Here is a 53,788-nt window from a genome sequence, read left to right on the forward strand (position 1 = left end):
GAATGGCTGCGCGACTGGACTTTTGCGTCGGGCCTTCGGGCCGAGGTGCGGGCCGGTGCGTCGGTCGATGCGTTTAACATTCGTCACGACAGCGATTTCCCTGACAACGTAACGCGCACCACGCCACGTGCGGCTTTGACGCTGCGTTATCCGATGCGCAAGCGCGAGTCATCAGGGGCGACGCAGATATTGGAACCGATTGCCCAGATCGGCTGGACTCATGTCTCGGACGATGACGTGCCAAATGACGAAAGTACGTTTCAGGAATTCGATCAGGGTAACTTGCTGTCCCTGTCCCGCTTTCCAGCCCCCGACCGGCGCGAAGACGGCGTGACCGGCGTTGTGGGCCTGAACTGGTCCCGCTATGCAGCCGGCGGCTGGCGGGCTCTTGCCACGATAGGTCAGGTGTACCGTGCAGATGCTGACCCCAGTTTCAACCTGACCTCGGGCTTGCAGGGGACAACCTCAGACTTGCTGCTGGCAGGTCAGATTCAAACTAATAACGGCTGGCGTCTGGCCGGCCGTGGCTTGTTGAACGGAGATTTCAGCTTTTCCAAAGCCGAACTGCGGGTCGGCTGGCAACAGCCGCGGGTCGGCTTCACCGGAAGCTATGGCTGGCAAGAGCCGGACCCGGCTGAAGGTATCGACGACGAGATTTCCGAAGTTCGGTTGACCGGACGTTACCGGGTGGATCAGAACTGGAACACACGGGCCCTGGCGCGCTATGACCTAAGCGAATCCGAACCGATCCGCTATGGGTTGGGGGTGACGTATCAGAATGAATGCGTACAGGTTAACATGAATGTCAGTAGGCGCTTTACTTCATCATCAAGTATTGAGCCTTCGACAGAATTCGGCTTTACCGTAGCCTTGACGGGGTACTCCGTTAACAGTGGCGGCCAACAGTACAAGAGAAGATGCAGTTGATTTCAGGTTTCACCAGTTTCCTCCGCTCCGGTTGGCTTAAACCGGTCGCCCCAATGCTGATCGGGGCTGCGCTGGCTTTGACGTCGCCACAAGCTGGTGCCCAAAGCCTGTTTTCGCCCGCGATCAAGGTCAATCAGGACATCATCACCTGGTACGAGCTGTCACAACGGCAACAATTCCTGACCGCACTGGGTGCCCCCGGTGCGTCCGACGCCGAAGTCCGTGATGCGCTGATCGACGAAAGGCTGCGTCGCCAGATTATGCGCGAGGCCGGAATCCAGGCAGCCCCCGAAGACATTCAGGTCGGCATCGACGAATTTGCCGCGCGTGGGCAATTGTCGACTGACCGGTTCCTGCAACTGCTCGCCGATCAGGGTGTTGATCGCGAAACCGTTCGGGATTTCGTGGCCGATCAGGTTGCTTGGCGCGACTATGTCAGTGCGCGTTTCCTGTCACAGGCTCGCCCGTCCGAGGACGAGATCAACCGCGCCCTGGGTCAAACTGACAGCGGTGGCCTGCAGGTGCTGCTGTCCGAAATCATTATCCCAGTGAACCAGCAAACCATTGCCCAGGCTGATCTGCTTGCCCAAGAGATTGCCCAACTGCAGGGGTTTGACTCGTTTTCCGCCGCAGCCACACAATACTCAGCGGCAGCCACCCGCGATAATGGTGGACGACTTGACTGGCTGAGCCTCACCAGCCTGCCGCCAGCACTGCAACCGGTGATCCTGGGTTTGAAGGACGGAGAGATCACACAGCCGCTTTCGTTGCCCAACGCCATTGCGCTGTTCCAGATGCGCGGACTGCGTGAGGTCGCGACCAGCGCGACCAACTATTCCGAGATAGACTACGCGATCTATAATATGGCCGGTGGCCGTAGTTCTGAAACCCTGGCACGGGCGGCCAAACTCAGAGAAGAAATTGACACCTGCGATGACCTCTACGGCATCGCCAAGGACCAACCACCAGAAGTATTGCAACGGATTCAGGCCAGCCCCGGTGAGATTCCGCGTGACGTGGCGCTGGAGCTTGCCAAGCTTGACCTGAATGAGGTGTCCACCACGCTGACCCGCAACAATGGCCAGACCCTGATGTTCCTGATGCTCTGCACCCGCACCCGTGATCTGGGCGAAGAGACTTCGCGAGTGGACGTTGCCAACGCGCTGACGCAACAACGTCTCGAGGCTTTTGCTAACAGCCTTGTGGCGCAGCTGCGCGCCGAAGCAAACATCGTCGAGCAATGACATTCCCGATCGCGCTCAGCTGTGGTGACCCGGCCGGAATAGGCCCGGAAATCGCAGCCAAAGCGTGGTCGGACCTTCGCGACACATGCCCGTTTTTCTATATCGGTGACGCGACCCACTTGCCGTCGGGAACGCCGGTTGTTCGCATAACTGACCCGTCCGAATCTGTTAAAATCAGCGCCTCGGCACTGCCGGTTCTGCAACTGGACTTTCCTGCACCCAATGTCCCCGGCCAACCCGATCCGGCCAACGCGCCCTCAGTCATCGCCGCTATTGAGCGCGGTGTTTCGCTGGTGCAATCCGGTGCGGCCTCGGCGCTTTGTACCGCGCCGATCCACAAGAAAGCCCTGATCGACGGCGCCAGCTTCGCTTATCCCGGCCATACCGAATTTCTCGCCGCCCTCGCCGGTCGGGACCGGGTGGTCATGATGCTGGCCAGCGCGCAATTGCGCGTGGTGCCCGCAACCATCCATATCGCGCTGTCCCAGGTGCCTTCGGCTCTGACTCCGGAACTGCTGCGCGACACCATCGCAATCACCGTCCAAGGACTGCGCAATCAATTCGGTATCGCGCATCCTCGTATTGCCATCGCGGGTCTGAACCCCCACGCCGGTGAAGGCGGGAAGATGGGCCATGAAGAGTTGGACTGGATCGCGCCCCTGATCGCCGACCTCCCTGACGACAGCTACACTGTTACCGGGCCACACCCTGCCGATACGATGTTCCACGCCGCTGCGCGCGCCCGTTATGACGCAGCGATTGCGATGTATCACGATCAAGCACTGATCCCGATCAAAACGCTGGATTTCGATCGCGGGGTCAACGTGACGCTTGGCCTTCCCTTTATCCGCACCTCACCCGATCACGGCACCGCACTGGATATCGCAGGCCAAGGCACCGCCACACCCACCAGCCTGATCGAAGCACTGAAGCTGGCCCAACGCATGGCACAAAGCGCTTGACCCTTCTGTTGGCTGAAAATACCCCAACCAAAGGCAAAATCATCGGCGCACCCCGCGTCACGGCAACCGGATCATGAGTGCAATCGACAATCTCCCTCCGCTACGCGAAGTCATCGCGACCCACCAGCTTTCGGCCCGCAAATCGCTGGGGCAGAATTTTTTGCTGGACTTGAACCTGACGGCCAAGATCGCGCGTCAGGCCGGAAATCTTACGGAATGCGACGTGTTGGAAATTGGCCCGGGCCCCGGAGGCCTGACCCGTGGGTTGTTGTCAGAGGGCGCACGCAAGGTCGTGGCGGTGGAAAAAGACACACGCTGCATCGCGGCCATGAACGATATCGCAGCCGCCTATCCCGGTCGGCTTGAGGTGATCAACGGCGATGCGCTTGAAATCGACCCGCTGGCCCATCTGGCCCCGCCAATCCGCATTGCCGCCAACCTGCCCTATAATGTCGGGACCGAGTTGCTGGTTCGCTGGCTTACCCCGCCGGAGTGGCCGCCCTTCTGGCAGAGCCTGACCCTGATGTTCCAGCGTGAGGTGGCCGAGCGTATCGTCGCCCAACCTGGCAGCAAGGCCTATGGCCGCCTCGCCATCCTCGCCCAATGGCGGGCCGAGGCGCGGATCGCCATGTCATTGCCGCCTGGTGCCTTCACCCCTCCACCCAAGGTTTCCAGCGCCGTTGTTCACCTGACCGCCCTGCCCGAGCCGCGTTATCCGGCCGATGCTGCCACACTGTCACGCGTCGTCGCGGCTGCCTTTAACCAGCGCCGGAAAATGCTGCGCTCATCGTTAAAAGGCGTTGCATCGGATATCGAAGACAGGTTGCTCGCAGCTGGCATCCAGCCCACCGAACGGGCCGAACAGGTCCCGCTTGAGGCGTTTTGTGCTTTAGCGCGCGAAGTCAAAAAAAGCTAAGAGTAAAAGAAAAAGCCCCGGATTAATCCGGGGCTTTCGCAATTTCGCAGTCTTTTTTTATTCCGCCGCTTCTGGCGCATCCCCATCCGTTTTAGGGGCATCCTCAACCGGTGCAGCCTTGGGCTTGCGCGCACGCGGGCGGCGTGCAGGTTTTTCTTTCTTCTCCGATTTCTCGGGCGCATCGACCACCGGGGCGGCATCTTTGCTTTCCGGGGTCTCGACCAGACCGGATTCGGGGGCGGAAGCTTCGGCTCCGAAATCCATCACGTCGGGTTGCGGTGCCTCGGCGGGATCGGCCTGACGGGCCGCTTCGCGCTCCTGTCGTTCGGCACGTTCCCGGTCACGCTCGGCCTGACGTTCGCGATTCTGGCGCTCTTGCTCTTCGCGGCGCGCTTCGATTTCGCGCTGCGCCTCGCTGAGCAGACGCAGATAATGCTCGGCGTGCTGCTGAAAGTTCTCAGCTGCCACACGGTCGTTACCTAGCTGGGCGTCGCGCGCCAGCTGGTTGTATTTGTCAATGATCTGCTGGGGCGTGCCGCGCACCTTGCCTTCGGGGCCTGAACTATCGAAAACCCGGTTAACAACGTTGCCGCCAGAGGGGCGATTGCGGTTATTCTTGGCCCGCGAGCGGGATTTAGAAGATCTCATCGTACTTTACGTCAGCCTTGTCATTCGGTGCCGATCAAGTCGCGTCCTGCACTGCTCAATGGCATTAGCCGTCACGCGATGTCGACTTTTTTGGGCTTGGCGTCAGGGGCCCGCTGAAACAGCGTCAACCTCTCCGACTAACTCTGAGTAAGCATGTCCAGCGCCTACAGACAAGAGGTTTGTCCAAAAATTCGCAGCTTTTTTACATTGATCGGCGCATTTCAGCCTCATCTTGCGCCAATTTTACGGCATTCTGGCGACAACAACACGATCTCGACCGTCCAGATCGGGGATAACGCCTGCATCAACTAGCCCAGCCGCTTGGAAAAGGGCTGCAACGGCCTTACCCTGTGTCGGTCCGATTTCAACCAGAATCCGCCCGCCGGGCATCAGAAAATCCGGGGCCGAGGCGGCAATATGGCGGTATGCGCCCAGCCCGTCCCCTTCGTCCGTCAGTGCCATGCGCGGTTCATGTTCACGCACCTCGGGGGACAGGTCCTGCATCTCCTCCAGCGAAATATAGGGCGGGTTTGCAACAATCAGGTCAAACAACCCTTCGATATTTTCAAACCAATCCGAGCGTAAAATCTCGACCCTGTCCTGCACCTGATGCTGCACCGCATTGGCGCTGGCTTGCAGACAGGCGGATTCGCTTAGATCCGCACCGATACCCGAAGCACTGGTGCGCTCGGCCAGCAGAGTAATCAAGATACAGCCAGAGCCTGTGCCCAAGTCCAGAACATGATCGAACGGTTCGCTTAACGCCGCCTCGACCAGAGTCTCGGTTTCAGGGCGCGGGTCCAGCACATCTCGGCTGACACGGAACCTGCGACCATAAAACTCGCGCTCTCCCAGCAAGTGCGACACCGGCACGCGGATAGCCCGCAGCGAGATCAGGTGATCGTACCGTTCGGCAATCTCGGGCGACAGTTCCTCGGGTGCAATCAACGTGACTCGGCTGGCCTCTATCCGTGCGGCATGGGCCAGCAAAACCCGCGCATCACGTGCCGGATCATCGACTCCAGCAGCGCGCAAGCGGGCGGTGGCGGCAACCATGGCCTGGGCGGCAGTCAACGCAGCGATCATTGTGCCATCTCGGCCAGCAGGCGGGCCTGGCCGTCAGCGGTCAGCGCGTCGATCACCTCATCCAGATCGCCCTGCATCACCTGATCCAGCTTATAGAGCGTCAGGTTGATGCGGTGATCCGTCATCCGCCCCTGCGGAAAATTATACGTCCTGATCCGCTCGGACCGGTCGCCCGAGCCTACCTGACTGGCGCGATCAGCGGATCGTTCGCTGTCGATCCGTTGGCGTTCAAGATCATACAGGCGCGTTTTCAGGACCTGCATCGCTATTTCACGGTTGCGGTGCTGAGACTTCTCGGAACTCGTCACCACCAGACCGCTGGGCAGGTGTGTGATCCGCACAGCCGAATCCGTCGTGTTAACGTGCTGCCCGCCCGCGCCCGAACTGCGCATCGTGTCGATGCGAATGTCATTGGCGTCGATCTGAATGTCCACATCCTCGGCCTCGGGCAGAACCGCCACGGTGGCTGCCGAGGTATGAATCCGCCCACCGCTTTCGGTTTCGGGTACTCGCTGAACGCGGTGTACACCGGATTCGTATTTCATGCGGGCAAAGACATTGTCGCCCTTGATGTGGGCCACTACCTCTTTAATACCGCCAAGGTCCGAGGCTTGCTCTTCAATGATCTCAAACTGCCAGCCGCGCGCTTCGGCATAGCGTTGATACATGCGCAGCAGATCGCCCGCGAACAACGCAGCCTCATCCCCGCCCGTTCCAGGGCGGATTTCCAACATCGCTGGACGCGCATCGGCCTTGTCCCGCGGCAACAACGCCAGTTGCAGGGCTTGTTCGGCCTGCGGGATACGGGCCTGAAGCTCGGGGATTTCTTCCTCGGCCAGCTCTTTCATGTCGGGATCGGCCAGCATCGTTTCAGCCTCGGCCAGATCGGCGACCAGCTGACGCCACGCCATGATCTGATCCACGACCGGCTTCAGATCAGAATACTCCTTGGCCAAGGCCGCAATATCCCCGCCCGAGGCGCCATCTGCCATGGCCGCTTCGAGATACTGGAATCGCTGAGTTATCTGTTCAAGGCGTTCTTCGGGGATCATCCGCGCGGTGTCTCTTAATCCGGCGCTTTGGTCAAGAGCCGTCCCTGTGCTAAGCTGACGCTATGACACGTTTGGCACTTGTTATTTTGTTGTGCGCAGCCCCGGCCATGGCCGATGTGGTCGGTCCCGGAGGCAAGGTACAGGACTGCTATTGCACCGACAAATCCGGAACGCGCATCGAGTTGGGTGAGATGATCTGCCTACAAGTCGATGGCCGCATGTTCACCGCCCAGTGCCAAATGTCCCTGAACGTCCCCATGTGGCGCGAAGTGCAAGAGGGGTGTTTGTCGTCAGAACTGCAACTTGGTCAACCACCCATCAACCCGGTTTCTGTTTACCCCGAAATCTCGCCGACCGAATCTTAATCGTCCATTAATGCGCAGAATATCTCCATCCTGCTGAATCGTTGTGTAATCTGGGAAGCCAAAAGCCTTGCTGCGCGTTATGTAGGTGACCATCCCCTCTCGCACGGATCCCGCCAGCAGGTAGGTTCGGGGAGTATCTGTCACGATTTCATGCAGACGCGCAAAACGGTCGGGGTCACTTTCGATCACCCGAAACACGCCGCCCGGCATATCGCGATCCGTGTCTCCGACAGGGGCGACGTGCCAACGATTGGGGTCTGATGGGGCTAAGCGAATGGCAGCCATGGCGATCAAGCAGGCAACCAATCCCCAAAAAAACATTCTTTTCATCCCGATCCCATCGCTTTGCAAAACAATATTCGGATCGCTGGTCGTGGCAAGGCGCCACTGCCCCTATCGTGACGTCACGCCAGGTAGAATGCACAACATCTCGAACAGCAGGTTCGCCGCTGTCAGTGCGGTGTTGCCGGTAGCGTCATACGGAGGGGAAACCTCGACCAGATCACAGCCCACCACATTCATACCCGCCAGCGCGTGGATTAGCTGTAACGCCTGTGGCGTGGTCAGCCCGGCAATCTCGGGCGTGCCGGTGCCTGGGGCGATAGAGGGGTCCAGGCTGTCGATATCGTACGAGATGTAAACCGGATGCTCGCCGATCTCTTTGCGAATCTGGGCACCTGTCACGGTCAGATTTTGCTGCCACAGCTCCCAAGCAGGGAATTGGCGAAAGCCCCAGCCCTTAGCCTCGGTAAAATCCGATGCTGCGTAGCCCGAGCCGCGAATGCCGATCTGAAAGGTTTTATCAGGGACGATCAGCCCCTCTTCGTAGGCGCGGCGGAAAACCGTGCCATGCGTTTCTCTTTCACCAAACATCTCATCATTCACGTCTGCATGGGCATCGACATGGACCAGTGCCACCGGCCCGTGTTTGGCAGCGATTGACCGCAGGATCGGCAGGGTGATCGAGTGATCGCCCCCCATTGCCACCGGCGTCACACCCTGTGCCAGGATGGCATCATAGCTTTCCTTGATGATTTTCAGACTGTCGGCCAACGAGAATGTATTGATCGCAAGATCGCCGATATCCGCGATTTGAAGGCTGTCGAACGGGGCCGCAAACGTGGCCATGTTATAGGGCCGGATCATCGCACTTTCGCTGCGGATTTGCTTGGGTCCGAACCGCGTCCCCGACCGCCACGAAGTGCCTATGTCCATGGGAATCCCCAGCACCGCCACGTCCAACCCGGCAAGCGAATCCACCTGCGGCAGGCGCATAAACGTGTTCGGTCCCGAAAACCGCGCCAGATCATTGCCGCTGATGGGTTGGTTATATTCTGTCATTCCCGTCATTCTCCCGTCCGGCCTTTTGGTTAACCAGATATCGGAAAGATGCCTAACCAATGGTTAAGCCTGTTGAATTAATCCGAGACCAGCTTATTCCACCCCAGCAGACAAATGATCTGCGTCGCCACATGCGCGCCCGCAATCGCCGTGGCACCGGACGTATCAAAAGGCGGAGAGACCTCGACCACGTCCCCCCCTTTGATGTTGATGCCGGCAATGTCGCGCAGGATGATCTGCGTTTGTATCGAAGTCAGCCCACCCCAGACGGGCGTGCCGGTGCCGGGGGCGAAGGCCGGGTCCAGACCGTCGATGTCAAAGCTCAGGTAAACGGGGCTGTCGCCCAGAATACCCTTGATCTTTTGCGCCACGGCGGCAGGACCAGATTCATACACCTCGCGCGCATCGATGATGTTGACGCCCAACGTGTCCTCATTCGTAGTGCGAATACCCACCTGGACCGAGCGATTGGGGTCCACGATCCCCGATTTCACCGCCTTGTAGAACATCGTCCCGTGATCGACACGAGACATATCATCATCGGCCCAGGTGTCTGTATGCGCATCGAATTGCAGTAGCGACATTGGCCCGTACTTCTCTGCATAGGCTTTTAGAATCGGAAAGCTGATATAGTGATCTCCGCCCAACGAAACCGAGGCCACGTCGGCCGCCAGAATAGTACGGATATGATCCGTCAACGTATCGGGAAAGGCCGGGATATTGGCGTAGTCATAGGCCATATCTCCGTAATCCACGATTGCCAATTCGCTGAGCGCGTCGAAGGGCCATCCATAGGGCGCATCCGGCGATTGCAGAGCGCTGGCCTCGCGGATTGCGCGGGGGCCAAGACGGGTTCCGGGGCGGTTGGTCACGGCCTGATCGAACGGCACGCCGGTCACGGCGATATCTACGCCCTTCAGCTCTTTGGTATAGAGCCGCCGCAGGAATGACGTCGCACCACCGAACGTATTTTCGAATGACAACCCTTTGAGGTCCGGATTGGTGAAGGCCTCATCTACTTGATTTTTTGCGTCTTCCAGTGACATTTCTTCCCCCCTTCAGCCCAAAGGCTGCGCCTTTTCGACGATCCGTGCAAAGAACGAGGCGCCAACCGGCGCAATCTCGTCATTGAAGTTGTATTTGGGGTGATGCAGTCCTGCGCCCTCACCCTGCCCCAGGAACAGATATGCGCCGGGCCGAGCCTGTAACATATAAGAAAAATCCTCGGCCCCCATCTCACGCCCTGCGTTGGCGGTTACCCGGTCAGCGCCCGAGATGTCGCGCGCGACATCGGCTGCGAAACCAGCCTTTTCGGCGTCGTTTATCGTGGCGGGATAGTTCTTTTCATAGTCCAGCCGCGCCGTGACCCCATACGAGGTCGCCTGTCCCTGCACGATCTGTTCCATCCGCTCTATCACCATCTTCTGAACAGCAGGGTCAAACGTCCGGACTGTACCGTTGATGAAGGCCGTATCAGGGATCACATTGTTCACCGTTCCCGTGTGGATTTGCGTGACCGAGACCACCAGATCATCCAGCGCATAGTGGTTGCGGCTGACAATAGTCTGTATCGCTTGCGCGATACCACAGGCCGCCATCACCGGATCGCGTGTTTCATGCGGCATGGCGCCGTGGCCTCCGACGCCCTGAATATGAACCTCGAACGTGTCCACTGCCGCCATGATTGGCCCCGGCGTGGTGTAAAAGGACCCTTCGGCAAAACCGGGCGCGTTGTGCAGCGCATAGACCTGAGAGATATTGAACCGATCCATGATCCCCTCTTCGACCATGACACCGGCCCCGCCGCCCTCTTCTTCGGCGGGCTGAAAGATCAGCGCCACGCGACCGCGGAAATTCCGCGTCTCTGTCAGATAGCGTGCCGCACCCAAGAGCATCGTGGTGTGCCCGTCATGCCCGCAGGCGTGCATCTTGCCGGGGTTTTTGGACGCGTAAGATACGCCTGTCTCCTCAGGGATCGGCAAGGCGTCCATATCGGCGCGCAAGCCGATGGTCGGCCCCTCACCCTGCCCATTGATGATTGCCACTATGCCCGTCTTGGCAATGCCCTCATGCAGCTCATCCACACCGAACTCGCGCAGTCGGTCGGCGACGAAAGCAGATGTTTCGTGACATTCGAACTCTAATTCAGGGATCGAATGCAGGTGCCGGCGCCATGCGGCCATATCGGCAGAGAAATCGGCAATTCGGTTGACGACGGGCATCTGGGGTGGACTCCTGATCCTGACTGCGGAATGGATGCATCTGACACCGGAACGAAAGGGTTCGCAATGGCCGAAAATCCTCTGATCCACGACAGCGATGCGGGTATCGAGCGTTTGCTGGAAATCATGCGCCGCCTGCGCGACCCGGAATCAGGCTGCCCGTGGGATATCGAACAGGATTTCGCCACCATCGCCCCTTATACGATCGAAGAAGCCTATGAGGTCGCCGATGCCATCGAACGCAACGCCTATGACGAACTGAAGGGTGAGCTGGGTGACCTGCTGTTCCAGTCCGTCTTCCACGCGCAAATGGCTGAAGAGGCTGGACATTTCACTTTTCAGGACGTGGTGCGCACCATGTCGGACAAGATGGTCGACCGCCACCCGCATGTGTTCGGCGACGAATCCCGCGACAAATCTGCGGAACAGCAAACGGTGGATTGGGAAACCATCAAGGCAGCCGAGCGTGAGGGCAAGGAACAAAAAGGCGCTTTGGACGGTGTGGCCGCGAACCTGCCTGCCCTGTTGCGCGCCCATAAGCTGCAAAAACGCGCCGCCCGCGTGGGATTCGACTGGCCCGATGCCAGCCATGTACTCGCCAAGATCACCGAAGAGGCAGCTGAGCTGGAAGAGGCCCGCAACAGCATGGATACCGATGCGTTAGAGGACGAGTTTGGAGATTTGCTGTTCGTGATGGTCAATCTGGGCCGTCACCTGGGCATCGAACCCGAAGCCGCCCTGCGCCGTACCAACGCCAAGTTCACGCGGCGGTTCGAACAGGTCGAAGCACGTCTTGCCGCGCGCGGGAAAACACCGTCGCAAAGTAATTTGGCCGAAATGGATGAGCTGTGGGATGAGGTGAAGATCGAAGAGCACCGCGCCAATGGCAAACTCCCGCCTGTGGACGCCGCGACCGAGGCCTGAAACCGCTGGACAAGTGGGATGACACTTGCGAGTGTCCGCGCTTCAAGACCCCGGAGGCAAATCATGGCACCGCGCAAGATCATTATCGACACTGACCCCGGTCAGGACGACGCTGTCGCAATCTTGCTGGCGTTGGCCAGCCCTGATGAGATCGACGTGCTGGGCATCACAGCTGTTGCCGGGAATGTGCCGCTGGAACTGACCGCCAAAAACGCGCGGATTGTTTGTGAACTGGCCGGGCATACGCATATCCCCGTTTACGCTGGATGCGACCGTCCGTTGAACCGCGCTTTGGTCACCGCGGAGCATGTGCATGGTAAGACCGGGCTGGACGGCCCTGTCCTGCCCGATCCGGAGATGCCGCTGGCTGATGGGCACGCGGTCGACTTCATCATCGACACCCTGCGCGCGCAGGAACCGGGGACGGTGACGCTCTGCCCGCTGGGGCCCTTGACCAATATCGCCACGGCCTTTCAGAAAGCGCCCGATATCGTCGAGCGCGTGCAGGAAATCGTGCTGATGGGTGGCGCGTATTTTGAGGTGGGCAACATCACGCCCACCGCTGAGTTCAACATTTACGTTGATCCGGAAGCCGCTGAAATTGTGTTTAAATCTGGCGTTCACATCGTAGTGATGCCGCTGGATGTCACCCATGACGCCTTAGTCACGAAACATCGCAACGATGCGTTCCGTGCACTCGATTCTAAAGTCGGCCATGCGGTTGCCGATATGACGGATTTTTTCGAACGCTTCGATAAAGAAAAATACGGCTCAGAGGGCGCGCCGCTGCACGACCCCTGCGTGACCGCATATCTGATCCGGCCCGAACTATTCTCGGGCCGTCACGTCAATGTGCAGATCGAAACGCAATCCGACCTGACCCTTGGTATGACCGTCGCTGATTGGTGGCGCGTGACGGATCGTCCCCCCAATGCCATGTTCATGGGGGAAATCGACGCTGATGGATTCTTTGACCTGCTAACAGAAAGGCTGGCCCGCCTATGAGCGCCGCGCTGAAACTCGCCCGTCCCACAGATCTGGATCGCCTGATGTCGCTGGTCGCGGCCTTTCACGCCGAGGCCGGAATTGAACAGGACGCCGATCAACGTCGCGAGGCTCTGGCCCCGCTTCTTGAGGGCATCCCCCACGGGTGCGTCTATCTGATCGGACCCGGCCGCGCACCGCTGGGTTATATCGTGCTGACCTTTGGCTGGTCGGTCGAATTTGGCGGTATGGACGGCTTTGTCGACGAGATTTACATCCGCCCCGCAGTTCGTGGTCGCGGGATCGCCACCGAAGTCTTGCTGGACCTGCCCAAAGCCCTTGCCGGGGCAGGATTGACCGCATTGCATCTTGAGGTCGACCGGACCAATGAAGCTACGCAAAGACTGTATCTGCGTACCGGTTTCAAAGCACGAGACCGCTATGTGTTGATGAGCAAGCCGCTTTAGCGCGCCTCAACGCCCATATCGAATCCAGGAATGTCCATATCCATCACCGGGTCAGTGGACGACGCCTGTATCCCCGATACCGGATAAGTCCCCGGCCCCGAGCAGGCCGCCAAAAATACAGTGCTGATCACTGAAACTACGAGAAGGAATTTCGAACCAGTCATGGTGTGCCCCCTTTTCTGTAATGCAGGCACAATAGGTCAGCTCAAATTGAGACAAATAGGAAAAAGTTCACACATAACGCAAATTATGCTGAAAAAATTTGAGGGTTATGCTTTTTCCATGCGTTAACAACAGGAAAGCGGCGCAAAACAATTCGGCTAAAAGGTCTTTCTTATCCGTTCCGCTACAATTTCATCTCGAAAAACAGCAGATGACCCTCGGCGATTTCCGGAATCTCGGCGTATGCGTCCCGCAGAACGAACCCCATTGAGAGGTAAAGTCGGGTCGCTGTCTGCAATGGTTTGCCAGTGTCCATGCGGATCAGGTCAAACCCCTGCTGGCGACATTGCTGGATCAAAGACAGCATGATGGAACGACCTGCCCCCGTACCGCGGGCGCTGTCCTGAACGAATACGCGCTTGATCTCGGCCACGCCCGGCTCGATCGTGTGGAACATGCCACATCCAACGGGCTGATCACCGATCAGCGCAAGACGCGCGCCACCGTTCGGCGGGCTGTGTTCGGCCTCAATGACCTCCATCACACGGGCATATTTATCCTGCGAATAGATGGTATGAACAATACGTTGCGACTTTTCATCCAGCGTCAGGAGGAAATCGCGGTATTCCCAACACAAACGCCGGACCGCATCAAAGTGGTCCGGCGTTCTGGGTTCTATGATGCTAAGCAACTGCCGATCCTCGATAAGGTACGAGGATCAGAATAACACTCAGCGCTTAAGGATCGAAGCCCCGGCGTATTCGGCAACTTCGCCCAACGATTCCTCGATACGGATCAATTGGTTGTACTTGGCCAACCGGTCCGATCGCGCCAGCGAGCCGGTCTTGATCTGACCGCAATTGGTCGCCACGGCTAGATCGGCGATGGTTGCATCCTCGGTCTCGCCCGAACGGTGCGACATCACGTTGGTATAACCCGCGCGGTGCGCCATATCGACGGCGCGCAGGGTTTCGGTCAACGAGCCGATCTGGTTCACCTTGACCAGCATCGAATTGGCGCAGCCGCGGTCGATCCCTTCAGCCAGACGTTCGGGGTTGGTCACGAACAGGTCGTCGCCCACCAGTTGAACACGGTCACCGATGGCATCGGTCAACGCCTTCCAGCCGTCCCAATCATCTTCGGACATGCCGTCTTCGATCGAGATGATCGGATAGTCTTTGACCAGCGCCGCCAGATACTCGGCGTTTTCTTCGGAGGTTAGCGAGATATTCTCACCCGACAGAACGTATTTGCCGTCGCGATAGTATTCAGTGGCAGCGCAGTCCAGCGCCAGGTGGATTTCTTCACCCGGTTTATAACCCGCCTTTTCAATGGACTGTAGGATGAAATCCAACGCTTCGCGGGTGGATGCGATGTTGGGGGCAAAGCCGCCCTCATCGCCCACACCAGTGGCTAGACCAGCAGCCGATAGTTCGCGTTTGAGGGTGTGGAAAACTTCGGACCCCATGCGCACGGCTTCGCGGATATTTGCGGCCGAAGTTGGCATGATCATGAATTCTTGAATATCGATCGGGTTGTCCGCGTGCTCACCCCCGTTGATGATGTTCATCATCGGCACTGGCAGAACACGAGCCGAGGTGCCACCCACATAGCGATACAGAGGCTGCGTGGTGAAATCCGCCGCTGCCTTAGCCGTGGCCAGCGAAACACCCAGAATGGCATTGGCGCCAAGCCGACCCTTGTTCTCGGTTCCGTCCAGTTCGATCATGGCGCCATCGATGGCAACCTGCTCGGTGGCGTCAAATCCCACCAGTTCTTCTGCAATCTCACCGTTCACGGCGGCGACGGCTTCAAGCACGCCCTTGCCCAAATAGCGCGATTTGTCACCGTCACGCTTTTCCACCGCTTCATAAGCGCCGGTCGACGCGCCCGAGGGCACAGCGGCGCGGCCCATTGTGCCGTCTTCCAGAATCACGTCGACCTCAACGGTCGGGTTGCCCCGGCTGTCCAGAATTTCGCGTGCGTGGATGTCGATAATGGTGCTCATGAGGCCCGTTCCTGTGGCTGCAATCAGTTGCACGCCTCATACCATCACCGGGCAAAAAGTAAACCAGTAATGTTATCGCTAACATGTATATCCCCGGCCCTTTAGGGCTAACAATTACCTGTTTGCGCCAACGTGCGACGATCCGTCAGGCTGCAACCGCCAGTTCACGGGCCAAACGGCGTTCGCGAACAAAGGTGTACATGCCCGACCCCATGATCAACGTGGCCCCGGCCAGCGTCATCAGGTCCGGGCGTTCACCGAACATCAGCATCCCCGCGGCGATCGAGAAGATCAGCCGGGTATAGCGGAAGGGCGTCAGGGCCGAAGCCTCACCAATCCGCATGGCGATGACGATGCCGTAATAACCCAGAAAACCAAAGCCAACGGCACCCAGATAGGGACCGATCTGCCAAGTATTTAAAGGCACAACGGGTTGTGCGGAAAACACCATCAACGCCACGCCAGCAAATGCCACGGCGACATAGGCCTGCAGGGCGACCACGGACGAGGCCACGCGAACATCCAGCTTACGGGTGATCAGGTCGCGCGCAGCGATGGCAAGCACACTGGCCACGACAAACAACGACTCGGGTTGAAACCCGGCCAGCCCGGGGCGGATAATCATCAGCACGCCGATGAAGCCGATGCCAATCGCGCTCCACCGTCGCCAGCCGACATGCTCGCCCAGAAACAGCGCGGCCCCCATGGTGACGGCCAGCGGCATCGCCTGAAACACAGCAGCCACGGTGGACAGATCGACCAGAGACAGCGCGGTCACAAAACTCAGCGCCCCAACCGCTTCGGTCCCGGCGCGCATCAGAGGCAGAGGCTGCCACGCCACCGGATCAAGGATACGTTTGCGCGTAGCCAATGACATCACGACAAAGGCCAGGCTGCAGATCACACCCAACACAACCATGATCTGACCGGTCGGCACTGTCACCGACAGATGCTTGATGAACATATCTTCAAGCGCAAAAGCCGCCATCGCGCCGACGACCAGCAAAATGCCGTGTACGTTGTTCATGACCGTGTCCGTTGAATCCTGCGGCCCCAATGCCGCTTTTCTCAGCAAAATCGCAAGAAAGCCGTTCAGGCAAGCATTATCCGCCCGGAAAGCATGAATTCCCGTGCGCCTGTCGTTCGCGTTTTGTGATGAATCAGTCCTGTTCCAGCGGCACGCCGTACAGTTCCAGCCGGTGGCCTTTCAGCTTATACCCCAGCTTGGCCGCGATCTTTTCCTGCAACACTTCGATCTCGGGGTCGACGAATTCTATCACCTTGCCGGATTGCATATCGATCAAATGGTCATGATGATCACGCTCAGCATCCTCATACCGTGCGCGCCCGTCACCGAATTCCAGCCGGTCAAGAATCCCCGCTTCTTCGAACAGTTTGACAGTGCGATAGACCGTGGCGATCGAGATGCCCGAATCCACTTTCGAGGCACGGGCATACAGTTCCTCAACATCCGGGTGATCCTCACTTTGTTGCAGCACCTGCGCGATTGTGCGGCGCTGGCCGGTCATGCGCAGACCTTTTGATTCACAGCGGGCGATGATCGTATCGGACATAAGTGACCCTCAGAGTAGTTCGGGATTCTGTCTTAGTACGTCTGCGCGGATCGCGCCACAGGGGAATTGCGTCCTAGGCCACCCGTCTCAGGTCCGCCCAGATCGGCAGATGATCGGACGCTATATGCGCAGGCCGTGCGTCGTGCACGCCGTGGACGACCGCCTCAAGCCCTGCGCCCAGCGCGATGCGGTCAAGGGCCCCCAGGGGCTGTGCGGCCGGAAAGCTTGGAACCGGTGCCAAAAAGCGCATATCCGGGGCCAGATGGTCCAACACTGGCTGGCGCGACCATTCGTTGAAGTCCCCGGCCCAGACGGTGGGCATGTTGTCCAGATCATCGTCAAAGCGGCGGATGTGCGTGATCTGCTGGCGCCGGGATGCGGGCAACAGGCCCAGATGCATCCCCATCACGCGCAGCGGCCCGATTTGTGTGTCGAATTCCACACGCACGGCTCCCCGCGGCTCCAGCCCTGGCAGGTCGTGGTGCCCGGTCTGCCGAACCTGAATCGAATTTCCGCGCCAGATCACTGCGTTTCCATGCCAACCCAGACTGCCGGCCCCACCCAGATCAACGATCTGCCAGCCGGCCTCATCCAACATGAAATGTGGTAAGGCGGCAGGTCGGGGCGGCAAGCGTTTGTCGGCCTCTTGCAACACCACGATATCAGCCTGCATGCTGTCGATGACCTGCATGATACGCTGGGGCTGCCGCCGAAAATCCAGACCCACACATTTCTGAATGTTATAGCTGGCGATACGCAGGGTTGATGGTTTAGTCATTGGCATCCTGTGTCTGACATCAAAGGCTCCTCGGCCACCCGGCCCCTATTTAAATTGTGTAATCATAAGGTTGGCGGGCTCACCCCCTTCGGCGGATGAGCTATGGCCTGTTCCCTTGACATCTTCGGCCCAAAACAAGTCACCCGTTTTGAAATCACGTATTTCGCCCGACCCCGCCTGAACACGGAACGTACCGGACAGAACCGTCGCAAGTTGGGGTTTCGGGGAACGGTGTTGAACCCCTTTCCATCCAGCAGGCAATGACAAGAAGGCAATACGCGCGGCATCGACCTCTTTTGAGACCAGAAACGGTGCGGCCGGGGGGCAAAGGTCTTGAGTTCGAAATCAATCTCACGATTTTCAAAATAAGACACACCGTCCGCGTCTTCCAACAAAATGGCGTAGCGCATTTTATGCTCCCTAAAACAAAACTGATTTTATCTGCAGTTCCCCCGGTTGCGTCCATTATGCAGCATTATGTGCCGATGGTAAGTCGCTTGGCATTATGTTCAGAAGAACGCCCACTAGACAGCTTAAAAACTAGACGTTCAAGATTTGATATTCGCTATGTCCCACAGAACGTCGCGTGGACCACTTCGCTTTCGGCCGGCGGATGTGTCAGGTCGGTTGCGTCGGGTTGATCCTCATAGGCTCGGGCAAGCACCGCGTTCAACCGATGGAACGGCGCAAAATCGCCTTGGACAGCAGCCTGTATCATCTGCTCGACCCGGTGGTTGCGCGGGATAAAGGCCGGGTTGGCGGCGTTCATCACCGCCTGCGGGTCATTTTCACGGGCCAACCGCGTCTGCCAGCCGTCGGCCCATTCATCATAAGCTTCGGGGTTCACGAACTGATCGCGGGCCTTGTCACTGCCCAGCGCACGGAACGTATTGGTGAAATCGGCACTGTTATGCGCCATCCGGGTCAGCAGATCGGTGATCAACGCCTCGTCGCCCTTATCCTCAGTCGTCAAACCGATCTTGGCGCGGAAGCGGGCAAGCCATTCCTGTTGGATCAGTCCCGGCATTGCATGCACGATCTCAGTGGCCTCTTGAACGGCGGCTTCGGGGTCCTCGACCTGCTGAATCAAAGAGGTCGCCAATTGCGCCAGGTTCCACACGGCGATGTCCGGCTGATTGGAATAGGCATATCGTCCCATCCGGTCGATTGAACTGAAGACCGTATTCGGGTGATAGATGTCCATGAAGGCACAAGGCCCATAGTCGATGGTCTCGCCAGCGATCGAGAAGTTATCGGTGTTTATCACCCCGTGGATAAACCCGACGCTCATCCATTGCGCAATCAGCCGCGCCTGCGCGTCCCGGACCGCGCGCAGCAGGCCCATTGGACCTTCGGCCTGCGGATAGTGTCGGGCAATGGCGTATTCGGTCAGCCGCTTCAAGCTGTCGACCTGCCGTCGTGCGGCAAACACCTGAAACGTCCCCACGCGCAGATGGCTTTGCGCCACGCGGGTCAGCACCGCGCCCGGCATCGGGCCTTCGCGCAAGACGATCTCTCCTGTCTCAACCGCAGCCAGCGCACGGGTGGTCGGGATGCCCAGCGCGTGCATCGCCTCGGATACCAAATATTCGCGCAGCACTGGCCCAAGCCACGCGCGGCCATCGCCCTGGCGGCTGAACGGGGTTTGTCCCGAGCCCTTCAACTGAATATCCCGTCGCACGCCGTCTGTTCCGATCGTCTCACCCAGCAATACCGCACGCCCATCGCCGAGCTGCGGGTTGTAGGTGCCGAACTGATGGCCGGAATAAAGCTGAGCAATCGGCTCGGCCCCTTCAGGCAGGGCATTCCCGGCGAAAACCTCGGCCATTTCCTGCACATCGCCCGGAGTTACCCCCAGAACGCGGGCCAGATCTTCATTAAACGCAATCAAACGCGGAGCACGCACCGGCACCGGCACTTGCCGGGCAAAAAAAGTGTTGGGAAGACGGGCATAGCTGTTGTCAAACGGGATATTCAAGGTCATGCGGCAAACATATGGTGGATACACGTAAATACCATAGCGGATCGCACGCCTGCGTGCATAATCACCACAACCAAGCAAGAGGCCCCAATGACCGCGCAAGAGATCGTCGACCACCTTCAGTTGCAGCGCCACCCCGAGGGCGGTTGGTTCCGCGAAACTTGGCGGGCCGATAACGAAGGCCGCGCCACCAGCACATGCATCTATTTCCTGCTGCAAGCAGGTGAGCACAGCCACTGGCACCGCGTCGATGCGACCGAGATCTGGCTGTATCATGCCGGCGCGCCACTGACCCTGTCTCTCAGCGCCACCGATGACGGCCCTGCTACCGATCACCTGCTGACCCCCGACCTGACCAAAGGCGCGCCACAATTGGTTGTACCCAAGAACCACTGGCAATCAGCGCAGTCGACTGGAGAGTACACACTGGTCAGTTGCACCGTCTCACCCGGGTTCGAATTCGACGGCTTTGTGCTGGCCGCGCCGGGGTTCGACATCGCGCGCGGGTAAGTCATGGATCACCGCGCACTTATAGCGTCGATCCCGCCCGAGGCGAAAGACAGCCTTCAGCAACGATCCAATGCGGCCGGGCTGAAGCATTTGGCGGCGTATGGCATAGTACTGGCGGGCACCTCTGCCTGTATCGCATTGCGCGTGCCGCTTTGGCCTCTGTTTATCCTTCCCCAAGGCATACTTCTGGTTTTCCTGTTTACGCTCAGTCACGAGTGTACGCACAAGACACCGTTTCGCAGCAGCTGGCTGAACGATGTCATCGGGCATCTGGTTTCGATCCCTATCGCCCTGCCCTTTACGTGGTTTCGCTATTTCCACCTGGCGCATCACAAATGGACCAACCACCCGGAAAAAGACCCGGAACTGGGCGGCAAACCGCGACCCGGAAATTGGCGAGACCTGCTGATCTATCTCAGTGGCTGGCCGTACTGGAGCGGGATGGCAAAGGTTCTGGTACAAAACGCCTTGGGCCGGATCGACGCGCCCTACCTGCCTGCCCGCCAACACCACGCCATGCGTATTGAGGCGCGGCTATTGCTGGTTCTCTACGTCCTTGTCGGTCTCAGCCTGCTCTATTCTTCAGTATTATTCTGGCTATGGATTCTACCGGTGCTGATCGCGCAACCCTTCTTGCGCCTCTATCTATTAGCCGAACATGGCCTCTGCCCCTCAGTCGCCAATATGCTCGAGAACTCTCGCACCACTTTCACCAACCGCATCGTCCGGTTTCTGGCCTGGAACATGCCCTACCACGCCGAACACCACGCTTTTCCCAACGTGCCGTTCCATCAATTGCCCGCGCTGCACGATTGGACCCGGGCACATTTGAAATCGACTTCTGAGGGGTATTCCGATTTTTCGCTGGATTACATGAAATCCCTGAAGTGAAAATCCGTCTTCCAGTGACCCTGTGACCTCCGACAAAAAAGCTGGTCAAAGTCACCCCCTATCCAACCGTTCAATTGGATGGGGTCAGGACAGGAGGCGTATCGAAACGGTTGCGCCAGGCCACAAGGCACAATACTGGATCGTCCTGCGTTTCCATTGCATGCGGCTGATTGCTTTCGTGATACACAGTGCCGCCTTCGCCGAGGTTTTCACTCGGACAGCCCTCGCGATTGAACACGCCAGTTCCTGAAATCACCATGTACATTTCTTCTGCTGGATGATGATGCCACGGATAGTAGAGCTGAGGCGGCATGTGAACAATCCAAAGCCAGAGTTTGTTCGATAAGAACGGCCCTCCTGCTCCGACGATGGAATAACATCCAAAATTATTCAGGAAACAATCGCCGATATCTGTGTATTTGTAGGTTTCTCGCCAAACCGCGTAAGGTGCTGCGTTTACGATCGCATCCTGCAGGCGAGCATAGGTTTGTGATACCAGCCCCGCCTCCTGCCGCAACACGTCGCCACACGGGAGATGATATGGCTCAATCTCCTGCCTTTGAATGTCATCTGGAAACGGTGCGAACGACGTCATCTGGGGATGGCTGACATATGCATCCCGAGCTTGTTGCAGTAGATTCTGGTAGACGCCTTCTTTGCTCATAAAGAGCGAGGATAACCAGTTTTCAGACTTGGGTTTGTCTGCATGCGACATCGAATGCAAATTTTGCTGCCGAGCGACACGAAAGCCTATCATCTGAGGTTCCAGCCAAATTCCCTTCAGCCAGCAGCACCCATCGAAACCGTACTGACAACTCCTCCCCCGACAAGAGCTTTAACCCCAGTTGTTCCAGGGCATGATGTCGGCAACCCACGTGCCACGCGTACTGCGAGATAGGCGAAGGCCTGTGCCTCGAGCATGTCGCCGTCCAACCCTACCGCTTCGACCGGCTCGACCGGGCAGTCCAGTGCGACGCGCAGCATCTCCATCAGCACCGGGTTATGCCGCCCGCCGCCAGTGACCAGAAGACGCGCAGGCGGTTTGGGGCAATGTTCCATCCCCTGCAGCACGCCCGCCGCACACATGCCGGTCAGTGTGGCCACCGCGTCGGCGTCGTTTAGCTCCTGAACCAACCGGATCATCTCGGCAAAGTCGTTCCGGTCAAGAGACTTAGGGGGCATTCGGGTAAAGTAAGGCTCAGCCAGAAACAGTTCGAGCGCGCCCATCTCGACCGTGCCGCCACGCGCAACCGCACCATCGCGGTCCATCGGCAGGCCCAGACGCGCCTGCATCAGGTCATCAACGGGTGCATTGGCGGGACCGGTGTCAAAGGCCAGCAGAGCTCCGGGCGCTTCCGGGCCGTCAAAGCCGGGGTCCACATAAGTCAGGTTTCCCACCCCGCCGAGGTTCAAAAAACACAGCGGTTGGGTCGCCCCGATCCATTTAGCGCAGGCAAAGTGAAAGAATGGTGCTAGGGGCGCACCTTCCCCCCCCATCGCCACGTCGTCACTGCGGAAATCCCAGACGACCGGCACGCCTAAAGCCTGCGCCAACCCCTTGCCGTCGCCCACTTGTAACGTACCCCGCCCATGTGGTTCGTGCGCCAGAGTCTGCCCGTGAAAGCCGATCAGATCGATCTCTTCAAATTCCGAGAGCGCCTCGGCGTGCGCAATGGTAACCAGCTCAGCCGCCTTGTCCACGTCCGGGCCGTGCCATTGACCCAGCGCCGCGCGCAGATCGCTGCGCTCGGCCTCGGTATAGGCGCGATAGCCGCTTGGGCCAAAACCGATGATGTGATGCCCATCGGTTTCCACCACCGCAGCATCCACACCGTCCAGCGACGTGCCAGACATTGCACCCAGGGCTTTGATCGGCCCGCCTTTCCTGATGGCCCGGTTCACGCTCACCTCATTTATCTTGTTTTATGGCGCTCAACCTGCCTGTTCATCGCCCCACTAGGCAAGTCACATCACGCGGTCCACGTGCTTTTTTGCTACAACCTGCGCGCCTGCAACCACAACACGAGCGACGGGACGGTTGCACCGGCGCACGGCCTGAGTAAGCATTGCGACCAACTGCACCCCAAACGGACGACCATGACGGACACACAGACACCCAACCAGCCCGCGCAGAGACGCAATTACCAGCTTATCTTTTGGTCAGGGTCACTGGCCACAATTGGCGGGCAGCTGGTGAACCCCAATCTGGTGCTGCCCTTCCTGTATCTGGCCTTGGGGGCGCCTACGTTTTTCGCGGGCCTTTTGCTGCCCTTCGTGACCGGATCGCGCCTGATTGCCGAGATTTTCATGTCTCCGTTCATCAATCGGGTGACCCGCGCGAAACTGGCGGTTTACGTACCCAACATCCTGACGGCCGCCATTCTGTCGGTCGTGGCATTGTTCGCAACAAACCTTCCCAATCTTTTGATTGTGTTACTATTTCTGACAACCGCGGTTGTAATGGGACTGTGCCAAGGGATCACCAGTCTGGGCACCAGCCAAATCTATGGCATCTCGGTGCCCGAGGCGAAACGAAATCGGATGGTGTTTGCACAGGCCACAATCTCAGGCATTCTGGCCATTCTTGTGGTCTGGGTGACGCGCGATCTGCTGGCCTCGGATGAACCAATGCAGCGCCACATCGTCGTCCTGTGGTGCGGCGTCGTCGCCATGTTCGCCGCCGGCGTCAGCTTTGCCGGTGTCCGGCTGCTGGAACAAGAGCAAGCCCGTGCCCCCGCACCCAAAAGCAAACCCAAACCGTTGGCTGAGTTGGTGACCGGTTTCAAAACCGGCATGGCTTATTCGTGGTATCGCAAGTTTCTTACGACGCGTCTGATCTTTGTCTCGGTTGAGCTGGCCATGCCGTTTTACACGATCCACGCTGCGACCTTTCACGTGGGCACCAAACACTCACTCAGCTATTTCGTGATGGCCGCCAGTCTTGGTATGGTGCTGGGCTCGATCCTGTGGGGTTGGCTCAGCGGTCGGATCTCGGTCAAGCCGGTGATGTGGCTGGGGTGCTTGATCTCGGCAGTTTCAGCCATACTGGCGCTGGCCTTCACATTCCTTGGCTATGCGCAGAACGTCTGGGTTTATGCGCTGGTCATCCTGCTGCTGTCACTGGGCGGGAATGGTGTCATTTATGGCCGCTATCTCTATATCATTGAAAAGACATCGGAACAGGAGCGTCCCTACCTGGTCGCCCTTGGCGATGTTAGTGCCGGACTGATCGGTATGGTCTTTGCTGCGATCCTAGGCGCGGTGGCACATCTGCACGATCCAATCACCCCGATCTTTGCACTGGTCGCGCTGAACCTGATCGCAATGCTCTATGCGTTGCGCCTGCCTCCGGTCAAAAGCTGACACTGCCCACGTTTTTCTTGGAAATGGTGGCTTTTCCTTGCCCAAAGCGACGCCTATACAGTGCCCCGCAACATCAACCCAAAGGGCACGATATGACCTACCACCCCAAATCGGATTTCATCGCCACGATGATCGAGCGCGGCTTTCTCGCCGACTGCACCGATTATCAGGGCCTTGACGAAGCGCTGATCAGTGGGTGCAAGCCGGCCTATATCGGCTTTGATGCGACGGCAAAATCGTTGCATGTGGGCAGCCTGATCCAAATCATGATGCTGCGCTGGTTCCAGAAAACCGGCCATCAGCCGATCACCCTGATGGGCGGCGGCACCACCAAGGTGGGCGATCCGTCGTTCCGCGCGGATGAACGTCCCCTGTTGGGCCCCGAACAGATCGACGAAAACATCGCGGGCATCAAAAAGGTGTTCTCGGCCTATATCGACTATGACAGTGACGCCGAAAACAAAGCTCTGATGCTGAACAATGCCGAGTGGCTAGACGACCTGAACTACCTCGATTTCCTGCGGGACATCGGGCGGCACTTCTCGGTCAACCGCATGCTTTCGTTTGAGTCCGTGAAATCGCGGCTGGATCGAGAACAATCGCTCAGCTTCCTCGAATTCAACTACATGATCCTGCAGGCTTATGATTTCCTTGAGTTGAACCGCCGCTATGGCTGTGTTCTGCAGATGGGCGGCTCGGATCAGTGGGGCAATATCGTCAATGGGATCGACCTGACCCGCCGCGTGCTGGATCATGAGATCTTTGGCCTGACCTCGCCCCTGTTGACCACCAGCGACGGCAAGAAGATGGGAAAATCTCAGGACGGTGCCGTGTGGCTGAACGCCGAGATGCGCTCGCCCTACGAATTCTGGCAGTTCTGGCGCAACACCACCGATGCGGATGTCGGGCGGTTCCTGAAGCTCTACACCGAAATGCCGGTGGATGAGTGCGAGCGCCTGGGCGCGCTGCAAGGGTCCGACATCAACGAAGCCAAAATCCGCTTGGCGAACGAAATCACCACCCTGCTGCACGGGGCCGAGGCCGCAGCCAAGGCCGAAGCAACCGCGCGTGAAGTGTTCGAAAAGGGCGGCGTGGGTGGCGATCTTCCGACCCTGACTCTCAGCGCGGATGAGCTGGGCGACGGCATGTCCATCGTGCAGGTCATCGTGAAATCGGGTCTGGCCAAATCGGGCAAAGAGGCCAAGCGCCTGATTGCCGAGAATGGCGCCAAGTTGGATGACGCGCCGCTGACCGATGCAGGGCTGATGATTGACGCGGGCGCGCTGTCCTCGCCCATCAAACTGAGTGCTGGTAAAAAGCGGCACGCGCTGGTGCAATTGGGCTGATCACAGCCCCGCCCATTAAAAATAACGGCCACCCCGTTGGGTGGCCGTTTTCCTTTTCAAAGGTGTAGGTTCACATCGGCGCGGTTAACGCTTGCCGCCCTTGCCGCCGCCTTTACCGTCGCCGTGGCCGCCTTTGCCACCGCCATGGCCTCCTTTACCGTCGCCGTGGCCGCCTTTGCCTCCGCCGTGACCGCCGCCATTGCTGCCCCCATTGCCGTGACCACCGCCGCCATTGCCATTGCCGTTATTGCCGCCACCGTTTCCGGTGCCGGGGCCAGAGCCGCCGTTATTGCCACCGCCGTTGCCGGAATTCCCGTTGTTTCCGTTACCATTACCGGGGCCGCCGTTGTTGCCACCGTTGTTGCCGCCATTGCCGCCGCCGTTGTTGCCGCCATTTCCGCCGCCGTTGTTGCCGCCATTGCCGCCGCCGTTGTTGCCGCCGTTGCCGCCGCCACCGCCGTTGCCTGGGTCACCGCCGCCGTCACCGGGATCACCACCACCGTCGCCGGGATCACCGCCACCATCACCGGGATCACCGCCACCATCACCGGGGTCGCCGCCACCGTCACCTGGACCACCGCCGCCGTTGCCGGGGTTACCACCTCCGCCTCCGCCGCCAGACCCGGAACCGCCTCCGTTATCTGAATCAAGACCGGCAAACTGATCATTTCCCCGCGCCTCGCCTGGATTTCCCGATGCACCAATCGAACCCGTTGGTTGGTCGGTCAACAACGAAGCCAATCCTGGGCATTGCGCCGTTGTGTTGCGCAATGTGGTCGCGAAATCCGACCGTTGTTGCAGGCGTTCCAGAAAGCTGGGTGTCACCTGCTGACAATCACACAGCGCCTGATAATCCCCCCGATTTGCAGCATCCCGGGCGGTCTTCCAGTTGCACACCTCTGGCGCAGCTGCGGCGCTGCTTACCGCCATCACTGTCAGAAAAGGTGCTGTTACCAGCACAGGAATTCCGACTTTCAAACTCTTACGCATAACACGTGTCTCCTTGTTCGGCGCCCCCTCGAACGCGTCAAATTGATAGGTACCGATGTGAGACTTGCGCATTAAGCGCAGTTAAAGTTCCTCTGAGGATCGCTTGAGAAACGGCATAAAACTTTGAAAAATCTCGTCCGAATTGTGGACATCACCTAAATCCTCAGATTAACTGAACATACGTTCATATCCTGAGAGGAGACCGCCGCCATGCAATTGTCCACCACATCCGCGATCATCACTGGCGGTGCTTCGGGGCTGGGCGAAGCAACCGCACGCCACTTTGCCGAGCGCGGCGCGCAGGTCACTATTCTGGACCGCGACGCCGTCCGTGGCACTCAGGTCGCGGAGGAGATCGGAGGGCATTTTGCTGAAACGGACGTGACGAACGAGGAATCCGTGGCCGCAGCGATCGATCAGGCGATGAGCAATATGGGCCAGATCACGGCCGCCGTGAACTGCGCCGGAATCGCTTATGGCATCAAGACGGTGGGCAAAGACGGCCCCCACCCACTGGACGCCTTTCAACGCACCATCGACATCAATCTGGTGGGCACATTCAACGTCTCGCGCCTGGCTGCGACTGAAATGGCAAAGAATGACCCTGAGCCCGACGGCGCACGCGGTGTGATCATCAATACCGCATCGATCGCGGCCTTTGACGGGCAAAAAGGACAAGCGGCCTATGCGGCTTCAAAAGGTGGAGTGGTCGGGATGACCCTGCCGATGGCCCGCGATCTGGCCTCGACCGGGATACGGGTTATGGCCATCGCGCCCGGCATCTTCATGACCCCGATGCTGGCCGGCCTGCCCGAAGAGGTACAGCAGCAGCTGGCCGCTGACGTCCCCAACCCGGCCCGTCTGGGTGATCCACGCGAATACGGACGACTGGCAGGGGTTATCGTCGAGATGGGATACCTGAACGGAGAGGTCATCCGCATCGACGGTGCCCTGCGAATGCGCTAGGTCAGTTTCATGACCGAACGCGAAAAGATGCAGGCCGGAGAGTGGTATTGCTGTCTGGATCCGGAATTGGATGCCCTGCGCGCACAGGCCCGACACGCGGTTCACGCGCATAACACCTGTCCGCCGGATACCCGCGGTGCGATAGCACCGGAATTGCTGGCGTTGTTCGGCAACGTCGGGTCGGATTGCTTTCTCGAGGCTCCTTTTCACTGCGCCTATGGGTTGAACATCCATCTAGGCCAGCGCGTTTTCTTCAACTCGGGCTGCGTGGTTCTGGACACTGCTGCGGTGCGGGTAGGAGACGGCACGATGTTGGGACCGCACGTTCAGATTTATTGCGCTCAACACGCCAAAGACCCGGTTGAGCGTGCGCAGGGTCTTGAAATTGGTCTTCCGGTGACGATTGGGCGGAATGTCTGGGTGGGCGGTGGAGCCATCTTGATGCCCGGAATCACCATCGGCGACAATGCCACCATCGGTGCGGGCAGCGTCGTGACCAAAGACGTCGCGGCCGAGGAAACCGTAGTTGGAAACCCTGCCCGAGCGCTGAAACAGTCCTAAGCGCCTTCGGCCTTTTCTTCGAGCATCAGCCACTCATCCTCGGCTGCGGCCAGTTTTTCCTGCCGCTCGACCAACGCCTCGGTCGCCTTCTGGAATTTAACCGGTTCGCGGCTGAACAATTCGGGATCGGACATGAGGTCTTCCAGTTTGCCGATCTCGGCCTCAAGCCGAGCGATTTCGGCGGGTAGTTTCTCAAGCCGGTGTTTTTCCGAGAAAGACAGACCCGATTTCGCCTGACTTTCCTGCTTGACCTTTGGCTTTGAGGGTTTTGATTTTTCTGCCTTCTTTTCCGCAACGTCCCCTCGCTGAGCGATATAGTCCGACCACCCACCCGCATAAACGATTGCGCGGCCATTGCCCTCCATCGCGATGGTCGTGGTGGCGACGCGATCCAGGAAATCCCGGTCGTGACTGACCAGCAAAACGGTGCCGTCATAATCGTCCAGCAGTTCCTGCAACAGATCCAGCGTTTCGACATCCAGATCGTTGGTCGGTTCGTCCAGCACCAGCAGGTTCGAGGATTTCGCCATCAGCTTGGCCAGCAGCAATCGCGCTTTTTCGCCCCCTGACAGGGATTTAACCGCCGCTCTGGCCTGCCGTTCGTCAAACAGGAATTCCTTGAGGTAGCCGACCACATGCTTGGGTTGGCCACCGACCATCACCTGATCGGCCTTGCCGGCAACCCGCATCTCGGGGTCGCCGGTCAGACTATCCCAAAGGCTCATTTCCGGGTCCAGTTGCGCGCGGGTCTGATCGAACACCGCAACCTCAAGATTGGTACCCAGGGTCACCGACCCATCATCCGGTTGCTCTTGTCCAAGCAGCATTTTCAGCAGGGTCGTTTTGCCTACACCATTGGGTCCGACAAAAGCCACCCGATCACCGCGTTGCACCAATAGGTCGAAGTTCCGCACGATCTGTTGCGCATCAAAGGACTTGGATAAGCCTTTGGCTTCGATCACTTTTCGTCCGGATTTCGGCCCTGCCTCAAGCGCCATAGCGGCCGAGCCCTGGCGTTTGATCTGCGCCGCCTTTTCGGCCCGCAGCGCCTGCAGGGCGCGCACGCGGCCCTGATTGCGCTTGCGTCGTGCGCTGATGCCTTCAACGGCCCATTTCGCTTCGGATTTAATCAGGCGGTTCAGCTTGTGACGTTGCTGATCTTCCTCATCCCAAACTTTGTCACGCCAGATTTCGAATGCGTCGAACCCCTTTTCCTGTCGCCGCACCATTCCGCGGTCAATCCACAGCGTGGCGCGGGTCAACGCCCGCAAAAACGCACGGTCGTGCGAGATCAGGACAAACGCAGCCCGCGTCGCACCCAGCTCACGCTCGAGCCACGCGATGGCTTCGATATCCAGGTGGTTGGTCGGCTCATCCAGCAGCATCAGGTCTGGCGCCTCGGCCATCAGCTTGGCCAGCGCCGCGCGCCGCCGCTCACCGCCCGAGGCCGTTTCGACCGCGCGATCTGGGTCAAATTTCAGCCCCTCTCCGGCGCGTTCAACCTTGTAAAGCTCGCCCGGCTCTAACCCGCTTGAGGCATAGTCGCCCAGCGTGGTGAACCCTTCCATGGTTGGGTCCTGCTCCATGTAACCCACAGATTTACCCGGTGGAATCACAATGTCGCCTTGGTCTGGCTCGACAAGACCGGCCATCACTTTCATCAGGGTTGATTTACCGGACCCATTGCGCCCCACCAACGCGACACGGTCGCCCGGCTGCACCACCAGGTCCAGCCCCGAAAACACCGGATCGCCCCCAAAAGTCAGGGAAATGCCGGACATCTGCAACAAAGGAATTCTCGCCATGCCCGCCAGCTAAACCGGCAAGGCCAAGGGGTCAACGGGGATTACCGAACCACCGCCCGCAACAATCGTTTCCTTGCCGGGGGAATCGCACCAATCTCAAGCCCGGTGAACACATGCAGCGTATTCATATGCCGATCGACGACCGCGTGGTCACTGACCCAGCCGCCCATCATCAGATAAGTACGCAGCAAGGGCGGCATCCGCAACATCGCCTTTTTCACATCCGGCCTGCGACGCAGACGCGCGGCAAAGCGGAATACATCAGGTGCCTTGACCCGCGGCAACCAGCGTTTTGGGGCCAGATGCCGATACTTTAGCATCGCGAACGCATCCAGATACTCCTCGGTTTCGGTCCCGGCGAAGGACGAACAGCCAAACAGCATCTCGACATTATTCTGATCTACATAGGCCGTCATTGCCCCCCAGGCGACACGCAGAATGTCTGGGTCGGTCCAGTCCGGATGAACGCAAAACCGCCCCATCTCAACCATCCGACCGCTAAACCCCGCAAGCGCCGAAAGATCATAGAACTGCGCCGAATAGCTGCGGCCGATTTCAGTGCCATCCGCCATGGTCAGCATGCGGAAACAACAGACCACCTGCCCGCCTGTGCGCACATCTTCGACCAGAATATGGGCACAGACCGAATCGAAATCGTCCTGATCGATTTTTTCTGTCCCAAAGGCCAACATCCGCAGCTGCTGTGCCGCCGCCACGTCCTGCGGCGATTGCCCCAGCCGGGCGCGATACCGCCCCTTACCAAGCAATAGTGCCATGGTCGCATCCTCCGCGGTTGCTGACCTGTTTCCTCTTGCCATGCCCCTATCACACAATGTGTGACTGCCGCATGACCATCGCAAGATGTGGCTGTAACTTATTGTGACGCGCCAGGAATATTGGCCGGGTTGAAGTTGCCGATGTTACCCAACAGCTGACGGATAAAGCCCTGACCCTGAATCGTGGACTCGGTAATCCGGCGATCCAACGTGACGACAATACCGTCTTCAAGCCCGAACCGCTCGATGTTGCGAACTACGCCCCGGTCATCAAAGCTGATCGCCACCAACTCACGCGAGACCACTTCGGGCTTTTTCGGGCCGTAATGACGAATGCGTGACCGGACGTAATAGAACCCGGAATCGCGGATCACGCCGGACGAACTGGGGGCACCGACCGCCTCGATCACACTGTCGCGGGTGTCCACACCCACTTTGACCTCGGCCAGATCCTCAGGCGTTGGGACATATCCGTGATTCTTGAAGACCGGCGAACATGCACCAGCCGCTGCCAGACAGGCCGCAAAGACAAGCGTTTTCGACGCCGGTTTCAACCTGTTCACAACCTTCAACATTCACACCCTCTTGCCTTGGCCCGCTACGGACCCTATCCGCTTACATCAAACCGCAGCCCCGGTTCAACACAGGAAAGGGTCACGAATGAGCAACCAGACATCTCTGCGGGTGGCCGATCTGCCCCAAAATGCACCAACCCCCTTTGAGTTGCGCCCAGACGCCAAGGCTTTGGAGGTGATCCGGGACGAGTTGGGCTTGCTTGGCCTACGCAAGCTCAGCTTTGTGGGTGACGTAAGGGCACAGGGCAAGCGCGACTGGGCATTGAACGGAAAACTGGGGGCTACAGTGATTCAGCCCTGCGTGGTGACATTGGAACCGGTGACCACCCGCATCGACATCCCGGTCGCGCGAATCTATGTGGCCGATTGGGTTGATCCAGAAGAGCCCGAGTTTGAAATCCCCGAAGGTGATGAAACCGAACAGCTTGGTGCTGAGATCGACCCAGCGCTTGTCATGGTCGAGGCCCTGTCGCTGGCCCTGCCCCAATACCCACGTAAAGACGGTGCCGAACTGGGACAGGCCGACTATACCGAACCGGGCAAACAGGCCATGACAGACGAAGACGTCAAGCCCTTTGCCGGTCTGGCCGGCCTGCGCGACGCGCTGAAAAAAGACGAGTGACATAGGTCTGTTTTCCTGTCATATCAGGCCCTCAGAAAAATCGCTTGAACATGTCGAGAATCGCAGTATTTTCGCGCGCTCATCGGAATTTGGGTTGGACATTGCGGGGATCGTCCCCTAAACGCGCGTCAAACCACAAGATAAACGAAGAATGAAACCCGGCCCACAGCGAATCTGTTGGCCCTTAGTTAGACAAAGGTTGAGACCATGGCCGTCCAACAGAACAAAGTTTCCAAGTCGCGTCGCAACAACCGCCGCGCACACGACGCTCTGGTTGCTGCAAACCCGAACGAATGCCCCAACTGCGGCGAGCTGAAGCGCCCGCACCACGTCTGCGCGTCCTGCGGCCACTACGATGACCGCGAAGTCGTCGCACAGGCCGACGAAATCGACCTGGACGAAGACGCGGCCTAAGCCTTTAAAAGCGCAGGCAAGGCATGACTGAACAGCCCTCGCACGCCGGACGGATTACCATCTCGGTTGACGCTATGGGCGGAGACTCGGGGCCCGCGACTGTGGTTGCGGGCATTGCCAAATCGGCAATCAAAAACCCCGATATCGCGTTTATTCTGCACGGGCCTGAGCCTACGCTGCGCAAACTTGTTGCCAAACGGCGTGTCCTGCAGGGGCGCGTCGTTTTTCGTGATTGCCCCGATGTAGTCACGATGGAGGACAAGCCCAGTCAGGTTGTCCGCAGCGGCAAGCAGACCTCGATGTGGTCAACGCTGGAATCAGTGCGGCAAGGTGAGGCGCATGGCGCCGTTTCCTGCGGCAACACCGGCGCGCTGATGGCGCTGTCGATGATGCGGTTGCGCAAATTGCCGGGTGTAAACCGTCCGGCGATTGCGATTCTGTGGCCATCGCGCAACCCACAAGGGTTCAACGTGATGCTGGATGTGGGCGCGGATGTGCGCGCCGACGCCAAGGACTTGCTGCAATATGCGCTGATGGGCGCATCCTATGCGCGCAACGGCATGGCGCTTGAACGTCCTCGGATTGGTCTGTTGAACGTGGGCACCGAAGAACACAAGGGTCGCGCCGAGCTTAAAGAAGCACATGCTATGATCACGGAATTCGCAGAGCAGGCGAATTTCGATTTTGTCGGTTTCGTTGAAGGCAGCGACATTCCCGGCGACAAGGCGGATGTCATTGTCACTGATGGGTTTACCGGCAACGTCGCCATTAAGACCGGCGAAGGCACCGCCAGCCTGATTGGCGACCTGTTGCGCAAAGCGTTCAAGTATTCACCGCTGTCACGCCTCGCTTCGGTACTGGCGATCACGTCGTTAAATCGTTTGAAAAAGCGTATCGACCCGCGCCAAGTGAATGGCGGCGTTTTTCTTGGCCTCAACGGAACCGTGGTCAAATCACATGGTGGCGCGGATGCCATCGGAGTCTCGGCAGCAGTCAAACTGGCCTTTACCCTGGCCCAGTCTGGTTTCGCCGAAAAATTGGCGGCACGGGTTGCATCGACAGCCGAGCTTGCACAAGATGCCGCCCACACGCCGCCAAAGGCTGGCGAATAACAAAAAAGGCAGTACCCAAGCATGGCAGGCCGTTCAGTTGTCGTTGGTGTCGGACACTATTTGCCAGAGCGCATCGTTCCGAATTCCGAGTTTGAAAAGACGCTCGATACAACGGATGAGTGGATTAAGACCCGCTCGGGTATCGAGCGCCGCCATTTCGCCGCCGAAAACGAAACAACGTCCGATCTGGCCACCAAGGCAGCCGAGGCCGCGCTGGCCGATGCGGGGCTAGTGGCTGACGATATCGATGCGATCATTGTGGCAACTTCGACCGCCGATCTGACTTTCCCATCTGCCGCAACCATGGTGCAGGCACAGTTGGGCATGACCAAAGGCTTTGCCTTTGACGTTCAGGCCGTCTGCGCCGGGTTCGTCTTTGCGCTGACCAATGCCAACGCCCTGATCGTATCCGGTCAGGCCAAGCGCGTTCTGGTCATCGGGGCCGAAACCTTCTCGCGAATCATGGACTGGACGGACCGGTCCACCTGCGTGCTGTTCGGTGATGGCGCTGGTGCGCTAGTGTTGGAGTTGCAAGAGGGCGAAGGCAGTGCGCAGGATCGTGGCATTCTGGCGACCGACCTTAATTCAGACGGCCGGTACAAGGACCTGCTTTACGTCGATGGCGGTGTGTCGACCCAATCGACCGGACATCTGCGGATGCAAGGTAATCAGGTGTTCCGCCATGCGGTCGAAAAATTGGCCAAAACGGCGGAAACCGCGTTGCAAAGCGTTGGCCTCAGCAACACTGACGTCGACTGGATTGTGCCCCATCAGGCAAATATCCGCATTATTCAGGGCACCGCCAAGAAAATGGGCCTGCCGATGGAAAACGTCGTCGTCACAGTTCAGGACCATGGCAACACATCGGCCGCGTCGATTCCTCTTGCCTTGTCCGTCGGCAAACAGCGCGGGCAAATCAAGCAGGGCGATCTGCTTGTGACCGAGGCCATCGGCGGCGGTCTGGCCTGGGGCGCGGTTGTGCTGCGCTGGTAACCGGCGCAATTCGGCTTACACGCAGACTTGCAATTCATTGATATTGACAGCGAATTTCCCCTCGCCGTATTCTGCGGTATCAACAGGGGAAATGGTATGGGCGATAAAACACTGACCCGAATGGATCTGAGCGAGGCCGTCTTTCGTGAGGTTGGCCTGTCACGCAACGAAAGTGCGCAGCTGGTCGAAAGCGTTCTGAACCACATGTCCGACGCTTTGGTGCGCGGCGAGCAGGTGAAGATTTCGTCATTCGGCACGTTCAGCGTTCGGGACAAAACTGCCCGCATCGGCCGCAACCCCAAAACCGGCGAAGAGGTTCCGATTCAACCCCGCCGGGTTCTGACGTTCCGCCCGTCGCACCTGATGAAGGATCGCGTCGCCGCAGGGAACCGTAAGTAAGATCAGGACGACACGGTCATGAGCAAGTCCCCCGACGCCTTTCGCACGATCAGTGAAGTTGCGGACTGGCTGGGCGTTCAGGCTCATGTCCTGCGATTCTGGGAAAGCCGTTTCAATCAGGTCAAACCGGTAAAGCGTGCCGGAGGGCGGCGTTACTACCGTCCCAACGACATGCGCCTGCTAGGCGGAATCAAGAAACTGCTGCACGAGGACGGGATAACCATCAAAGGCGTTCAGCGTATCCTGCGCGAACAGGGCGTGGCGCATGTTTCTGCGCTTTCGCAAGGGTTGGACGAGGTGGCCAAACCGGACGCCACCGCTAACGACAGTGTAGTTGTGCCCTTCTCTTCTAAGCCAGTCGAGACAAGCGAACAGATCAACCTAAATCTGGACGACGCTGCGCCCGTTGCCGAGGCCCCTAAGGTGGAGCCTGCTGAACCCAAACCGCAGCCGGTCGCGGCGCAACCCACACCGGAGTTTCTGGATGAGGCCCCCCTGCTGGGTGGAATCGCAACGCAGGCATGGAATCGCACCGATTTCGATGACGATCTGCTGAAACAGATCGCTCCGGTGGCAAAGGACCTTCGCGCCGTTCTTAACCGCATTGAAAACCGAACGGCGGGATAAGAAAAAAAGGCGATGATTTCCTCTTGCCCCTGCCGGGAAAGTCTTTATGAACACCTCAACGTCGGGCTATGGCGCAGCCTGGTAGCGCGTCCGTCTGGGGGACGGAAGGTCGCAGGTTCGAGTCCTGCTAGCCCGACCAAATCATACCGACGTTTATGGCAGACAGGCCAGATCCCGCTCTGGCATCAAGGGGGATCGGAATGACAGGTGTATGCCCAAATCAGCAAATCGAAGCGATGATCGCGCGCGGTGAAATCACCGCCAACCCCGAGGTTATCCCTGCGCAGGTTCAGCCTGCCAGCCTTGATTTGCGCTTGGGAACAGTGGCTTACCGTGTTCGCGCCTCGTTTCTGGCCGGCGAAACCCGATCCGTCGCGGATCGGTTGTCTGAGTTCGAGATGCACCGCATCGACATCACGGACGGTGCGGTTCTGGAAAAAGGCTGCGTCTATCTGGTGCCGTTGATGGAATCGCTGGCCCTGCCCGAAACCGTGACGGCTGTGGCTAACGCCAAAAGCTCAACCGGGCGGCTGGACTTGCTGACCCGCACCATCACCGATGGCGGCACCGAGTTCGACCGCGTGCCCGCGGGCTATACCGGCCCGCTTTACGCGGAGATTTGCCCGCGTTCCTTCTCGGTGCTGGTACGTCCGGGGATGCGGCTCAATCAGATTCGCTTCCGCCAAGGTCAGGCCGTGCTTAGCGATGCAGAACTGACCGCGTTGCACAGTGACTCGCCCTTGGTTGACGGTCCTGCAGTGATTCAGGACGGGTTGGGTTTTTCGGTCGACTTGCAATTGCCCGACACCGATCTGGTGGGCTATCGCGCCAAGCCGCATACCGGAGTGATCGATCTGGACCGGATCGGAGAATACGACCCGCAGGAATACTGGGAAGAGGTCCGCACCACCGATGGCCGCATCATCCTGGACCCGGGCGCCTTCTACATCCTGGTCAGCCGCGAGGCCGTCCACATCCCTCCCCTCTATGCCGCCGAGATGGCGCCGTATCTGGCCATGGTGGGTGAATTCCGGGTGCATTACGCAGGTTTCTTCGACCCCGGTTTCGGCCACGCCGCCGCCGGAGGCGCTGGATCACGTGGAGTGCTTGAAGTGCGCTGCCATGAGGCACCTTTTGTGTTGGAACACGGTCAAGTCGTCGGCCGGCTGGTCTATGAGAAAATGGCCGAAATGCCCACCCAGCTGTACGGGGCTGGCATCGCCTCAAACTACCAAGGACAAGGCTTGAAATTGTCCAAGCATTTCAAGGCGGTTAGCTGATTAGAACTTCATGAACCGGCGCGCTTGACGGGTTATTCGTTGCGCTTGTTTCAGGTTCTGGGATGGGCGTGGGCCTTTGTTGTTGGCACGGTTGGCCTCGCCGGGCTGTTCGTTTTTACCACCCATACGGCTTGCCATATCAAAGCCCTTGTCAACGCCTTTACTTACAAGGCGGCGCATGACCTGACGTACGATCATGTCGATCATCCGATTGGCATTCATTGCTCAACTCCGTCTTCTGACCCTCAACACAGGCGAATTGTGTGACACCAAAAGGGTCGTTTGATCACTCTTCCTCGAACAGTTCGGTCTGATCTTCATCCTGCTCTTCTTCGCGCCCCTCGCCCAGTGGGATGGTGCCCGGCGGTGGCCGGTTTTCCAGCAGGCCAGCGGCGCGAAGCTCCTTGAGCCCCGGCAGGTCGCGGGCGTTCTCAAGCCCGAAGTGGTCCAGGAAATGCGGCGTCACCACGAATGTCACCGGACGGCCCGGTGTCATTCGGCGACGGCCTAACCTGACCCACTCCATTTCCAGCAGTTGGTCGATCGTCCCGCGTGAGACCGAAACACCGCGAATTTCTTCAATCTCAGCCCGCGTACAGGGTTGATGGTAGGCCACGATAGCCAGCGTTTCGATGGCCGCACGGCTCAGCTTGCGGGTTTCAACTGTTTCTTTTTGCATCAAAAAGCCCAGATCGGGGGCAGTTCGAATGGCCCAGGCCTCGCCAACCTTGACCACCCGCACGCCGCGCCCTTCATATCGTTTCTGAAGCATTTCAACGGCTTGCGCCGCGTCGCTGCCATGGGGCATCCGGGCCTCAAGATCAGAGGTAGTCACCGGTTCGGCGCTGGCGAACAGCACAGCTTCGACCATGCGCTCTTGCTCTGCCAACGGCGGTGCTTCGAACAGGGTGCCGGTGCCTTCGTCTTCGGGGGCGTCAGTCACGTGTGTCAGTCCTCTTGCGCAGATGGATCGGGGCAAAGGTCTCGCTCTGCTTGATTTCCATATGTCCTTCTTTCACCAATTCCAGCGAGGCCGCAAAGGTCGCCGCCGTGGCCGAGCGTTTGCGGACTGGGTCCGCGTCCCAACCATCGGGCAGATAGGTCTCCATATCCGTCCAGGTGCCCGCAAAGCCGATCAGGGGGCGCATCCGCTCCAGCGCCTGTTCCATCGTGAACACAGCGTCACGGTCCATCACGAAGGGGCGGAATTCGTCGCGTGTGCGGATGCGAGCGTACCCCTGCATCAAATCCAGCAGGGTTGCCGAATAAGTCACAGTGCGGATGCGGGTGACATCCTCGCCCTGCCCGCGTTTGAAGAAGTCGCGGCCCAGCTGGTCCCGCGCCATCAAGCGGGCCGCAGCATCACGCATGGCCTGCAAGCGCTCTAGCTGAAACGCCAGATGCGCGGCAAGTTCTTCACCTGACGGACCCTCGTCATCCGGATCAGGGGGCAGCAGCAGGCGGGATTTCAAGAAGGCCAGCCACGCCGCCATAACCAGATAGTCAGCTGCCAATTCAATCCGCAGAGCCCGGGCTTTTTCGACAAAAGTCAGATATTGCTGCGCCAGCGCTAGAACCGAGATTTTCCGCAGGTCGACCTTTTGTGTCCGCGACAGGGTCAACAACACGTCCAACGGGCCTTCGAACCCGTCGACGTCAACGATCAGGGCTTCGGCCGCAAGGCGATCCGCGACCGAGACCGGGTCTTCGCTGAAAAGGTTATCGTTCATATACCTGCCCGCCCATTAGGGCAGATAGTTCCGCCTCAGTCGCGGGGATGTCAAGTTCCGCAGGCTTTTGCCGCATTGCCAGCGCCTTTTCTGCGCGTATCTCGGCCTGCTCGGTCATTTCTCCGGCGGCTTCCAGCACTTTGGCGCGGGCTTCAAACGAGCCGTTGCAATGCAAAACCACGTCGCACCCGGCGTTGAGCGCCTGACGGGCAATCTCCTCGGGTGCGCCGCTGAGGGCCTTCATCGAGATATCATCGGTCATGATCAGGCCATCAAACCCAATCTTGTCGCGGATCAGACCGATCATTGTGGGTGAAATCGTAGCCGGTTGTGGGTCGATCCGGTCATAAACCAAATGCGCCGTCATCCCCATCGGCAGGTCGTTCAAGGCACGGAACGGCGCGAAATCGGTCTCTTCCAATGCGTCTTGCGTCAGATCGACATGTGGCAGGTCGTGGTGGCTGTCCAGCGTGGACAGGCCGTGGCCTGGCATGTGCTTGATCACTGGCAGAACACCACCATCCAGATGCCCCCTGGCAACCGCCTTTCCGATCCCGGAAACTGTTTTTGAATCAGATCCATAGCAGCGGTTCTTCAGAAAGGCATGCGTATCATCACGCGCCAGATCCACCATCGGGGCACAATTGCTGTCGATCCCCAGCTCAAACAGCTCATTCGCGATTAGGCGATAGCGTAGATACATGGCGCGTTCAGCCTGATCCCCCGCGCCCGCGACATGATCCAGCGGTGGCATCCATTCCCGCGCCAGTGGTGCGCGCAGCCGTTGCACGCGGCCGCCTTCCTGATCAATGGTGATCGGGCAATTGCGTCCCACAGCCTCGCGGAAGTCGTCGCACAGGGCTCGGACCTGATCGGCGGTGTCGATGTTGCGGGCAAATAAAATGAACCCAAACGGGTTCATTTCTTGAAACAGACTTTTTTCTTCGGGCGTCAGGCGCAAGCCTTCGGCATCAGTGATTGCCGCGCCGAAACTCACCGAGCGGCCACCGGGATACAATCGGCGCCTTGCGCTTCGAGGGCAGCGCAGAACTGACGCGAGTCGCTTAGATCGTCAAATCCCAGAACCCGCAAACGATAGAAGGTCCGCCCACCACGTGAAGTTTTCTGGATAACACGTTGTTTTCCATCCATATATTCACCGAAACGGCCATTCAGGCGATCCCATTCAGCCCGCGCTACATCCGTGCTTTCATAGGCCCCAAGCTGGGCCATGCGCGTGCCTTTGGACAATGTGTCCGGGTCAATATCCAGCCCCACAGCAGCTTTGACCGCAGCGTTGATCGCGTCTTCAGTACTGCTGCTGGTGGTGATCCCGCTGGGTGTAGAACGGGCCGGGCGCGTGTTGGGGCGCAAAGACCGGCGAACCCCCGGCAGTGCGGCTAGTTCCGGATCGGGCAACTGTGCGGCCAGATCGGCGGGGTCAATCGCGGGCTCTTCTTCGGGCACGACCAAAGAGGCCAGTTGCACGCCCTGCTCGGTCGGTTGGTCGATTTGTGCCGCATCACCAGCCAGTTCGGCGACCAGAGCGTCTACCGAACCCTGGCGCAATTGCGCAGCCTCCTGATCAGAAATCTCTTCCTGCACCACATGCACGGCCGGGGTGGGCTTCAGAGGCTCAACCGGCGTGTCCTCATCCGACAGGGACACCGGGCGCGGCGCAAGGATCAGACGATCCGCCGGGGGTGCGGCTGTTCCGACCGCGGCCACCGTGTTGACGGCCAGTCCTTGATGATCGGCAGGTGTTCCACCGGGGCTTTCTGGCTGAATGCGCATGGGCCCTTCGATGGCACGTACGACCGGTACGCCGCTAACATCGCGCATCACCAGCTTGTAACCCCAAACACCAATGCCAGCGACCAATGCCAGGGACGCAACCGCGCCCAGCGCGTTTACGATACGACCCAGACCCGCTGCGCGCGGCGCTTCTTCATACCCGTGCATGTCGTCTGAATAGTCATACCCATCCTGAGGATGTGGTTGATTCGTGTAATGCATCTGCTCGGGGCGCATCTGCCCCGAGTAATCGTAACGTGCCATGTCCGCCTCACCGCCCGATTCACGCCAGAAAATAAGGCGCGCGGGTCATTTCTTGCCTACCTCGTACCGGTGCTTCGGGCGGTGTTTGTTACCGCATCTCCTGCGCCGGAGTAACGCCAAGAATACCCAAGCCCGCTGAAATCACAACAGAAACGGCGCGGGCCAATGCGATTTTTGACTGGCTTGTGGCAACATCGCCATCCTGGATGAAACGCAGTTGAGTCTCGTCGTTGCCCTTATTCCACAGCGCGTGGAAATCGCCAGCAAGCTCATACAGGTAGAAGGCAACCCGGTGCGGTTCATTCGTGCGCGCGGCAATCTCAACCAAACGGGGCCATTCGGCCAGCTTCTTGGCAACGGTCAGTTCCGAAACGTGATCGTTCTTGCTGAGGTCCGCACCCGCAAGGGTCACGTCATCAGCGACAATCCCGGCCTCGGCGGCGCGGCGCAGCACGCTCATCACGCGGGCATGGGCGTATTGCACGTAGAACACGGGGTTCTCGCGGCTCTGCTCAAGCACCTTGTCGAAATCGAAATCCAGGGGCGCGTCGTTCTTACGAGTCAGCATCACGAAGCGGGTCACATCCGGCCCAACCTGATCGACCACATCCCGCAGGGTGACAAAGTTCCCGGCCCGCTTGGACATCTTGAATGGCTCGCCGTTCTTCCACAGCTTCACAAGCTGGGTCAGCTTGATATCCAGCGGCACTTTGCCATCAGACAGCGCCGATACTGCTGCCTTCATCCGTTTGACATAGCCGCCGTGGTCCGCGCCAAACACGTCGATCAGAGCATCAAACCCACGGGTCACCTTGTCATAGTGATAGGCAATATCCGGGGCGAAATAGGTCCAGCTGCCGTCCGACTTCTTCACCGGGCGATCGACGTCATCGCCATGTTCGGTGGACTTGAACAGGGTCTGCTCGCGCGGCTCCCAATCCTCGGGCTTTTTGCCCTTTGGCGGCTCCAGAACGCCTTCATAGATCAGGCCCTTTTCGGTCAGCGACTCCAGCGCGGCCTCGATCCGGCCTGTGCCATAGAGCGATTTTTCCGAGAAGAACACGTCCATCTCTACGCCCAGCGCCTTCAGGTCAGCGCGGATCAGGTCCATCATCGCGTCGGTCGAGAACTCGCGCAGATCGTCCAGCCATTCGCTTTCCGGCTTGTCGATCAGGCTGTCGCCGTATTTCTCTTTCAGCGCTTCGCCGATTGGGATCAGGTAGTCGCCCGGATACAAGCCTTCGGCAATCTCGGGGCTCAACCCGTTGGCTTCGCGATAGCGCTCGTAGGCCGAGCGTGCCAACACGTCGACCTGCGCACCGCCGTCGTTAATATAGTATTCGCGGGTCACATCATGGCCGGAATAGGCCAACAAGCTTGCCAGCGCATCGCCAAACACCGCGCCCCGCGTATGGCCAACATGCAGCGGCCCAGTCGGGTTGGCCGACACATATTCCACGTTGACCTTTTGCCCCTGCCCCATAGTCGAGCGGCCATAATCCGTGCCTTTCTCCAACACTGCCGCCAAAACACCCTGCCAAACCGAAGGCGCCAACCGCAGGTTCAAAAAGCCCGGCCCCGCAACCTCGGCACTGGTGATCCGGTCATCCGCCGCCAGCTTTCCGGCCAACACATCGGCAATGTCGCGCGGCTTCATCTTGGCCGGCTTGGCCAGCACCATCGCGGCGTTTGTCGCCATGTCGCCATGCGCGGCATCGCGCGGTGGTTCGACCGCCACATTGTCAAAGCTCAGCCCCTCGGGCAGCGCGCCTTCGGACTGCATCTGTGCCAGCGCGTCCAGTACAAGGCCGCGGATCTCGGAAAACAGGTTCATTTCGGATGTCCTTTTGCTTGCCCGGCGGTTTACCACGCAAAGCGGCAAGGTCAATGGAAGCGATCAGTTTCCGCTTGGATTAGCGGTAAACCGAGCTAAGGTCACAGGAAATTCCTAACATCGGAGATCGTTCCATGCGTCTTGCCCTGCCCCTTGCATTCGTCCTGACCACTTCAATCGCGGTCTGGGCCGATATGCCCGCGCCGCAGGGCCATGTTCTTCTGACGCTGGGCGGGGCGGTGACGGAAACCAACTTACCGGCTCGGGGTGAAAATGACGGTGGTCTGCTGGGTTATCTCGAAGTGCAGCACAGCGGCGGCGCCGGATTTGACGCCGCGATGCTTGACGGTCTAGCGCAAGTGGAGATCACAATTGCCTACGGCCCCGAAGACAATCAGCGCGACGTCGCCTTCTCTGGTCCGCTTTTGTCGGATGTGATGGTCATGGCAGGGGCCGAAGGGAAGACTGCCAAACCAATGGCGATGGATGGATACCAGTCCGAAATCCCATGGGACAGTATTCAGGCGCACCAACCCATCGTGGCAACCCATGCGGATGGCAGTCCGATGGGGATCGGCGGCTATGGCCCTACGATGATCGTTTTTCCGCCCACAGATGATGCTGATCTGGCAGACGAGCAATCCGGGCAACAGGTTTGGGCGCTAGCCTATATCGGCATCGAGTGACGACCGCCCCGTCAGCCTTTTGTGATCCTGCAAGGCAAAGCGGTCGGTCATACCTGCAATGTAGTCCGACACAATCCGCGCCAGCACCGTCTCATCCCGGGCTGCTTCTATATCGCCGTGCCAATGGGCTGGCATTTGTTTGGGGTCGTTCAAGTAGATCGGGAATAATTCTTCAACGACCGCAGATACTTCGGCCCTGACCTTCATGACGCTGGGCGCACGATACATCCGCGAAAACAGGAAGGCGCGGATCTCTTTAAGTTGCGCCCAAAGCACCGCCGAGAACTGTATCACTGGATAACCCAGATGCCGGATATCTTCGACCGTTTGCGCGCCAGACTCAGCGATCAGGTCGCGCGAGGTGTCGATCACATCCGAAACCATCACTCCAAACACGCGACGCAATGCTTCGTGCCTGCGCCGATACGGGTCCAGACCGGGGTACTTGCGGTCCACTTCCGCATAGCAATCACCGACGATGGGTAATTGCTGAATTTCCGCATCCGTGAACAGATCGGCCCTGAGCCCATCCAACAGATCATGATTGTTATAGGCTATATCGTCAGACAGCGCGGCCACCTGTGCCTCGGCACTGGCATGGGTGTGCAGTTCAAGGTCAAAACCGCCATTGCACTCGGCCAGCGCCCACGGCAATTCGCCTGTCACAGGTCCATTATGCTTGGCTATGCCTTCCAGACATTCCCATGTCAGATTGCAGCCGTCGAATTCGGCATAGTGGCGTTCCAACTTGGTGACGATCCGAATGGCCTGCGCATTGTGATCGAAGCCGCCGTATGGCTCCATCAAAGCGTGCAAGGCGTCCTCTCCGGTATGACCAAAGGGCGTGTGCCCTAGATCATGCGCCAATGCCACGGCTTCGGTCAGTTCGGGGTTCAATCCCAATGCCCCGGCAATCGTGCGCGCCACCTGTGCCACTTCGATAGAATGCGTCAGGCGCGTGCGGTAACTGTCGCCTTCATGTTCAACAAACACCTGTGTCTTGTGTTTCAGCCGCCGAAACGCGCTGGCATGAATGATCCGATCCCGGTCGCGCTGAAAGCATGACCGGAAACTGCTTTCCTCCTCAGGTACTAGCCGCCCCCTTGCGCGGCCTGGATCCGAGGCAAAACCTGCTCTGTCCAAAGGCCTTATCCTTGTCGCCTGTCCTTGCAATTTCTATATTGTAAGGCGTAAAGGAAATAAACCTTTGGAGACCGGCATGAATCTGCCCCCCACAGTCACAGAACGCGCCTTTGACCGTCTGGCCGAGATTGGCGCAGCGGATCAGGGTCAGGCCCTGCGCGTCGCAGTGGAAGGCGGCGGGTGTTCCGGTTTTCAATACGAAATCGCGCTGGACGAACCCAAAGACGACGATCTTGTGCTGGAAGGCAAAGGCCAAAAGGTCATTGTCGATTCGATTTCTCTGCCGTTTCTGGAAAATGCAGTGATCGATTTCACGCAGGAACTGATCGGTGCGCGGTTTGTGATCGAAAACCCCAACGCGACCTCATCCTGCGGCTGCGGTACGTCTTTTTCAATGTGACCTTGCCCTGCCCGCGTGGTTGAGGGATAGATCAACCGGCAGTCAGCCGGAGGATCGCGCATGAAAATCGCCACGTTTAACATCAACGGCATCAAAGCGCGGGCCGAAGCTCTGCCTCGGTGGCTTGACGAAGCACAACCTGACGTCGTCCTATTGCAGGAAATCAAGTCGGTCGATGAAAACTTCCCACGCGAGATATTCGAGGAACGTGGTTATAACGTCGAAACCCACGGCCAGAAAAGTTTTAACGGCGTCGCCATCTTATCAAAACTTCCACTTGAGGATGTGTCCCGTGGCCTGCCCGGAGATGACGAGGACGAACAGGCGCGCTGGATCGAAGCGACCGTGATCGGCAAGCAAGCGCTGCGGATTTGCGGGTTGTACCTGCCCAACGGCAACCCGGTACCCGGACCGAAATACGACTATAAGCTGGCCTGGATGGAACGGCTGTATCATCGGGCGCGCGAACTGATGGCCAGCGAAGAACCGGCACTTATGGCGGGAGATTACAACATCATCCCACAGGCCGAAGATGCCGCCCGCCCGGATGCCTGGCGCGAGGATGCCTTGTTCCGACCGGAAAGCCGCGCGGCGTTTCGCAAAATCCTCAATCTGGGCTTTACCGAAGCGTTTCGGGCCCGCACGCAAGGACCTGGTCACTACTCATTCTGGGACTATCAGGCGGGTGCGTGGAACAAAAACGACGGCATTCGTATCGATCACTTTCTGCTGACACCTCAGGCTGCCGATCTGATGCAAGATTGCCAGATTGATGCAGCCGTGCGCGGGCATGAGAAACCGTCGGACCACGTGCCAGTCTGGGTTCAGCTCGACCTGTAATCAATCATGCGGTCGGGTCGTAGGCGTAGATCCACTCGTATTTTTTCGAAAGCCTTGGTCCAACGGCCATCAGCACCATCTGTGCCGCCAGTCGCATGGGACCGCGCAGGTGAAAATTTCGCGCGTTGGCTCCGGCGGCAGCCACAACCCGTTTGGCCCTTGGGCGACGACGGGTTTCATAGGCAGCAAGAGCTTGCGTCATATCGGATTGCTCTTCAAAGGAACGGGCCATGATCCACGCATCCTCCAGCGCCAGACAGGCGCCTTGCGCCATGAACGGCAAGGTGGGATGCGCCGCGTCACCCAGCAACGCCAGCTGCCCCGCCTGCCAGCTTTGCGTCACAGGCCGCAGGAACAGGGCCCAAAGATGGGTTTCGGTCACGTCAGACAGAATATGACCCACTGGCCCCCCGAAATCAGCAAATCGCGCGCGCAGATCATTCGGATCGCCTTGCAGTCGCCAGCCTTCCTCTTGCCAGTCCGAGCGCTCCTCAATTGCCACCACATTCATCAGTTGCTGATCGCGCAACGGATAGGTGACGACGTGGCGTCCAGGCCCCATTGTCAGTGAGGCGCAAGGCATCTCCTCTCGTTCTGACAAGGGGATAGTCGCACGCCAGGCAATCTGGTGCGTGAACTGAGGGGCCTCTGGCCCGTTCAGGGTCGGACGTATGGTGCTGCGGCCCCCGTCCGCCGCGATAACACAGTCGCACCGCAAGCGTTCGCCGTCACTGAGAACGATTTCCGCCTCGGCCGGATGTTGGAGAACCTGCGCCACCTGCGCGCCCAGCTGGATAGTAACGCCCGCCTTTAAAGCCGCCCGGCGCAACAGGTCCAGCAAATCCGCGCGATGGTAATAGTAGGTCGGTCCGGCCGCCGGTGCGGGAATACGGCTTATTACTCGACCTTTGCGATAATCTCGCAGAATTGTGCCGTGCGACAACTGCCCGCCCTCGGGATTATCCCCTAACACGTTCAGCGCCCGCAAAACCGCCATACCGTTGGCGCTGATCTGCAATCCTGCGCCAACCTCAGTCAAGGCCGGAGCCTGCTCAAGAACCGTGACCTGCGCCCCGCGTTGCCGCAGTGCCAAAGAGGCTGCCAGCCCCCCTATTCCGCCGCCGATGACATTGAATTTCAGACCGTTGATATCCATGGCACCGGCTTAAAGCAAAAACGCCGGAGCAACAGGCCCCGGCGTTTGAATTAGTACCAAAGTTCCAGCGATCAATCGTCGCGGTGGACCTTTTCGCGACGCTCGTGACGTTCCTGCGCCTCAAGCGTCATGGTCGCGATTGGACGCGCATCCAGACGTTTCAGCGAAATCGGATCGCCCGTCTTTTCGCAATAGCCGTACTCGCCCTCTTCGATGCGACGCAGGGCCGAGTCGATCTTGGCAACCAGCTTGCGCTGACGGTCGCGGGTCCGCAGCTCCAGCGCGCGATCTGTTTCCTCGCTTGCGCGGTCTGCAACGTCCGGAATGTTTCGGGTGTTGTCCTGCAGCCCTTCGATCGTGTCGCGGCTGCCCGCCAATAGTTCATTCTTCCAATCCAGCAGCTTGCGGCGAAAATACTCAAGCTGACGGTCATTCATGAAAGGTTCATCTTCGGCCGGGCGATAATCCTCCGGCAGAAAAACTTCCTGCTTCATTTTTGCTCCCTCGGTATGGCCAGTAACGTCGGTTGCTGTTGTTTGACCTGACATTTGGCACTCCCTTCTGCGGTGCATGTATCCGACGCACGCACGAATGTCACTACACAAACGTCGTCTTAATACGTCACGTCCCCGGCATGTCTAAATATGAGACAAATAACAACAAAACCTTGTTATACTGTGGAAATTGTCAGGCGAAAATTAGGCGATCCCCAACAGACACGGCACCCGCCGGACGTCGAATCACGCAAAAGGGATTGGAGTCGTTACGAAAATCTGATCCCGCGACGCCGTGGCCCGCTTGTCAAAATCATCGCCTCTCTGTAACCCGAACAACACAGATTGCGCAAAACCAAACGAGGGGCCCATGACCGCACGTTTCCAAGGCACCGCCGAATATGTTGCCACCGATGACCTGACCATTGCGGTGAATGCTGCCGTGACGCTGGAACGCCCCCTGCTGGTCAAGGGGGAACCCGGCACGGGCAAAACAGAACTGGCCAAACAGGTGGCAGGTGCACTGGGGCTGCGCATGATCGAGTGGAACGTGAAGTCCACCACCCGCGCGCAACAAGGTCTGTACGAATACGATGCGGTTAGCCGGCTTCGTGACAGTCAGCTGGGTGAAGAACGCGTGCATGACGTGTCTAACTACATCCGTAAGGGCAAGCTGTGGCAGGCGTTTGACGCCGACGAGAAGATTGTTCTGCTGATTGACGAGATCGACAAGGCGGATATCGAGTTTCCCAATGATCTGCTGCAGGAACTCGATAAGATGGAGTTCCATGTTTATGAGACTGGTGAGACCATCCGGGCCAAACACCGCCCCATCGTCATCATTACCTCGAACAATGAAAAGGAACTGCCCGACGCGTTTCTGCGCCGCTGTTTCTTCCACTATATCCGCTTCCCTGACGAAGCGACCATGCGCCGGATCGTCGAGGTCCACCACCCCGGTATCAAAGATGCGTTGCTGACCACTGCCCTGACGCAATTCTATGAAATCCGCGAAACGCAGGGGCTGAAGAAAAAGCCCTCAACCTCCGAAGTGCTGGATTGGCTGAAACTGCTGTTGGCCGAAGACCTGACGTGCGAAGACCTGAAACGCGATGGTACGAACGCTTTGCCCAAGCTGCACGGTGCGTTGCTGAAGAACGAACAGGACGTGCATCTGTTCGAGCGACTGGCCTTTATGGCGCGCAGCAAACGCTAAACCTGTTGAGCATCTGGTGATCGCTGCTTGCTTTGGACAGGTCTGGCTGTCAGCATTGCAGGTGGCGGTCCGGTTTATCCGGGCTACCTATAACCGGATCATATGGGACCCTGTGATTGACTGACACTTTGACCATCCGCGCTTTGCGGCCTGAAGACCGCGCTGAATGGTCCGACATGTGGCGCGACTATCTGGCGTTTTATGAAACAACGGTCGCAGATGAGATCTATGACAGCACCTTTGCACGATTGCTGGACGACGATCCGCACGATTTCTCATGTTTTGTTGCGGAACAAAACGGGCGGCTTGTTGGTCTCACGCATTACCTTTTCCACCGCCACGCGTGGAAGGTTGAATCCGTGTGCTACTTGCAAGACCTGTTCGCCCGCCCCCAGGCGCGTGGTTCCGGAGTCGGCCGCGCCCTGATTCAGGCGGTGTATGATGAGGCCGACCGACAGGGCGCGCCGTCAGTCTATTGGCTGACGCAGGATTTCAACCACACCGCCCGCAAACTTTATGACCGCATCGGCAAACAGACGCCCTTTATCCGGTATCAGCGCCCATGATGCGATGGCTGGCCCTTGTTGCAGGTGTGGCGCTGGCAGGCTGCGCAGCGGTTGAGACGACCGAAGTACCAACTCGCGTGCAGGCGATTGAAGAGACGTTGCCCCCGGCCAAGACATTCACCCGCGCGTTCCCGATGCCACCGGGCCGGTCGAACGCCAATATCGCGGCGGATTTCGTATCGTTACATTTCGCGTTGGAAGGGGGCGCGAAACTGCCGGTATTCACGCGGTTTGAAACGCCGATCACCGTGCGTCTGACCGGCTCACCTACGCCCTCGATGCAGCGCGACCTGACTCAATTGCTGACCCGCCTGCGCCGCGAGGCCGGGATCGACATTCAACAGATTTCGGACGGCACGGCCAACATCACAATCGAAGCCGTCAGTCAGGCAGAGATCCACGAAATTCTGCCACAGGCGGCCTGTTTCGTGGTGCCGAACTCTTCGAGTTTCGAAGAGTACCGCCGTAACCGGCGCAAACAGATAAGCAGCTGGAGCCGCCTGCGCAGCCGCGAACGTCTGGGCATCTTTATTCCATACGACGTCAGCCCGCAGGAAAAACGCGATTGCCTGCATGAAGAGATTGCGCAGTCACTGGGGCCGCTGAACGATCTGTATCATCTGCCGGATTCAGTGTTCAACGATGACAATATCCATACTGTCCTGACCGGGTTCGACATGCTGATCCTGCGCACGGCCTACGCGCCCGACCTGCGCAGCGGAATGACAAGCGAACAGGTTAAGGCCGCCCTACCCGGTATTCTGAGACGCCTGAACCCGCGTGGCGAGAACATACCAATGCAGCCGCTATCTGAAACGCCGCGTGAATGGATCAATGCGGTTCAAAAATCCCTGCGCCCGCAACTGAATACGCAACGGCGCCTGCGGGCCGCGCAAAAGGCCGCGCGGATCGGTCAGGAACAGGGCTGGACCGATCATCGCCGCGCCTATCCCTATTACCTGATGGGGCGGATGGGTCAGTTCGACAAACCGCAGGACGCGCTGCGCAATTATCAGACCGCTTTGCAATACTTGCGCGCAACCCCCGGCACCGAAATCCATCAGGCCTATATCACTACACAGACTGCCGCTTTCGCACTAGCACTAGGCAAAGGCCCCGAAGCCCTGCCCGAATTGGATAAGGCCATCGACGTGATGATGCGGGCCGAAAATGCCTCGCAACTGGCGACATTGTTGCTTCTGAAATCCGAAGCCCTCAATCAGGCGGGCCGGACGGCTGAGGCACGCTCTGTCAGGCTGGACAGTCTGGGATGGGCACGTTACGGGTTCGGCTCGGAAACGGTGGTCCGGTCGCTTAATCAGGAAGTTGCGGAAGGATCCCCCAACAACAGAGGCGGATAACGCATGGTCGTAATTCTGGGAATGGCGATATTGGGGGCAATCCTTGGGGCGATGACAGCGCGCAAGCGCAACGGCACCGGCGCCGACATGGCGCAATATGCAGCCGGGTATGGCATTGCCTTTGCATTGGTCGGTCTTGTTCTGTCCCTTATACTCATACGTTTTGTGGTCTGACCCATGTTCCTGCCCTTTTTCGAAAATCTCAGAAAAGCGGGCATTCCCGTATCCTTGCGCGAATACCTGACCTTTCTTGAGGGTATGAAAAAGGGTCTGGCCACATATGATGTCGAGGCGTTTTATTACCTCGCCCGCGTGTCGATGGTTAAAGATGAACGCAACATCGACAAGTTCGACCGCGCCTTTGCCGCCAGTTTTGAAGGGCTGGACGAGATCAGCTTTGAACAGGTTCTTGAAGCAGTCGACATTCCCGCCGATTGGCTGGCAAAGATGGCCGAAAAACACCTCTCGGAAGAAGAAAAAGCCGAAATCGAAGCCATGGGCGGATTCGACAAACTGATGGAGACGCTGCGCGAGCGCCTCAAGGATCAGAAAGGCCGCCATCAGGGTGGCAACAAATGGATCGGCACCGCTGGCACCTCTCCGTTCGGAGCCTATGGATATAATCCCGAAGGCGTACGCATCGGTCAGGACGAGAGCCGCCATCAGCGTGCGGTCAAGGTCTGGGACAAGCGTGAATTCAAAAACCTGGACGACACAGTTGAACTGGGCACGCGTAATATCAAGGTCGCCTTGAAACGCCTGCGTCGCTGGGCGCGTGAAGGAGCGGCGGAAGAGCTGGATCTGGACGGCACCATCCGAGCCACAGCCGAACATGGTTATCTGGATGTGAAAACCCGCCCCGAACGCCACAACGCTGTCAAAGTGCTGCTGTTTTTGGACGTCGGCGGCTCAATGGACCCGCATATCAAAGTGGTCGAAGAACTGTTCTCGGCCGCCCGGACCGAGTTCAAGCATCTGGAGTACTACTACTTTCACAATTGCCTGTACGAAGGCGTCTGGCGCGACAACCGCCGCCGTTGGGATCAGAAGACCCCCACGCATGAGGTGCTGCGCACCTATGGCTCGGACTACAAATGCATCTTTGTCGGCGATGCCTCGTTGAGCCCCTACGAGATCGCCTATCCAGGCGGCGCCAACGAGCACTGGAACCAAGAGGCCGGGCAGGTCTGGCTGCAACGCGCCCGCGAGCAATGGCCGTCAAACCTGTGGATCAACCCGGTGCCCGAGAAATACTGGGAATACACCCACTCGATCGGCATGATTCAGGAAATTTTTGAGGATCGCATGGTGCCGATGACCCTGGCCGGACTGGAGCAGGGAATGAAGGAATTGACGCGTTAAGTCAGGATCAACTGCTCGTGCGCGATTGACGCAGGTCGCGCAGGATTGCGTTTTCGGTGGGTTACTCCGGCAGAGGAAAACTTGGCCGCGTTGGCGGGACGGATTGGTCTTTATTGGGCAAAATCCCGTAGAACAGGGCCGCCCAACCCATCACAGTTCCCAACACCAAAGCGGGAAACGCGACCAGAATGGACAGCGATTTACCCAACTGTGTTTCAAACCCCAATGGTCCAATGACAGCGATGGCCGCCACGCCAAAAACAAGCATAAGTGGACCTGAACCCACAAAGACGATTAGTGCTTTTACAATGTCATCCGGATCAGCCAGCCAATTCGGCGTTAGTTTTGAATTGGTCATTGCTACACTGAAACCGAGTGTAATCAGCGTGGCCAAAGCCATCGGTCCAATACTCATTCCCTGAGACCAACCGAAAGTCAGTGTCCAAGCAGCCATGAAACACAATAGAAGCCCGTATAATCCCATTGATCTTAGGCAAGCTCTGTACGCGCGAAAACAAAACTTCTTCATAATCAATTGAATCCTAGTGAATTTCTTACACCGTTTTCTCGCTATCCGGGAATTTCGACAAAAATTGGACGTCCGCTCTGTTTACTGCACAAATGTTTAAGGCTGGTTGCCTATTCCCCCACTCAGAGCCATATCTAGTGCATGCTTCGATTGACCCCGATCCTATTGGCGATTGCTTATGCCTTTGTGATGTACCGGATTTCCGTCTGGCGAACGCACCGAGAGCTGGATGCGAAATCGACCGAACTGGCTGATCCGGTGCTGAAACGCATGACTGACAGGCTGGCCGCCGCGCTCGAGATCGACCGGGTCCCGGTTTACATCTACGAGATCGACCCGGTGAACGGTCTGGCGGCTGCTGACGGGCGGATATTCATTACGCGCGGCTTTTATCGCAAGTTCCGTAACGGAGAGGTTTCGGCCGAGGAAATGGCCAGCGTTATTGCACATGAGCTGGGACATGTTGCGCTGGGGCATGCGCGGCGGCGGATGATCGATTTTTCCGGCCAGAACGCATTGCGGGCGGCTTTGATGATGCTGTTGAACCGGTTCATTCCCTTCATCGGCGCGTGGATTGCCAATATGCTGACCCACCTGCTGGCCTCGCGCCTGTCGCGCAGCGATGAATATGAGGCGGATGAATATGCCGCCGCTCTGCTGACCAAGGCAGGGATCGGGATTGGGCCGCAAAAGTCGCTGTTTCACAAGTTGGAAGACCTGACACAACAGCGCGCGGGTGTTACTCCGGCCTGGCTGATGAGTCATCCCAAAACGGATGAGCGGATTGCAGCGCTGGAAGCACTTGAGCAGCGTTGGGGCGCGGGCGGTTAGGTTCGAAAGAGTGGGGCCAGCCCCACCGGGATATTACTAACCAGATGAAGTTGGATACGGTCTAATGGCTGAGCGCCTTGCCCAACCTTGGCAGACGGGCCTTTTTCATCAGCGCGCGCAAGGTCCATTGATCACCGGACAGCCGGTTGGCTTCGGCTAAAACACGGTCGGCGAGTTCCGCCATGCCGCCGGGGTCGTCCAGCAAGAACCCATATAGCAGGCCGTCAGGATCGCGGCGTTCAAGCCCTTCTTCCGACAGGATATTTCTTGGGAAATCCTTGGCGTTCACGGTGACGATAACATCGGCCGAGGCCTCAACGGCGGTGGCGAGAACGTGAATATCGGCGCTATCGGGCAGCCAGAGGCGTTGTTCAAGCCCCGGATTGGCCACGCGTTCGGCCTTGAGCCACTGCGCCTGCGTCAGGGCGATTTCGGCACGGGCCTGCGCCTCGCCTTCCGGACCCAGTTTGCGGGCGGCGCGGGCCCATTCCTCGAGGATACGAGGAGACCAGATCGGCGTGAAGTGACCCAATCTGGCGGCGCCCAACAGCATCTCTCGCATCACCGTGGGGTAGATGACACAGGTATCCAGAACCGCCTTCACAGCCGGTAAAACACGGCTTTGAGATACCCGCTTTCAGCCAGTTGCGGCAATTGCGGGTGGTCGGGGCCGGCAAACCCCGTGTGGATCAGTTGTGCCTGCCGCCCTGC

General features: G+C 58.6%; 63 protein-coding genes and 1 tRNA gene (2 of these 64 running past the window's edge). 31 read left to right on the plus strand and 33 right to left on the minus strand.

Going from position 1 to position 53,788, the window contains the following annotated elements; all coding sequences use genetic code 11:
- From ACR0JB_RS06475 to rsmA, 4 genes are all read left to right on the plus strand, one after another.
- Window positions 1-927 carry the 3' end of an LPS-assembly protein LptD gene (locus ACR0JB_RS06475; RefSeq protein WP_170348941.1) on the plus strand. Its footprint begins 1,236 nt before the window's first position, so only the last 927 of its 2,163 coding nucleotides appear in the window; the start codon falls outside the window, past its left edge; it ends in the stop codon at window positions 925-927.
- On the plus strand, window positions 918-2,171 hold the full coding sequence (locus tag ACR0JB_RS06480) for a peptidylprolyl isomerase (protein WP_480789763.1): 1,254 nt from the start codon (window positions 918-920) through the stop codon (window positions 2,169-2,171). The genes ACR0JB_RS06475 and ACR0JB_RS06480 overlap by 10 nt, the downstream gene beginning before the upstream one ends.
- On the plus strand, window positions 2,168-3,133 hold the full coding sequence (pdxA, locus tag ACR0JB_RS06485) for a 4-hydroxythreonine-4-phosphate dehydrogenase PdxA (RefSeq protein ID WP_170424718.1): 966 nt from the start codon (window positions 2,168-2,170) through the stop codon (window positions 3,131-3,133). Before ACR0JB_RS06480 ends, pdxA begins: the two co-directional genes overlap by 4 nt.
- Before the next feature lie 73 nt (window positions 3,134-3,206).
- Window positions 3,207-4,049, plus strand: coding sequence for a 16S rRNA (adenine(1518)-N(6)/adenine(1519)-N(6))-dimethyltransferase RsmA (rsmA, locus tag ACR0JB_RS06490; protein WP_170396049.1), 843 nt, complete (start codon window positions 3,207-3,209; stop codon window positions 4,047-4,049).
- Between the two features lie 57 nt (window positions 4,050-4,106).
- Here the strand turns inward: rsmA and ACR0JB_RS06495 are convergent, their stop codons facing one another.
- From ACR0JB_RS06495 to prfA, 3 genes are all read right to left on the minus strand, one after another.
- On the minus strand, window positions 4,107-4,697 hold the full coding sequence (locus ACR0JB_RS06495) for a DUF4167 domain-containing protein (protein WP_170348945.1): 591 nt from the start codon (window positions 4,695-4,697) through the stop codon (window positions 4,107-4,109).
- Window positions 4,698-4,940: 243 nt separating this feature from the next.
- Window positions 4,941-5,783 carry a peptide chain release factor N(5)-glutamine methyltransferase gene (gene prmC, locus ACR0JB_RS06500; RefSeq protein WP_170375656.1) on the minus strand — a complete coding sequence of 281 codons (843 nt, stop codon included), beginning with the start codon at window positions 5,781-5,783 and terminating at the stop codon, window positions 4,941-4,943.
- On the minus strand, window positions 5,780-6,835 hold the full coding sequence (gene prfA, locus ACR0JB_RS06505; RefSeq protein ID WP_170396051.1) for a peptide chain release factor 1: 1,056 nt from the start codon (window positions 6,833-6,835) through the stop codon (window positions 5,780-5,782). The genes prmC and prfA overlap by 4 nt, the downstream gene beginning before the upstream one ends.
- 62 nt (window positions 6,836-6,897) lie before the next feature.
- Between prfA and ACR0JB_RS06510 the strand changes: the two genes are divergently transcribed.
- A complete protein-coding gene (locus ACR0JB_RS06510; protein WP_170396053.1) occupies window positions 6,898-7,200 on the plus strand; it encodes a hypothetical protein in 303 nt (100 codons plus the stop codon).
- Here the strand turns inward: ACR0JB_RS06510 and ACR0JB_RS06515 are convergent.
- The 4 genes from ACR0JB_RS06515 to ACR0JB_RS06530 form a co-directional block, all read right to left on the minus strand.
- A complete protein-coding gene (locus ACR0JB_RS06515) occupies window positions 7,126-7,530 on the minus strand; it encodes a DUF1499 domain-containing protein (protein WP_170396055.1) in 405 nt (134 codons plus the stop codon). The two genes, ACR0JB_RS06510 and ACR0JB_RS06515, sit on opposite strands and share 75 nt — an antisense overlap.
- A 63-nt stretch (window positions 7,531-7,593) precedes the next feature.
- Window positions 7,594-8,541, minus strand: a complete 948-nt coding sequence (gene speB, locus ACR0JB_RS06520; RefSeq protein WP_170348950.1) for an agmatinase — start codon at window positions 8,539-8,541, stop codon at window positions 7,594-7,596.
- A gap of 77 nt (window positions 8,542-8,618) precedes the next feature.
- A complete protein-coding gene (speB, locus tag ACR0JB_RS06525) occupies window positions 8,619-9,587 on the minus strand; it encodes an agmatinase (RefSeq protein WP_170396060.1) in 969 nt (322 codons plus the stop codon).
- Between the two features lie 12 nt (window positions 9,588-9,599).
- Window positions 9,600-10,763, minus strand: coding sequence for a M20 aminoacylase family protein (locus tag ACR0JB_RS06530; RefSeq protein WP_170396062.1), 1,164 nt, complete (start codon window positions 10,761-10,763; stop codon window positions 9,600-9,602).
- Between the two features lie 66 nt (window positions 10,764-10,829).
- On the opposite strand from ACR0JB_RS06530, the gene mazG reads away from it, so the two are divergent.
- The 3 genes from mazG (at window position 10,830) to ACR0JB_RS06545 (ending at window position 13,138) form a co-directional block, all read left to right on the plus strand.
- Window positions 10,830-11,687 carry a nucleoside triphosphate pyrophosphohydrolase gene (gene mazG, locus ACR0JB_RS06535; protein ID WP_170505630.1) on the plus strand — a complete coding sequence of 286 codons (858 nt, stop codon included), beginning with the start codon at window positions 10,830-10,832 and terminating at the stop codon, window positions 11,685-11,687.
- 63 nt (window positions 11,688-11,750) lie between these two features.
- A complete protein-coding gene (locus ACR0JB_RS06540; protein WP_480789764.1) occupies window positions 11,751-12,692 on the plus strand; it encodes a nucleoside hydrolase in 942 nt (313 codons plus the stop codon).
- Entirely contained in the window at window positions 12,689-13,138 is a 450-nt protein-coding gene (locus ACR0JB_RS06545; RefSeq protein ID WP_170348955.1) for a GNAT family N-acetyltransferase, read from the plus strand. Before ACR0JB_RS06540 ends, ACR0JB_RS06545 begins: the two co-directional genes overlap by 4 nt.
- On the opposite strand, the gene ACR0JB_RS06550 is transcribed toward ACR0JB_RS06545, so the two are convergent.
- The 8 genes from ACR0JB_RS06550 to ACR0JB_RS06585 all read right to left on the minus strand — a co-directional run bounded on the left by ACR0JB_RS06550 (window position 13,135) and on the right by ACR0JB_RS06585 (window position 19,644).
- The gene (locus ACR0JB_RS06550) at window positions 13,135-13,302 is read right to left on the minus strand and encodes a hypothetical protein (protein WP_170505625.1); all 168 of its coding nucleotides are present in this window, start codon (window positions 13,300-13,302) and stop codon (window positions 13,135-13,137) included. The two genes, ACR0JB_RS06545 and ACR0JB_RS06550, sit on opposite strands and share 4 nt — an antisense overlap.
- A 182-nt stretch (window positions 13,303-13,484) precedes the next feature.
- Complete coding sequence (locus tag ACR0JB_RS06555) at window positions 13,485-13,991, minus strand: GNAT family N-acetyltransferase (RefSeq protein ID WP_480789765.1); 507 nt, start codon at window positions 13,989-13,991, stop codon at window positions 13,485-13,487.
- Between the two features lie 39 nt (window positions 13,992-14,030).
- The gene (gene eno / locus ACR0JB_RS06560; RefSeq protein ID WP_170396072.1) at window positions 14,031-15,308 is read right to left on the minus strand and encodes a phosphopyruvate hydratase; all 1,278 of its coding nucleotides are present in this window, start codon (window positions 15,306-15,308) and stop codon (window positions 14,031-14,033) included.
- 145 nt (window positions 15,309-15,453) lie between these two features.
- Window positions 15,454-16,335 carry a DMT family transporter gene (locus tag ACR0JB_RS06565; protein ID WP_170396074.1) on the minus strand — a complete coding sequence of 294 codons (882 nt, stop codon included), beginning with the start codon at window positions 16,333-16,335 and terminating at the stop codon, window positions 15,454-15,456.
- Window positions 16,336-16,468: 133 nt separating this feature from the next.
- A complete protein-coding gene (locus ACR0JB_RS06570) occupies window positions 16,469-16,882 on the minus strand; it encodes a Fur family transcriptional regulator (RefSeq protein WP_170396076.1) in 414 nt (137 codons plus the stop codon).
- A 73-nt stretch (window positions 16,883-16,955) separates the two neighbouring features.
- Window positions 16,956-17,666, minus strand: a complete 711-nt coding sequence (locus tag ACR0JB_RS06575; protein ID WP_170375677.1) for an endonuclease/exonuclease/phosphatase family protein — start codon at window positions 17,664-17,666, stop codon at window positions 16,956-16,958.
- A 56-nt stretch (window positions 17,667-17,722) separates the two neighbouring features.
- Complete coding sequence (locus tag ACR0JB_RS06580; RefSeq protein WP_480789766.1) at window positions 17,723-18,070, minus strand: hypothetical protein; 348 nt, start codon at window positions 18,068-18,070, stop codon at window positions 17,723-17,725.
- 155 nt (window positions 18,071-18,225) lie between these two features.
- Window positions 18,226-19,644 carry a protein adenylyltransferase SelO gene (locus tag ACR0JB_RS06585; RefSeq protein ID WP_480789767.1) on the minus strand — a complete coding sequence of 473 codons (1,419 nt, stop codon included), beginning with the start codon at window positions 19,642-19,644 and terminating at the stop codon, window positions 18,226-18,228.
- An 87-nt stretch (window positions 19,645-19,731) separates the two neighbouring features.
- On the opposite strand from ACR0JB_RS06585, the gene ACR0JB_RS06590 reads away from it, so the two are divergent.
- Both ACR0JB_RS06590 and ACR0JB_RS06595 read left to right on the plus strand, forming a co-directional pair.
- Window positions 19,732-20,151 (plus strand): cupin domain-containing protein, encoded by a 420-nt coding sequence (locus tag ACR0JB_RS06590; protein ID WP_170577677.1) that lies wholly within the window; start codon window positions 19,732-19,734, stop codon window positions 20,149-20,151.
- Between the two features lie 3 nt (window positions 20,152-20,154).
- Entirely contained in the window at window positions 20,155-21,042 is an 888-nt protein-coding gene (locus ACR0JB_RS06595) for a fatty acid desaturase (RefSeq protein ID WP_170577675.1), read from the plus strand.
- A 70-nt stretch (window positions 21,043-21,112) separates the two neighbouring features.
- Here the strand turns inward: ACR0JB_RS06595 and ACR0JB_RS06600 are convergent, their stop codons facing one another.
- Window positions 21,113-21,799 carry a dimethylsulfonioproprionate lyase family protein gene (locus ACR0JB_RS06600; protein WP_170396086.1) on the minus strand — a complete coding sequence of 229 codons (687 nt, stop codon included), beginning with the start codon at window positions 21,797-21,799 and terminating at the stop codon, window positions 21,113-21,115.
- A 23-nt stretch (window positions 21,800-21,822) separates the two neighbouring features.
- Complete coding sequence (locus ACR0JB_RS06605) at window positions 21,823-22,896, minus strand: anhydro-N-acetylmuramic acid kinase (protein ID WP_254428473.1); 1,074 nt, start codon at window positions 22,894-22,896, stop codon at window positions 21,823-21,825.
- Between the two features lie 243 nt (window positions 22,897-23,139).
- On the opposite strand from ACR0JB_RS06605, the gene ACR0JB_RS06610 reads away from it, so the two are divergent.
- Window positions 23,140-24,405 (plus strand): MFS transporter, encoded by a 1,266-nt coding sequence (locus ACR0JB_RS06610; RefSeq protein ID WP_170577669.1) that lies wholly within the window; start codon window positions 23,140-23,142, stop codon window positions 24,403-24,405.
- Between the two features lie 92 nt (window positions 24,406-24,497).
- Window positions 24,498-25,751 (plus strand): tyrosine--tRNA ligase, encoded by a 1,254-nt coding sequence (gene tyrS / locus ACR0JB_RS06615; protein WP_170396091.1) that lies wholly within the window; start codon window positions 24,498-24,500, stop codon window positions 25,749-25,751.
- Between the two features lie 84 nt (window positions 25,752-25,835).
- Here tyrS and ACR0JB_RS06620 read toward each other — a convergent pair whose 3' ends face one another.
- Entirely contained in the window at window positions 25,836-26,741 is a 906-nt protein-coding gene (locus ACR0JB_RS06620) for a hypothetical protein (protein WP_480789768.1), read from the minus strand.
- 210 nt (window positions 26,742-26,951) lie between these two features.
- Between ACR0JB_RS06620 and ACR0JB_RS06625 the strand changes: the two genes are divergently transcribed.
- Both ACR0JB_RS06625 and ACR0JB_RS06630 read left to right on the plus strand, forming a co-directional pair.
- Window positions 26,952-27,707, plus strand: a complete 756-nt coding sequence (locus tag ACR0JB_RS06625; protein WP_170396095.1) for an SDR family NAD(P)-dependent oxidoreductase — start codon at window positions 26,952-26,954, stop codon at window positions 27,705-27,707.
- Between the two features lie 9 nt (window positions 27,708-27,716).
- On the plus strand, window positions 27,717-28,268 hold the full coding sequence (locus tag ACR0JB_RS06630; protein WP_480789769.1) for a sugar O-acetyltransferase: 552 nt from the start codon (window positions 27,717-27,719) through the stop codon (window positions 28,266-28,268).
- Here ACR0JB_RS06630 and ACR0JB_RS06635 read toward each other — a convergent pair.
- The 3 genes from ACR0JB_RS06635 to ACR0JB_RS06645 all read right to left on the minus strand — a co-directional run bounded on the left by ACR0JB_RS06635 (window position 28,265) and on the right by ACR0JB_RS06645 (window position 31,424).
- Window positions 28,265-30,073 carry an ABC-F family ATP-binding cassette domain-containing protein gene (locus ACR0JB_RS06635; protein ID WP_254437390.1) on the minus strand — a complete coding sequence of 603 codons (1,809 nt, stop codon included), beginning with the start codon at window positions 30,071-30,073 and terminating at the stop codon, window positions 28,265-28,267. The genes ACR0JB_RS06630 and ACR0JB_RS06635 overlap by 4 nt on opposite strands.
- Window positions 30,074-30,114: 41 nt before the next feature.
- On the minus strand, window positions 30,115-30,849 hold the full coding sequence (locus ACR0JB_RS06640) for a GNAT family N-acetyltransferase (protein ID WP_254437391.1): 735 nt from the start codon (window positions 30,847-30,849) through the stop codon (window positions 30,115-30,117).
- 98 nt (window positions 30,850-30,947) lie between these two features.
- Window positions 30,948-31,424, minus strand: a complete 477-nt coding sequence (locus ACR0JB_RS06645) for an outer membrane protein assembly factor BamE (protein WP_170358862.1) — start codon at window positions 31,422-31,424, stop codon at window positions 30,948-30,950.
- 85 nt (window positions 31,425-31,509) lie between these two features.
- Between ACR0JB_RS06645 and ACR0JB_RS06650 the strand changes: the two genes are divergently transcribed.
- The 8 genes from ACR0JB_RS06650 to ACR0JB_RS06685 all read left to right on the plus strand — a co-directional run bounded on the left by ACR0JB_RS06650 (window position 31,510) and on the right by ACR0JB_RS06685 (window position 36,871).
- Window positions 31,510-32,046, plus strand: coding sequence for a YceD family protein (locus ACR0JB_RS06650; RefSeq protein ID WP_170396101.1), 537 nt, complete (start codon window positions 31,510-31,512; stop codon window positions 32,044-32,046).
- A gap of 207 nt (window positions 32,047-32,253) precedes the next feature.
- Complete coding sequence (gene rpmF, locus ACR0JB_RS06655) at window positions 32,254-32,460, plus strand: 50S ribosomal protein L32 (protein ID WP_008756996.1); 207 nt, start codon at window positions 32,254-32,256, stop codon at window positions 32,458-32,460.
- Between the two features lie 23 nt (window positions 32,461-32,483).
- Window positions 32,484-33,572, plus strand: a complete 1,089-nt coding sequence (gene plsX, locus ACR0JB_RS06660; RefSeq protein ID WP_170348975.1) for a phosphate acyltransferase PlsX — start codon at window positions 32,484-32,486, stop codon at window positions 33,570-33,572.
- Window positions 33,573-33,593: 21 nt separating this feature from the next.
- A complete protein-coding gene (locus tag ACR0JB_RS06665; RefSeq protein ID WP_170358866.1) occupies window positions 33,594-34,565 on the plus strand; it encodes a beta-ketoacyl-ACP synthase III in 972 nt (323 codons plus the stop codon).
- Window positions 34,566-34,661: 96 nt separating this feature from the next.
- Window positions 34,662-34,964 carry an integration host factor subunit alpha gene (gene ihfA, locus ACR0JB_RS06670; RefSeq protein ID WP_008755922.1) on the plus strand — a complete coding sequence of 101 codons (303 nt, stop codon included), beginning with the start codon at window positions 34,662-34,664 and terminating at the stop codon, window positions 34,962-34,964.
- Between the two features lie 18 nt (window positions 34,965-34,982).
- A complete protein-coding gene (locus ACR0JB_RS06675) occupies window positions 34,983-35,591 on the plus strand; it encodes a MerR family transcriptional regulator (RefSeq protein ID WP_170348977.1) in 609 nt (202 codons plus the stop codon).
- A 62-nt stretch (window positions 35,592-35,653) separates the two neighbouring features.
- A tRNA-Pro gene (locus ACR0JB_RS06680) sits at window positions 35,654-35,730 on the plus strand.
- A 61-nt stretch (window positions 35,731-35,791) separates the two neighbouring features.
- Entirely contained in the window at window positions 35,792-36,871 is a 1,080-nt protein-coding gene (locus ACR0JB_RS06685; RefSeq protein WP_170358869.1) for a 2'-deoxycytidine 5'-triphosphate deaminase, read from the plus strand.
- Here ACR0JB_RS06685 and ACR0JB_RS06690 read toward each other — a convergent pair whose 3' ends face one another.
- The 6 genes from ACR0JB_RS06690 to argS all read right to left on the minus strand — a co-directional run bounded on the left by ACR0JB_RS06690 (window position 36,872) and on the right by argS (window position 42,493).
- Window positions 36,872-37,093, minus strand: a complete 222-nt coding sequence (locus tag ACR0JB_RS06690; protein WP_170410164.1) for a hypothetical protein — start codon at window positions 37,091-37,093, stop codon at window positions 36,872-36,874.
- Between the two features lie 64 nt (window positions 37,094-37,157).
- On the minus strand, window positions 37,158-37,814 hold the full coding sequence (scpB, locus tag ACR0JB_RS06695) for an SMC-Scp complex subunit ScpB (protein ID WP_170505610.1): 657 nt from the start codon (window positions 37,812-37,814) through the stop codon (window positions 37,158-37,160).
- Entirely contained in the window at window positions 37,807-38,601 is a 795-nt protein-coding gene (locus ACR0JB_RS06700; protein WP_170348981.1) for a segregation and condensation protein A, read from the minus strand. The genes scpB and ACR0JB_RS06700 overlap by 8 nt, the downstream gene beginning before the upstream one ends.
- Entirely contained in the window at window positions 38,591-39,598 is a 1,008-nt protein-coding gene (gene nagZ / locus ACR0JB_RS06705; protein ID WP_480789770.1) for a beta-N-acetylhexosaminidase, read from the minus strand. The genes ACR0JB_RS06700 and nagZ overlap by 11 nt, the downstream gene beginning before the upstream one ends.
- Window positions 39,595-40,659 (minus strand): SPOR domain-containing protein, encoded by a 1,065-nt coding sequence (locus ACR0JB_RS06710; protein ID WP_170348983.1) that lies wholly within the window; start codon window positions 40,657-40,659, stop codon window positions 39,595-39,597. The genes nagZ and ACR0JB_RS06710 overlap by 4 nt, the downstream gene beginning before the upstream one ends.
- Before the next feature lie 88 nt (window positions 40,660-40,747).
- On the minus strand, window positions 40,748-42,493 hold the full coding sequence (gene argS, locus ACR0JB_RS06715; RefSeq protein ID WP_226688341.1) for an arginine--tRNA ligase: 1,746 nt from the start codon (window positions 42,491-42,493) through the stop codon (window positions 40,748-40,750).
- 134 nt (window positions 42,494-42,627) lie between these two features.
- Here argS and ACR0JB_RS06720 point away from each other — a divergent pair, with 134 nt between their 5' ends.
- On the plus strand, window positions 42,628-43,179 hold the full coding sequence (locus ACR0JB_RS06720) for a putative pterin-binding protein (RefSeq protein ID WP_170396107.1): 552 nt from the start codon (window positions 42,628-42,630) through the stop codon (window positions 43,177-43,179).
- On the opposite strand, the gene ACR0JB_RS06725 is transcribed toward ACR0JB_RS06720, so the two are convergent.
- Window positions 43,156-44,322 carry a deoxyguanosinetriphosphate triphosphohydrolase gene (locus ACR0JB_RS06725; RefSeq protein ID WP_170358881.1) on the minus strand — a complete coding sequence of 389 codons (1,167 nt, stop codon included), beginning with the start codon at window positions 44,320-44,322 and terminating at the stop codon, window positions 43,156-43,158. The two genes, ACR0JB_RS06720 and ACR0JB_RS06725, sit on opposite strands and share 24 nt — an antisense overlap.
- A gap of 76 nt (window positions 44,323-44,398) precedes the next feature.
- Here ACR0JB_RS06725 and ACR0JB_RS06730 point away from each other — a divergent pair, with 76 nt between their 5' ends.
- Together ACR0JB_RS06730 and xth are read left to right on the plus strand one after the other, a co-directional pair.
- Window positions 44,399-44,722: a HesB/IscA family protein gene (locus tag ACR0JB_RS06730; RefSeq protein WP_170348987.1), complete on the plus strand. Its 324-nt coding sequence runs from the start codon at window positions 44,399-44,401 to the stop codon at window positions 44,720-44,722.
- A gap of 60 nt (window positions 44,723-44,782) precedes the next feature.
- Entirely contained in the window at window positions 44,783-45,562 is a 780-nt protein-coding gene (xth, locus tag ACR0JB_RS06735) for an exodeoxyribonuclease III (RefSeq protein ID WP_170348988.1), read from the plus strand.
- Window positions 45,563-45,566: 4 nt separating this feature from the next.
- On the opposite strand, the gene ACR0JB_RS06740 is transcribed toward xth, so the two are convergent.
- Both ACR0JB_RS06740 and dksA read right to left on the minus strand, forming a co-directional pair.
- Window positions 45,567-46,718: an FAD-dependent monooxygenase gene (locus ACR0JB_RS06740; RefSeq protein WP_170396109.1), complete on the minus strand. Its 1,152-nt coding sequence runs from the start codon at window positions 46,716-46,718 to the stop codon at window positions 45,567-45,569.
- A 71-nt stretch (window positions 46,719-46,789) separates the two neighbouring features.
- The gene (dksA, locus tag ACR0JB_RS06745) at window positions 46,790-47,212 is read right to left on the minus strand and encodes an RNA polymerase-binding protein DksA (RefSeq protein ID WP_170348990.1); all 423 of its coding nucleotides are present in this window, start codon (window positions 47,210-47,212) and stop codon (window positions 46,790-46,792) included.
- Between the two features lie 370 nt (window positions 47,213-47,582).
- Between dksA and ACR0JB_RS06750 the strand changes: the two genes are divergently transcribed.
- The 5 genes from ACR0JB_RS06750 (at window position 47,583) to ACR0JB_RS06770 (ending at window position 51,717) form a co-directional block, all read left to right on the plus strand.
- Window positions 47,583-48,428 carry an AAA family ATPase gene (locus tag ACR0JB_RS06750; protein ID WP_170396111.1) on the plus strand — a complete coding sequence of 282 codons (846 nt, stop codon included), beginning with the start codon at window positions 47,583-47,585 and terminating at the stop codon, window positions 48,426-48,428.
- A 116-nt stretch (window positions 48,429-48,544) separates the two neighbouring features.
- Window positions 48,545-48,994 (plus strand): GNAT family N-acetyltransferase, encoded by a 450-nt coding sequence (locus ACR0JB_RS06755; RefSeq protein ID WP_254437392.1) that lies wholly within the window; start codon window positions 48,545-48,547, stop codon window positions 48,992-48,994.
- Window positions 48,991-50,355 carry a DUF2927 domain-containing protein gene (locus tag ACR0JB_RS06760; RefSeq protein ID WP_170396113.1) on the plus strand — a complete coding sequence of 455 codons (1,365 nt, stop codon included), beginning with the start codon at window positions 48,991-48,993 and terminating at the stop codon, window positions 50,353-50,355. The genes ACR0JB_RS06755 and ACR0JB_RS06760 overlap by 4 nt, the downstream gene beginning before the upstream one ends.
- A gap of 3 nt (window positions 50,356-50,358) precedes the next feature.
- Window positions 50,359-50,529: a hypothetical protein gene (locus ACR0JB_RS06765; protein WP_170348993.1), complete on the plus strand. Its 171-nt coding sequence runs from the start codon at window positions 50,359-50,361 to the stop codon at window positions 50,527-50,529.
- 3 nt (window positions 50,530-50,532) lie between these two features.
- The gene (locus ACR0JB_RS06770; protein WP_170396114.1) at window positions 50,533-51,717 is read left to right on the plus strand and encodes a vWA domain-containing protein; all 1,185 of its coding nucleotides are present in this window, start codon (window positions 50,533-50,535) and stop codon (window positions 51,715-51,717) included.
- A gap of 61 nt (window positions 51,718-51,778) precedes the next feature.
- Here ACR0JB_RS06770 and ACR0JB_RS06775 read toward each other — a convergent pair whose 3' ends face one another.
- Window positions 51,779-52,132, minus strand: a complete 354-nt coding sequence (locus tag ACR0JB_RS06775; protein WP_170396116.1) for a hypothetical protein — start codon at window positions 52,130-52,132, stop codon at window positions 51,779-51,781.
- Between the two features lie 255 nt (window positions 52,133-52,387).
- Here ACR0JB_RS06775 and ACR0JB_RS06780 point away from each other — a divergent pair, with 255 nt between their 5' ends.
- Window positions 52,388-53,077 carry a M48 family metallopeptidase gene (locus ACR0JB_RS06780; RefSeq protein WP_170358891.1) on the plus strand — a complete coding sequence of 230 codons (690 nt, stop codon included), beginning with the start codon at window positions 52,388-52,390 and terminating at the stop codon, window positions 53,075-53,077.
- 61 nt (window positions 53,078-53,138) lie between these two features.
- Here the strand turns inward: ACR0JB_RS06780 and ACR0JB_RS06785 are convergent, their stop codons facing one another.
- Both ACR0JB_RS06785 and ACR0JB_RS06790 read right to left on the minus strand, forming a co-directional pair.
- Window positions 53,139-53,681 carry an RSP_2648 family PIN domain-containing protein gene (locus ACR0JB_RS06785; protein ID WP_170396118.1) on the minus strand — a complete coding sequence of 181 codons (543 nt, stop codon included), beginning with the start codon at window positions 53,679-53,681 and terminating at the stop codon, window positions 53,139-53,141.
- On the minus strand, window positions 53,678-53,788 hold the 3' portion of the coding sequence (locus ACR0JB_RS06790; RefSeq protein ID WP_170396120.1) for an RSP_2647 family RNA methyltransferase. It continues 1,092 nt past the right edge of the window; 111 of the gene's 1,203 nt are visible here — the last part of the coding sequence; its start codon lies beyond the right edge, outside the window; the stop codon is at window positions 53,678-53,680. The genes ACR0JB_RS06785 and ACR0JB_RS06790 overlap by 4 nt, the downstream gene beginning before the upstream one ends.

The sequence above is a fragment of the Ruegeria sp. BI7 genome, assembly GCF_056537925.1.

What these genes read in the sequence shown, in the direction of transcription:
- ACR0JB_RS06480 (WP_480789763.1), top strand. Translation starts at nt 918, where the DNA reads ATGCAGTTGATTTCAGGTTTCACCAGTTTCCTCCGCTCCGGTTGGCTT.
- pdxA (WP_170424718.1), top strand. Translation starts at nt 2,168, where the DNA reads ATGACATTCCCGATCGCGCTCAGCTGTGGTGACCCGGCCGGAATAGGC.
- rsmA (WP_170396049.1), top strand. Translation starts at nt 3,207, where the DNA reads ATGAGTGCAATCGACAATCTCCCTCCGCTACGCGAAGTCATCGCGACC.
- ACR0JB_RS06495 (WP_170348945.1), bottom strand. Translation starts at nt 4,697, where the DNA reads ATGAGATCTTCTAAATCCCGCTCGCGGGCCAAGAATAACCGCAATCGC.
- prmC (WP_170375656.1), bottom strand. Translation starts at nt 5,783, where the DNA reads ATGATCGCTGCGTTGACTGCCGCCCAGGCCATGGTTGCCGCCACCGCC.
- prfA (WP_170396051.1), bottom strand. Translation starts at nt 6,835, where the DNA reads ATGATCCCCGAAGAACGCCTTGAACAGATAACTCAGCGATTCCAGTAT.
- ACR0JB_RS06510 (WP_170396053.1), top strand. Translation starts at nt 6,898, where the DNA reads ATGACACGTTTGGCACTTGTTATTTTGTTGTGCGCAGCCCCGGCCATG.
- ACR0JB_RS06515 (WP_170396055.1), bottom strand. Translation starts at nt 7,530, where the DNA reads ATGAAAAGAATGTTTTTTTGGGGATTGGTTGCCTGCTTGATCGCCATG.
- speB (WP_170348950.1), bottom strand. Translation starts at nt 8,541, where the DNA reads ATGACAGAATATAACCAACCCATCAGCGGCAATGATCTGGCGCGGTTT.
- speB (WP_170396060.1), bottom strand. Translation starts at nt 9,587, where the DNA reads ATGTCACTGGAAGACGCAAAAAATCAAGTAGATGAGGCCTTCACCAAT.
- ACR0JB_RS06530 (WP_170396062.1), bottom strand. Translation starts at nt 10,763, where the DNA reads ATGCCCGTCGTCAACCGAATTGCCGATTTCTCTGCCGATATGGCCGCA.
- mazG (WP_170505630.1), top strand. Translation starts at nt 10,830, where the DNA reads ATGGCCGAAAATCCTCTGATCCACGACAGCGATGCGGGTATCGAGCGT.
- ACR0JB_RS06540 (WP_480789764.1), top strand. Translation starts at nt 11,751, where the DNA reads ATGGCACCGCGCAAGATCATTATCGACACTGACCCCGGTCAGGACGAC.
- ACR0JB_RS06545 (WP_170348955.1), top strand. Translation starts at nt 12,689, where the DNA reads ATGAGCGCCGCGCTGAAACTCGCCCGTCCCACAGATCTGGATCGCCTG.
- ACR0JB_RS06550 (WP_170505625.1), bottom strand. Translation starts at nt 13,302, where the DNA reads ATGACTGGTTCGAAATTCCTTCTCGTAGTTTCAGTGATCAGCACTGTA.
- eno (WP_170396072.1), bottom strand. Translation starts at nt 15,308, where the DNA reads ATGAGCACCATTATCGACATCCACGCACGCGAAATTCTGGACAGCCGG.
- ACR0JB_RS06565 (WP_170396074.1), bottom strand. Translation starts at nt 16,335, where the DNA reads ATGAACAACGTACACGGCATTTTGCTGGTCGTCGGCGCGATGGCGGCT.
- ACR0JB_RS06570 (WP_170396076.1), bottom strand. Translation starts at nt 16,882, where the DNA reads ATGTCCGATACGATCATCGCCCGCTGTGAATCAAAAGGTCTGCGCATG.
- ACR0JB_RS06575 (WP_170375677.1), bottom strand. Translation starts at nt 17,666, where the DNA reads ATGCCAATGACTAAACCATCAACCCTGCGTATCGCCAGCTATAACATT.
- ACR0JB_RS06580 (WP_480789766.1), bottom strand. Translation starts at nt 18,070, where the DNA reads ATGCGCTACGCCATTTTGTTGGAAGACGCGGACGGTGTGTCTTATTTT.
- ACR0JB_RS06585 (WP_480789767.1), bottom strand. Translation starts at nt 19,644, where the DNA reads ATGACCTTGAATATCCCGTTTGACAACAGCTATGCCCGTCTTCCCAAC.
- ACR0JB_RS06590 (WP_170577677.1), top strand. Translation starts at nt 19,732, where the DNA reads ATGACCGCGCAAGAGATCGTCGACCACCTTCAGTTGCAGCGCCACCCC.
- ACR0JB_RS06595 (WP_170577675.1), top strand. Translation starts at nt 20,155, where the DNA reads ATGGATCACCGCGCACTTATAGCGTCGATCCCGCCCGAGGCGAAAGAC.
- ACR0JB_RS06600 (WP_170396086.1), bottom strand. Translation starts at nt 21,799, where the DNA reads ATGATAGGCTTTCGTGTCGCTCGGCAGCAAAATTTGCATTCGATGTCG.
- ACR0JB_RS06605 (WP_254428473.1), bottom strand. Translation starts at nt 22,896, where the DNA reads ATGTCTGGCACGTCGCTGGACGGTGTGGATGCTGCGGTGGTGGAAACC.
- ACR0JB_RS06610 (WP_170577669.1), top strand. Translation starts at nt 23,140, where the DNA reads ATGACGGACACACAGACACCCAACCAGCCCGCGCAGAGACGCAATTAC.
- tyrS (WP_170396091.1), top strand. Translation starts at nt 24,498, where the DNA reads ATGACCTACCACCCCAAATCGGATTTCATCGCCACGATGATCGAGCGC.
- ACR0JB_RS06620 (WP_480789768.1), bottom strand. Translation starts at nt 26,741, where the DNA reads ATGCGTAAGAGTTTGAAAGTCGGAATTCCTGTGCTGGTAACAGCACCT.
- ACR0JB_RS06625 (WP_170396095.1), top strand. Translation starts at nt 26,952, where the DNA reads ATGCAATTGTCCACCACATCCGCGATCATCACTGGCGGTGCTTCGGGG.
- ACR0JB_RS06630 (WP_480789769.1), top strand. Translation starts at nt 27,717, where the DNA reads ATGACCGAACGCGAAAAGATGCAGGCCGGAGAGTGGTATTGCTGTCTG.
- ACR0JB_RS06635 (WP_254437390.1), bottom strand. Translation starts at nt 30,073, where the DNA reads ATGGCGAGAATTCCTTTGTTGCAGATGTCCGGCATTTCCCTGACTTTT.
- ACR0JB_RS06640 (WP_254437391.1), bottom strand. Translation starts at nt 30,849, where the DNA reads ATGGCACTATTGCTTGGTAAGGGGCGGTATCGCGCCCGGCTGGGGCAA.
- ACR0JB_RS06645 (WP_170358862.1), bottom strand. Translation starts at nt 31,424, where the DNA reads ATGTTGAAGGTTGTGAACAGGTTGAAACCGGCGTCGAAAACGCTTGTC.
- ACR0JB_RS06650 (WP_170396101.1), top strand. Translation starts at nt 31,510, where the DNA reads ATGAGCAACCAGACATCTCTGCGGGTGGCCGATCTGCCCCAAAATGCA.
- rpmF (WP_008756996.1), top strand. Translation starts at nt 32,254, where the DNA reads ATGGCCGTCCAACAGAACAAAGTTTCCAAGTCGCGTCGCAACAACCGC.
- plsX (WP_170348975.1), top strand. Translation starts at nt 32,484, where the DNA reads ATGACTGAACAGCCCTCGCACGCCGGACGGATTACCATCTCGGTTGAC.
- ACR0JB_RS06665 (WP_170358866.1), top strand. Translation starts at nt 33,594, where the DNA reads ATGGCAGGCCGTTCAGTTGTCGTTGGTGTCGGACACTATTTGCCAGAG.
- ihfA (WP_008755922.1), top strand. Translation starts at nt 34,662, where the DNA reads ATGGGCGATAAAACACTGACCCGAATGGATCTGAGCGAGGCCGTCTTT.
- ACR0JB_RS06675 (WP_170348977.1), top strand. Translation starts at nt 34,983, where the DNA reads ATGAGCAAGTCCCCCGACGCCTTTCGCACGATCAGTGAAGTTGCGGAC.
- ACR0JB_RS06685 (WP_170358869.1), top strand. Translation starts at nt 35,792, where the DNA reads ATGACAGGTGTATGCCCAAATCAGCAAATCGAAGCGATGATCGCGCGC.
- ACR0JB_RS06690 (WP_170410164.1), bottom strand. Translation starts at nt 37,093, where the DNA reads ATGAATGCCAATCGGATGATCGACATGATCGTACGTCAGGTCATGCGC.
- ACR0JB_RS06700 (WP_170348981.1), bottom strand. Translation starts at nt 38,601, where the DNA reads ATGAACGATAACCTTTTCAGCGAAGACCCGGTCTCGGTCGCGGATCGC.
- ACR0JB_RS06710 (WP_170348983.1), bottom strand. Translation starts at nt 40,659, where the DNA reads ATGGCACGTTACGATTACTCGGGGCAGATGCGCCCCGAGCAGATGCAT.
- argS (WP_226688341.1), bottom strand. Translation starts at nt 42,493, where the DNA reads ATGAACCTGTTTTCCGAGATCCGCGGCCTTGTACTGGACGCGCTGGCA.
- ACR0JB_RS06720 (WP_170396107.1), top strand. Translation starts at nt 42,628, where the DNA reads ATGCGTCTTGCCCTGCCCCTTGCATTCGTCCTGACCACTTCAATCGCG.
- ACR0JB_RS06730 (WP_170348987.1), top strand. Translation starts at nt 44,399, where the DNA reads ATGAATCTGCCCCCCACAGTCACAGAACGCGCCTTTGACCGTCTGGCC.
- xth (WP_170348988.1), top strand. Translation starts at nt 44,783, where the DNA reads ATGAAAATCGCCACGTTTAACATCAACGGCATCAAAGCGCGGGCCGAA.
- ACR0JB_RS06740 (WP_170396109.1), bottom strand. Translation starts at nt 46,718, where the DNA reads ATGGATATCAACGGTCTGAAATTCAATGTCATCGGCGGCGGAATAGGG.
- dksA (WP_170348990.1), bottom strand. Translation starts at nt 47,212, where the DNA reads ATGAAGCAGGAAGTTTTTCTGCCGGAGGATTATCGCCCGGCCGAAGAT.
- ACR0JB_RS06750 (WP_170396111.1), top strand. Translation starts at nt 47,583, where the DNA reads ATGACCGCACGTTTCCAAGGCACCGCCGAATATGTTGCCACCGATGAC.
- ACR0JB_RS06760 (WP_170396113.1), top strand. Translation starts at nt 48,991, where the DNA reads ATGATGCGATGGCTGGCCCTTGTTGCAGGTGTGGCGCTGGCAGGCTGC.
- ACR0JB_RS06765 (WP_170348993.1), top strand. Translation starts at nt 50,359, where the DNA reads ATGGTCGTAATTCTGGGAATGGCGATATTGGGGGCAATCCTTGGGGCG.
- ACR0JB_RS06770 (WP_170396114.1), top strand. Translation starts at nt 50,533, where the DNA reads ATGTTCCTGCCCTTTTTCGAAAATCTCAGAAAAGCGGGCATTCCCGTA.
- ACR0JB_RS06775 (WP_170396116.1), bottom strand. Translation starts at nt 52,132, where the DNA reads ATGAGTATTGGACCGATGGCTTTGGCCACGCTGATTACACTCGGTTTC.
- ACR0JB_RS06780 (WP_170358891.1), top strand. Translation starts at nt 52,388, where the DNA reads ATGCTTCGATTGACCCCGATCCTATTGGCGATTGCTTATGCCTTTGTG.